This window comes from Streptomyces sp. NPDC059166 (genome assembly GCF_042755185.1).
Taxonomy (GTDB): Bacteria; Actinomycetota; Actinomycetes; order Streptomycetales; family Streptomycetaceae; genus Streptomyces.
The window spans coordinates 57,672-109,442 of sequence record NZ_JBHZCI010000027.1 but is presented as its reverse complement, the minus strand read 5'-3'; the positions used below and the strand labels follow the sequence as shown (position 1 = coordinate 109,442).

The following is a 51,771-nucleotide window of genomic DNA, read 5'->3' as shown; positions in this document are numbered from 1 at the left end:
AACCCGTGTGGTGTGTGTGTGTTGGGGGTTGGTTTTTTTTTTAACCCCCCCGGCCCTCCGGCCGGCTGACGCCGTGGGGGGGGGGGGGTGGGGGCTGGGGTGGCGCCGCCCCCCTTCTCCGTGCCGGGTTCCGGCCCCTGGGCCGGATCGCTCCCCCGCGAGCTCCCGGCCCGCGTGGGCGCCCGTGCGCAGGCGTGCCGTCGTGCGACCGGACCCCGTCCCGCGCGGACGCCCGGAGGGTCTGACGGTAAAATCGGGGCCGCCATGGAATTGAATGCCTCATACAACAGTCTCGTCGCGGTCGGCGACTCGTTCACCGAGGGCATGTCGGACCTGCTGCCCGACGGCTCCTACCGCGGCTGGGCCGATGTGCTCGCCTCCCGCCTCGCGGCCACCACACCCGGATTCCGGTACGCCAATCTCGCCGTACGGGGAAAACTCATCGGGCAGATCGTGGCCGAGCAGGTCCCGGTGGCGGCGGCTCTCCAGCCGGATGTCATCACTCTGGTCGGCGGCCTCAACGACACCTTGCGGCCGAAGTGCGACATGGGCATGGTGCGAGCACGGCTGGAGGAGGCGGTCGAAGTCCTGGCGCCGGCGTGCAGGACCCTGGTCCTGATGCGCAGTCCGGGGCGGAACGGCCCGGTGATGGAACGGTTCCGTCCGCGCATGGAGGAGCTCTTCACGCTGGTCGACGATCTGGCCGCACGCCATGGCGCCCTGGTGACCGATCTGTACGGCGCCCCGGCGCTCGGCGATCCGCGCATGTGGGACGTCGACCGGCTGCATCTGACGGCGGAGGGGCACCGCCGGGTCGCCGAAGCGGTCTGGCAGACCCTGGGCCTGCCCGCGGAGAGCGACTGGCAGACGCCGATGCCCGCCTCGGCACCCGCGCGCTGGGCGCGACGGCGGGTCGAGGACGTCCGTTTCGCCCGACAGCATCTCGTACCGTGGATCGGGCGACGCCTCACCGGCCGGTCGTCCGGCGACGGCAGGGCGGGCTCGCAGTTCGACGCGGCGCTCGGGAAGGCGTTCTGGATCACTCCCGGAGACCTGGAGACGCCCGGCCCGGTGACCGGCTGGCGCCGCCTGGACGGCTGAGCGGCAGGGGCCGCCTGCTCCCGCCCGGCGCGTTCCGGCCGGGACGGAGCCCGTACGAGCCTGCCTGCGCAGCACCACCGGGCCGGTCGAGCGGCGGGCGGTGTGGCCCGGCGCCTCCTCGGAAGCCCGAAGAGGCCGTACCACCCGGCGCGGCCTCCGGCCGCCTCTCCCCCTCCCACCGGAAAGGCGCCATCTGCCGGTCGGGGCCACCGTTCGTAGGAACCCACAGCTCGGCCCGCGGCACGGACCTGCAGAAACCGCCAGTAGAATCAGGACACGTGACTGCTGTGTCTGCGAAGCCTCGCATCCCCAATGTCCTGGCCGGCCGCTATGCCTCCACGGAGCTGGCCGTCCTCTGGTCCCCCGAGCAGAAGGTGAAGCTGGAACGCCAGCTGTGGCTGGCGGTGCTGCGCGCTCAGAAGGACCTCGGGATCGAGGTGCCCGACGCGGCTCTGACCGACTACGAGCGCGTCATCGACCAGGTCGACCTCGCCTCCATCGCCGAGCGCGAGAAGGTCACCCGGCACGACGTGAAGGCCCGGATCGAGGAGTTCAACGCCCTCGCGGGTCATGAGCAGGTCCACAAGGGCATGACGTCGCGGGACCTCACCGAGAACGTCGAACAGCTCCAGATCCGGCTGTCCCTGGAGCTGATGCGCGACCGGACGGTGGCGGTTCTGGCACGGCTGGGCAAGCTCGCCGGGGAGTACGGCGAGCTCGTCATGGCGGGCCGGTCCCACAACGTGGCCGCTCAGGCGACCACGCTCGGCAAGCGCTTCGCGACCGCCGCAGACGAACTGCTGGTCGCCTACGGGCGGCTCGAGGACCTGCTGGGCCGCTATCCGCTGCGCGGCATCAAGGGGCCCGTGGGCACCGCTCAGGACATGCTGGACCTGCTCGGCGGCGATGCCGGGAAGCTCGCCGACCTGGAGCAGCGCATCGCCGGCCACCTGGGCTTCGCCCACGCCTTCACCTCGGTCGGCCAGGTCTACCCCCGGTCGCTCGACTACGACGTGGTGACCGCTCTGGTGCAGCTCGCGGCGGCACCCTCGTCGGTCGCCAAGACCATCCGGCTGATGGCGGGTCACGAACTCGTCACCGAGGGCTTCAAGCCGGGCCAGGTCGGCTCGTCCGCCATGCCGCACAAGATGAACACCCGCTCCTGCGAGCGCGTCAACGGCCTGATGGTGATTCTGCGCGGCTACGCGTCGATGACCGGTGAGCTGTCGGGCGACCAGTGGAACGAGGGCGACGTCTCCTGCTCGGTGGTCCGCCGGGTGGCGCTGCCCGACGCGTTCTTCGCGTTCGACGGCCTGCTGGAGACCTTCCTCACCGTGCTCGACGAGTTCGGTGCGTTCCCCGCCGTGGTGGCACGCGAACTGGACCGCTACCTTCCGTTCCTCGCCACGACCAAGGTGCTGATGGGCGCGGTGCGTGCCGGAGTGGGCCGCGAACTCGCCCACGAGGCCATCAAGGAGAACGCGGTCGCCTCCGCCCTCGCCATGCGGGAGCAGGGAGCGGAGCGCAACGAACTGCTGGACAAGCTGGCCGCCGACGAGCGGATTCCGCTGGACCGCGGGCAGCTGGACGCCCTGATGGCGGACAAGCTCTCGTTCACCGGTGCGGCCGGCGACCAGGTCTCCGCCCTGGTGTCCCGCATCGAGGAGATCGCGAAGCAGCACCCGGAGGCAGCCGCGTACACCCCTGGCTCCATCCTCTGATGTCCGGGACGCCTTCGAGGACCGGCACTCCTGCCGTATGACTCCTGAGGAGCTCCAGGCCGCCCGCGACCGCGTCGTCCCCGACGTGGTCGCGGGCGGCCTGCGTGTCCTGTTCTGCGGGATCAATCCGAGCCTGATGACGGCGGTGACGGGTCACCACTTCGCCCATCCGGGGAATCGCTTCTGGCCGGTGCTGCACCGTTCGGGCTTCACGCCCGAGCAGCTGAAGCCGTCCCAGCAGGGGCGGCTCCCGGGCTTCGGACTCGGCATCACGAACGTGGTCGCCCGGGCGACCGCGCGGGCGGACGAACTGTCGGCGGAGGAATATCGCGAGGGCGGCAGGCTGCTGGCGGCGAAGGTGGAACGGCTGCGCCCGGCGTGGCTGGCGGTGGTCGGCGTCACCGCCTACCGGACCGCCTTCGGCGAGCGGGGCGCCCGGATCGGCTCACAGGAGCGGGTCATCGGGGGCGCCCGGGTCTGGGTTCTCCCCAACCCGAGTGGGCTGAACGCCCACTGGACGGTCGACTCGATGGCGGAGGAGTACGCCTGCCTGCGGAGCGCGGCCCAGGAGGCCGGCTGCGACTGAGGGCTGTGCCGGCGGGGCCTGCCGGAGCACCGGCGCGGGAGGTCCGGGTGCCACCGGCCCGCACGGCGGGGTGGGGCCGCTCGGCAGCCGCCGCTGTTCCGGCGGGTCAGGGCGGATCGATCACGGTGACCAGGACACGCAGTTCACACCCCGGTCCGCCGTCCTCCAGGTGGAGCACGAGGGCGATCCACCGGTCCTCCACCTTCCACAGGGGCAGGTACTCGCATCCGGCGACCGGGTCGGCCCAGGGCTCCGCCACCACCTCCCCGGCGAGCATCCGCTCCTGGGCGCTCCACAGGCTGACGGCCTGGGGTTCGCCCCAGCGCGAGGTGAGCAGCGCCAGCAACGCGTCGTGCTCCGCGAGGCATCGGGCCCGGACTTCGAGCCGATCGGTCTCGTCCGTGGCCCCTCGGGCGTACTCCCCGTGCAGAAGAGCCGTGTGATAGCCGGGTCCGCTGACTCCCGAGCCCGACGGGACGCGTTCCGGGGGGAAGTCCCGGGTGCGCATCCCGTCGATGAGGCGGAGGTGATGTGCGGTGGTCATACCGTCAGTAAACAACTCCGGACCGACACACGGGAATTGCGAGCACCGCCCGGTCCGGGCGCCGTGACGGAGGCGGGTGCCGCGCGGCTTCCGTCCTACCGTGGTGCGACCGCTCCGCCTGAATCCCCGCCAGGTCCCCCGCCGTCGCGGACACGCCCCGCGCATGAGCCGGCCGCGTCCGGTCCGTCAGCCGGGGGAGAGTCCGTCAGCCGGGGGAGAGTCCGCCCGCCGGGCGACGGTCTGCCCACCGGGCGACGATGAGCCTCGCCGTGGTGCAGGGGCGTCGTCGCGGCGGGGCACCGGGCCCCTGCGGGTCTCGGCCCCTCCGGCGCCGTTCCGACGGCCGGACCGCCGGGCGCTTGCCGCCGGGAGCAGGGCAGCGAGTACGATCCGGCAGACGTGCGCACGACCTGGGAGGACAGACGGTGGCCCGACTGAGCGGTGGGGACCCCTCTCTGCTGCGGAGGATCAACTCCGCGGTGGTGCTGCACGCCCTGAGGGGGGCGGACTCGCCCACGCTCACCGATCTGACGAGGATCACCGGCCTGTCCCGGCCCACGGTCGAGGGCGTCGTCGAAGGGCTCTTCGCGGAGGGACTGGTCGTCGAGGCCACGCCCGACGACAGCGGGGCCAAGCGCCAGGGACGTCCGGCCCGGCGGTTCCGGTTCCGGGCCGAGGCGGGATATCTGCTGGGGGTCGAGATCGGCTCGCACCGCGTCTCCGCCCTGGTTTCGGGCCTGGACGGCCGCGTCGTCGGCGCGGGTTCGCGCGAGGTGTCGGAGACGCTCAGCGCGGACGACAGGATCGAACAGGTCCGGCTGGTGATCGCCGATGTGCTCAAGCGCACGGGTGTGGCGCGGAGCAGTCTGCGTGCGGTGGGTGTGGGCAGTCCGGGCATCGTCGAGGCCGACGGCACCGTGCGCCTGGGCACGGCGCTGCCGGACTGGACCGGGCTCGCGCTCGGCGAGAAGCTGCGACGCTCCTTCCGGTGCCCGGTCCTGGTGGAGAACGACGCCAACGCCGCCGCCGTGGCGGAGCACTGGAAGGGCGCGGCGACGGAGTCGGACGACATCGTGTTCGTGCTGGCGGGCCTGAGCCCTGGCGCGGGCTCGCTGATCGGCGGGAGGCTGCACCGCGGCTTCGGGGGTGCGGCCGGAGAGATCGGCGCTCTGCACCTCCTGGGACGAGACGTCACCCCCGAGCATCTGCTCTCGACCACGGACACCCCGCTCGACCCGCTCGACGAGCCCGCCGTCGCCGCGGTCTTCGCGAAGGCCAAGGAGGGTGATGCGGGTGCACAGGCCGCCGTCGAACGCTTCATACAGCGCCTGGTGCACGATGTCGCGGCGTTGGTGCTGGCGCTGGACCCCGAGATCGTGGTGATCGGAGGGTGGGCGGCGGGCCTGGACGGCGTGCTCGAGCCGCTCCGCGGCGAGCTGGCCCGCTACTGTCTGCGGCCGCCGCGGGTGGCTCTTTCCCTCCTGGGAGAGGCCGCCGTCGCCACCGGCGCCCTGCGACTCGCACTGGATCACGTGGAGGAGCAGCTCTTCGCTGTGGAGGCGACGGTCACGGCCCGCCGCTGAGAGGCGACGGGCCGGGCGGTACGCCGAACGGCCGGCGGTTCCCGGACCGCAGGGAGCGGGGCCGGGGAGGCGGAGTCCGCGAACGCCGCCCCTGTGTCACCGGCGGAGGCCGGCGGCTGTACCGGCCGCCGGTCCCCGAAGGGTCAGGACGCCTTGCGCTGCTGCTCGTCGTGGCTGATCTCCAGCGCCCCGGCGTCCCCGAAGGTGAGCCTGCAGGTGTCCGCCCGGTACGTGGCGACGGAGACGGCGGCTGTGCCCACCGCGTTGAAGTAGCGGGTCGTGACGACGAGGACAGGAGCACCGGGCAGCCTGTCGAGCTCCTTGGCGTCGTCCGCGCGAGCCGATCCGAGCTCCACGGAGCGGTCCTGGCCCTCGATGCCGGCGCGGTGCAGTTCCCGTACGACGCTCCTGGCCCGTGCCGGTTCCGACGGGACCTCGATCGCGGAGAGTTCGGGCACGGACGAGGCGGGAACGTAGAGGAGTTCGGCGGCCACGGCCTGCCCCTGGGCGACACGGATCCGGCGTACCGCGTGGACCGGCTCGTCCTCGGCCACGTCGATCAGGGGGGCGACGCCTGCGGGCAGCTGCGCGAGGCTGCATCCGACCGGCTGCCACGCCTCGTCGGTGTCATCGCCGTCGAAACCGTGCCGTGCGGTGGCGACGGCCACTCCCACCCGGGGAGGCGCGACGGTCGTACCGACACCGCGGCGCCGCTGCAGCCTGCCTTCGAGCTCGAGCTGCTCCAGCGCCTGCCGGAGCGTCGCCCTCGCGACGCCGAAACGCGCTGCCAGGTCCCGCTCGTTGGGCAGCACCTCGCCCACCGCGAAGTCCGAGTCGAGTGCCTCACTGAGCACGGTCTTGAGGTGCCAGTACTTCGGCTCCTGCACCGATTCCAGCTGCGTGGTCCCCACCCTGTCCTCCGCATCCGCCGGTGGCTTTTCCGCGACGTTGTTTATTAAAGGTTCCTGCCTATCGTTCAGACCTTAGGGCGGCGAAACACCTTGGTCAAGACCAATCCTCATCCGGTGACACAGCGGAACAGGGTGCTGGCGCAGAGCGTTCACGGGACGTTCGCGCGGCCGTGAACCCCGGCAACACGAAGCCGCACGCCCGACACCTTCCGTGCGCCGCCGGCCGCGGCCCCCGGCTGCGGGGGAAGCCGCACCGGGCGTCCGCCCCGCTCGCCGCCCTTCGCCCGACGGGGCGTCACCAGCGCGCTGTTCACCCGGGGTTGGGCTGCGCGCCGCTACGGACGACTAGGGTCCTCCGCTGGACCAGGCCGGATCAGGGAGCGGGGCCTGGTGCCGTGCATCGCAGGGCGGAGGAGGGAGTCGACGCTCGCGTCGGGGACCGACGACAACACCGCGAGGTGCGGCACCGGGGCACGCGAGCCCGGCCTGATCCGAACGAAAGACCCTGGGCATGTCCCGCAACCGTTCGCAGGTTCTCGCTGTTCCGGCACTCCTCACGCCCATGGAGGCGCACCGATGTCGAACCGTCCGCCCGTCCCTGCCCCCCGCCGCCGCACCGTGCTGCGCGGTTCGCTCCTCGCGTCGGCGGCGGCCGCCGCGCATTCGGCGTTCGCCGTGGCACCCGCGTTCGCGCTCTCGGGCAGGCCGGATGCGGCATGGGGGGTGCAGGTGGGTGATGTGACGGCCTCCTCCGCCCTGGTGTGGGTACGTTCCGACCGGCCCGCCCTCATGAGGGTCGAGACATCCGCGTCCCCCTCCTTCCGCCGCGCCCGCACCTGGCACGGGCCGCTGATCGGCTCCCTGACGGACTTCACCGGGACGACGGCGCTCCACGGGCTGCCACCGGGCGAACAGATCCATTACCGCGTCACCCTGTCCGACCCCCACGACCCCCGCCGCACGGGCCGGCCGGTGTACGGAACCTTCCGCACCGCCCCCGCGGGCCGGCGCGACGGAGTCCGCTTCCTGTGGTCGGGGGACATCGCCGGGCAGGGCTGGGGTATCAACCCGGACATCGGCGGCTACCGTGTCTACGACGAGATGCGCCGCCTCGACCCGGACTTCTTCCTCTGCAGCGGTGACACCGTCTACGCCGACGGCGTCCTGGAAGCCGCCGTGACGCTGCCCGACGGCAGGGTCTGGCGCAATGTCACGACCCCCGAGAAGTCGAAGGTCGCCGAGACCCTGGACGAGTACCGCGGCAACTTCCGGTACAACCTGCTCGACGCCAACCTCCGCGCGTTCAACGCGCAGGTGCCGTCGATCGTCCAGTGGGACGACCACGAGGTACGCAACAACTGGTACCCGGGGCAGATCCTGGACGACGTGCGTTACACGGAGAAGAACGTCGACCTGCTCGCGGCGCGTTCGACGCGGGCCTTCCGCGAGTACTTCCCGGTGTCCACTCTGCGGGGGCCCTCCCCCGAGCGGCGCATGCACCGGGTGGTACGGCACGGTCCGCTGCTCGACGTGTTCGTGCTGGACATGCGCTCCTACCGGGACGCGAACTCCCCGAACCGGCAGCCGGACGACACCACGGGCATCCTCGGCTCCGGGCAACTGGCCTGGCTCAAGCGCGAACTGTCGCGGTCGCGGGCGGTCTGGAAGGTCATCGCGGCGGACATGCCGCTGGGGCTCGTGGTCCCGGACGGGGCCACGGACTACGAGGCCGTCGCCCAGGGCGACCCGGGCGCACCGCTGGGCCGCGAACTGCAGATCGCCGATCTGCTGCGGTACATCAAGCACCGGCGCATCACCGGCACCGTCTGGCTGACGGCCGATGTCCATTACACCTCCGCCCAGCACTACTCACCGGAACGTGCCGCCTTCAAGGACTTCGCGCCGTTCTGGGAGTTCGTCTCCGGCCCGCTGGCGGCGGGGGGCTTCCCCGCGAACGCCCTCGACGGCACCTTCGGCCCGGACCGCGTCTTCGTCCGGGCGCCGGACCGGGCGAACGTGTCGCCCATGGAGTCTCCGCAGTTCTTCGGACAGGTGGACATCGACGGCGGCAGCGGTGAGCTGACGGTGCGGCTCCGCGCCCAGGGCGGTTCGGTCCTGTTCAGCAAGGTGCTGCAACCCGGACGCACCGGACAGTGACCCGACGGCTCCCGGGTCGGCGGGTGAGGCGCTCGCGAGGGGCCTGCGCGGCCGGTCCCCGCGTCGGCGTCCCGGCAGTGGAGCGGGCGGCTGCCGGGACGGACTCGAAAAGGTACCGAAGGGACCAGATCCACACGTAACCCATCAGTCACAATGCGTTCGTGATCAGGCAACACCGTTCGGTCACAGTGAAGACATGACTGACGTGACATCCGCGAAGAGCGCCCGCCGTCCGCACCACTGGCGGCGGGACCTGATCGAGCTGGCAGCCCTGTTCACGGCGGTGGCCGTGGCCGACGCCGTCGCCAACCTCATCGGGCACCAGCCCGACGGCCCCTATCTGCTCGTCGCCTCGGCCGTGGCCCTGGTGGCCACGGCGACGTTCCACACGTGGTGGGCGCGCCGGCACAGTCACGCTCCGCCCGCCGGTAGCGATACCGGCGGCGGCGCCCTCACCGGTTCCGGTCCGGACGGCGAATCCGCCGGGGACGCCGCGCCGGCCGAGACCGTGCTGTGGCGGATGCGGACGACCGTCCGGGACGCACCGGGCACGCTGGCCGCGCTCTGCACGGCCCTGGCGCGTCACAGGGTCGACATCCTGACTCTGCAGACGCACCCGCTGGCCGAGGGCACGGTGGACGAGTTCCTGCTGCGCGCTCCGGCGGCCCTGCCCGCCCAGCAGCTGACGCGGGAGATCTCCGCCGCGGGTGGCTCCTCCACCTGGATCGAGCGGGCGGACGCGCACGACCTGGTGGACACGCCCACCCGTCTCCTCGGCCTCGCCACCCGCACCGCCCTGGACGCGGCGGAACTCCCCCTCGCCCTGCGGCAGCTCCTGGGCCGGTGCACCATCCACTCGCTGCCCGCCCTGTCGGTCACCGGCCGCCCCACCGGGGAGAGCGCCCCGGTCGAAGGGGTCCTGGAGGAGGCCGTGATGCGGCTGCGCGATCCGTCGGGCAGCGTCATCACCGTGGAGCGCCCCTATCTCCCCTTCACACCGACGGAGTTCGCCCGTGCCCGGGCACTGGTGGAGCTGGACGCGCGGCTCGGACCGCGGGTGCCCCGCGGCGAGGACGTCCTCACGCTGCCCGAGGGCAACGAGATCACCGTGCGCCGGGCGGACCGGAGTGATCTGGAGGCCGCTCTCGCGATGCACGGCCGCTGCTCGGACGGGACCCTGGGCCTGCGGTACCACGGTCCGGTCCGGGACGCCGACCGGTATCTCGACCACCTTCTGAGCCCTCGGTTCGGGCGCACCCTGGCGGTCCAGACGGCGTCCGGCAAGCTGATCGCTCTCGGTCATCTGCTCTGGGACGGCGACGAGACGGAGGTGGCGCTCCTCGTCGAGGACGACTGGCAGCGCAGGGGGATCGGCACCGAACTCCTCCGCAGGCTGGTCGCCCTGGCCGTGGAGGCGGGCTGCGAGAGCGTGTACGCGGTGACGCAGGCCCACAACACGGGCATGGTGGCCGCCATGCGGGCGCTCTCGCTGCCCCTCGACTACCAGATCGAGGAAGGCACCCTCGTGATCACCGCCCGGCTGGTCCCGGTTCCCGCCCCGTCCCCGGACCTGCGGACGCCGGAAGCGGCGACGAGGTCGGGCGTGCCCTCGACGCACCGGCCGCAGCCCGGGACCGACCGGCCGCAGCGCCGTCCGGGCCGCTGAGCGCCTGGCACAGATCCGCCCAGATGTCCTCGACGTCCTCGAGGCCGACGGACATCCGCAGCAGGCGGTCGCTGACACCGGCGGCCTTCCGGTCTCCCTCGTCCACGATGCGGTGGCTGATGGAGGCCGGGTGCTGGATGAGCGTGTCGACGCTGCCCAGGCTCACCGCGGGAGTGATCAGGCGGACTCCCCCGACGATCCTGTGGGGGTCTCCGAACACCTCGAAGGACACCATCGCTCCGCCGGTCCGCGGGTAGTGCACTCGTGCCACCCGCGGGTCGGCCGAGAGTCTGCGGGCGAGCTCCGCGGCCGACGCGGACGCCGCCGCGACGCGCACCGGAAGGGTGGACAGGCCTCGCAGCAGCAGATATCCGGCCATCGGGTGCAGCACCCCGCCCGTGGCGAACCGCACCTGCCGCAGGGTCGCCGCGAGTTCCTCGTCGCAGGCGACGACGCCCCCCATCACGTCACCGTGGCCGCCGAGGTACTTGGTGGCGCTGTGGAGTACGAGACGGGCGCCCTGTTCGAGGGGCCTCTGCAGTACGGGTGTCGCGAAGGTGTTGTCCACGAGCAGGGGCACCGAGCCGCACGAGTGGGCGGCCGCCCTGATGTCGACCTCCGCCAGCGTCGGGTTGGCGGGTGTCTCGATCATCACCAGGCCGGTGTCGGGCCGGATCGCCGCGGCGATGCCCGCCGGATCCGTCCAGGTGACCTCGGTGCCGAGGAGTCCGGCGGCCAGCAGGTGGTCGCTGCAGCCGTAGAGCGGGCGCACCGCGACCACGTGCCTGAGCCCGAGGCTCGCGCGGGCCAGGAGCACGGCGGTGAGAGCGGCCATGCCGCTGGCGAAGGCGACGGCGCTGCCGGCTCCTTCCAGCCGGGCCAGCGCGGTTTCGAAGCGGGCCGTCGTCGGGTTGTCCAGCCGTGCGTAGACGGGCGGCCCGTCGGGCCGGGCTCCGGTGGCCGCGAAGGTGTCGATGCGCTCGGCCTCGCCCCGTGAGTCGTACGAGGGATAGGTGGTGGACAGGTCGATCGGCGCGGCGTGCAGGCCGAGAGAGGCGAGGTCTTCGCGTCCGGCGTGCACGGCTTCGGTGGCGAGCGCCCTGGACGGGAAGGAGGGCTGGGGTGTCAGCGAGGTGACTTCGGTGTCCATGCCGACAGGCTGAACACAGGGCGGGCTGACGGCCGAAAACGCCGTGCTACGTTCGCCCGATGTCGGAATCCATCGCACTTGATCCGGTCGATCTGCACATTCTGCGTATCCTGCAGAACGATGCGCGGACGACGTACCGGGAGCTGGCCTCCGAGGTCGGCGTGGCGCCCTCCACGTGCCTGGACCGCGTGGCGCGGCTGCGCCGCTCGGGTGTGATCGTCGGGCACCGGCTGCGGCTCGATCCCGCCAAACTGGGCCGCGGGCTGGAGGCACTGCTGCTGGTGCAGGTCCGGCCGCACCGCAGGGACCTCATCGGCCCGTTCGTGGAACGGATCAGAGCGTTGCCGGAGTCCAGGGCCTTCTTCCACCTCACCGGGCCCGACGACTACCTCGTGCACGTGGCCGTGGCCGATCCGGCGGACCTGCAGCGCCTGGTCCTGGACGAGTTCACCTCGCGCCGTGAGGTGGCCCGCGTGGAGACCCGGCTGATCTTCCAGCAGTGGGAGTGCGGGCCGCTGCTGCCGCCGGTGCCGGGCGCCAGGCATCCGATCGGGCCCGACGAGAGCGCTCCTTCGCCGTCCACACGGTGAACGAGCGTCCCCGGCGTCCGGGCGGTCGCCTCCGGATCCGGCCGGACCGGGCCGAAAGAACCGGCCCGAGTCCGGTTCCCCCGTGACGGGAAGGGCCTCCGCGTACGAGGATGTCCACATGTCAGACACACCGAACGGCGCACTGCCGCGCCAGGTCGCCGACGCCTACGTCGACGCGTACATCGATCTCGATCCCATCACCGGTACCTATCTCGGCGTCGCCGAAAGCTCCCGTAGGCTCCCCGACTTCTCACCGGCAGGCCAGGCCGCGATGGCGGCCCTCATTGGCGAGACCCTCACCCGACTCGACTCCGCGGAGCGGGTGCCGGGCGCGGAGAGCGACGAGGAGAGGCGCTGCGCACGGCTGCTGCGTGAACGCCTGACGGCCGAACTCGCCGTCCTCGAGGCCGAGGAGGGGCTCAGGGCGGTGTCCAACATCCATTCCCCCGCCCACAGCCTCCGTGATGTGTTCTCGGCGACTCCGACGGCGACGGAGGAGGACTGGGCGGCGGTCGTGGACCGCCTGCGGGCGGTCCCCGTGGCACTGGAGGGCTATCGCGACTCGCTCGCGCTCGGTCTGGAGCGCAAGCTGTACGGCGGTCCGCGCCCCACCGCGACGTTCATCGGGCAGCTGGGGACCTGGGCGGGGGAGGAAGGCACCGGTTTCTTCCAGGACTTCGTCGGGGCCGGCCCCGCTTCCCTGCGCGCGGAACTGGACACGGCGGCCGGTCAGGCGGCCTCGGCGCTCGTGGAACTCCGGGACTGGATGCGGGACGTGTACGCGCCCGCGATCGAGGGGGCACCGGACACGGTCGGCCGCGAGCGCTACGCGCGTTGGGCACGGCAGTTCAACGGCACGGACCTGGACCTCGACGAGGCCTACGCGTACGGCTGGTCCGAGTACCACCGGCTGCTGGGGGAGATGAGGACCGAGGCGGAGAAGATCCTTCCCGGGGCCGGTCCCTGGGAGGCCCTGGCCCATCTCGACGTGCACGGAGAGCACATCGAGGGGGTGGAGGAGGTACGGGTCTGGCTGCAGGGCCTGATGGACGAGGCCATCGAGGCGCTCGACGGCACGCACTTCGAACTCGCCGAGCGGGTACGGAAGGTGGAGTCGAGAATCGCTCCGGCGGGCGGCGCGGCAGCTCCGTACTACACAGGGCCCTCCGAGGACTTCTCCCGGCCGGGGCGCACCTGGCTGCCGACCATGGGCGAGACCCGCTTCCCCGTCTACGACCTGGTGTCCACCTGGTACCACGAAGGCGTTCCCGGCCACCACCTGCAGATCGCGCAGTGGACGCACGTCGCCGACAGTCTTTCGCGGTACCAGGCCTCGGTCGGCCAGGTCAGCGCCAACGCGGAGGGATGGGCGCTGTACGCCGAACGCCTCATGGACGAACTGGGCTACCTGCCGGACGCCGAGCGCCGCCTCGGCTATCTGGACGCGCAGATGATGCGCGCGTGCCGTGTGATCGTCGACATCGGCATGCACCTGGAGCTGGAGATCCCCGCGGACTCCCCGTTCCACCCGGGCGAGCGGTGGACACCCGACCTCGCCCAGGAGTTCTTCGGCCTTCACAGCGGCCGCCCCGCCGACTTCGTGGAGAGTGAGCTGACCCGCTACCTGTCGATGCCGGGGCAGGCGATCGGCTACAAGCTGGGCGAACGCGCCTGGCTGCTGGGCCGGGAGAACGCGAGGAAGGCGCACGGAGAGTCGTTCGACCTCAAGGCCTGGCACATGGCGGCCCTCTCGCAGGGCTCACTGGGCCTGGACGACCTGGTGGACGAGCTGTCCCGGCTCTGACCCGAAGCCGCCGGGGGCGTGCCCGTCCGCGCGCCCCCGGTTCCTTCCCGCTCACCGCCGAAGACCTGAAGGACCTCCCCCATGGCCGAGACCGGCTTCCTGTTCTGCCTCGATCCGCTGCGGCCGAGCCGCACGGACCCGGAGTTCGCCCGTGAGGCGGCCGCGGCACGGCGGGCCGGGGCCCGGATCGCCCTGATCGACCATGACGCGCTGCTGGGGGGCGACCTCGAACGCGCCGTCGGTGGGGTACGGCGGGAGTCCGGTCCGTACCGGTACCGCGGCTGGATGATCCCCTCCGCGCGGTACGCGGAGCTGGAACGGGTCCTCGCGGACCGGGGCTGCACGCTGCGCACGAGCGGGGCCGACTACCGCACCGCCCATGAACTCCCCGGCTGGTACGAGGTGTTCGAGGGGCTGACACCGCGCAGCGTGTGGCGTCCCCTGTCCCCGGGGGAGCCGCTGCCCGGGGCGGTTGTCTGGGCCGGTCTCGCCCAGGGCCTCGGATCCGGTCCGGGGATCGTCAAGGACTACGTGAAATCACGCAAGCACGAGTGGGACGAGGCGTGCTTCGTGCCGGAGCTGACCGACCGGGAACGGCTGGCGGCGGTGATCCGGCGGTTCGTCGAACTGCAGGAGGACTTCCTGGCGGGCGGGGTGGTGGTGCGCGCGTTCGAACCGTTCGTACCCGGCGGGGAGGCCCGCGTGTGGTGGGTGGCCGGGGAGCCGGTACGTGTGACGGCCCATCCGGACACCCCGGGTCAGCTGCCCGCCCCCCGGCTGGACGCCGTCGGTGAGGCGGTGCGCGCTCTCGGCTGCGGGTGGGTGACGACCGACCTGGCCCTTCGGGAGGACGGGGTGTGGCGGGTGGTGGAGGTCGGCGACGGGCAGGTCAGCGGTCTGCCCGCCGGCGACGACGGAGAGGGCCTGTTCAGCCTGCTGACCGGGGCCTGAGCCCTTCGCCGGACTCCTCAGCATCCGCACGCGCCGTCGTCCACCGGTGCGGTGAGCGGGTCGGCGGTACGGCGGTCCGGTCCCTCCAGGGTCTCGAAGGCGAACCCCTCTCGTACCCAGTACTCGAATCCGCCGAGCATCTCCTTCACCCGGTAACCGAGTTCGGCGAGGGCCAGCGCGGCCCGGGTCGCGCCGTCGCAGCCCGGTCCCCAGCAGTAGGTGATCACGGGGACCGCGGGGTCGAGCAGGCCGGCCGCCCGCTCCGTGATCAGGGCGGTGGGCAGATGCACCGCGCCGGGGACGTGCCCCTGGTCCCAGGAGGCTGCCGAGCGGGAGTCCAGGACGACGAATCCGGGGTCGCCGCCCGCCTCCAGGGCGCTCGCCACGTCGGACACGTCGGTATGGAAGGCGAGCGAGGCCCTGAAGTAGGCGGCGGCCGCGGCCGGGGAGGCGGGCGGTACGCGGAGGACGGAGTTGGCCGCGGAGCCGGTCTGTGAAGTCATGACCAGAAATCTAGAGTCCATCCGGGAGGCCCGGAAGAGGCGATCCACGGCCTACCCCTTGTCCCGCAGGGATTCTCACGGTTGTCTGGCCACATGACCGACTATTCCCCGGACGCCACCGACCGGCGCATCCTCGAGGTCCTTCAGCGCGACGGACGGGCGACGTTCGCCGAGCTCGCCCGCGCGGTCGCCATGTCCCCGAGCGCAGTCACCGAACGGGTACGCCGCCTGGAGGACGCGGGCGTCATCAGCGGGTACTCCGCGGTGGTGGAGCCGGAAAGGCTGGGTCTGCCGATCCTCGCCTTCGTCCGGCTGCGCTACCCGAACGGCAACTACAAGCCGTTCCACGATCTGACCGACGCGACACCGGAGATCGTGGAGGCTCACCACGTCACCGGGGACGACTGCTTCGTCCTCAAGGTCACCGCGCGTTCCATGCGGCATCTGGAGGAGGTCACGGGGAGGATCGGCGCCCTCGGTTCCGTGACCACCAGCGTCGTCTACTCCTCCCCGCTCCCCCGGCGGGCGATCAGCCGCTGAGCGCCCCGGCGGTCCGGTGGACCACCACCGAGCCGTTCCGTTCCTTCACCACCTCGAGCTGTGCGGGGATACGGCGGCGCAGATCGGCGACATGGCTGACGATGCCCACACTGCGGTCCCGTTCGCGCAGCGAGTCGAGGACGTCGAGCACCTCGTCCAGTGTCTGGTCGTCGAGGCTGCCGAAGCCCTCGTCGATGAAGAGCGTGTCCAGGCGCACCCCGCCCGACTCGTCCGTCACCACGTCGGCCAGGCCGAGGGCCAGCGCGAGCGAGGCGAAGAAGGTCTCCCCGCCCGACAGGGTCGCCGTGTCGCGTTCCCGGCCGGTCCAGGAATCGACGACGTGCAGGCCGAGACCGGCCCTGCGACCGCCGCTGCGCTCGTCGGAGTGGACGAGTGTGTAGCGTCCCGACGACATCCGTTGGAGACGCGCCGTCGCCGCCGCCGCCACCTGTTCGAGGCGGGCGGCCAGCACGTACGCCTCCAGGCGCATCTTCCGCTCGTTGTCCGCGGAGGTCCCCGCGGTCAGGCCGGCGAGGCGGGCCACTCCCTCGTACTCCTGGCGCAGCGGCCCCAGGGCTCGCACCTCCTCGTCGAGCCGCCGGGAGAGCCGGCCGAGCTCCGAGCTGCGCTCCCCCGCCGCCGAGTGCGCGGCGGCGTGGTGCCGCGCCTGCCGGGTGGCCAGGTCGTACGCGGCCTCCGCGGCCTCCGGTGAGGCCGGAGGGCGGGCGGCCGCGTCCCTGGCGTCGGCCTCGGCGAGCCGGTCCGCGACCGCGGCGGCCTCGGTCTGCCAGGCGTCGACGCGGTGCTGCAGTTCGCGTTGGGCGTCGTCAGCGAGGAGCTTGGCCGCGGCCGCCCGCGGGGTGTCGAAGCCGGCCCGGAAGGCGGCGTCGGCCAAGCGGCCGTCCGCCTCCTTGAGGCGCTCGGCGGCGGCGTACTCGGTCCGTAGCGCCTCGGCGGCGGCGGAGACCCGGTGGGCGAGGCGCCCGATGAGCGCCGCCCTCTCGGCCACCGTCGCGCACTCGCCTCGCGCCTTGACCAACTCGGCTTCCAGCGCGAGCTGTTCCCTTTCCAGAGCCTCACGCCGGGAGGTACGGGCCGCCGCGCGTCGTTCCGCCTGCCGGCGGTCCTCCAGCCGCCCGAGATGTTCGCGCTCCGCGGCGGCGAGGGCTTCCCTGGCTCCGTGCCCCCGCGAGGCCGCACGGTGCGCGTCGTCGTGCTCCCCGGTCAGCCGCGCCAGGGCCTCCTCGAGCACGGCGGCGGTCACCGGCTCGCCGTCCTCCGCTCCTGCCTCCGGGCCCTCGGCCTCCGCACGAGCGGCCGTCAGGCGTTCGCGCAGCAGCCCGAGTTCGTTCTCCGCCCCGGCTCGCGCACGCTCCGCCCGCTGGTGGCCGGCGAGCGCCTCCTCCTCGGTGGCCCGGTCCACGTGGCCCTCGCCCGCCCGGGCCGGCTCAGGATGAGCGGCGGAGCCGCACACCGTGCAGGGTTCGCCTTCGACGAGCCGGCCGGCGAGCTCCGCCGCGATGCCACGCAGCCGCTGCTCCCGCAGCGCGAGCCAGGTCTCGTGGGCCGTCACAGCGTGCTCCCGCGCCGCGGTCAGGGCTGCCGCCGCCGACCTCTCACGTACGCCCAGCGCGTCACGTCGCCGGGCCGCGTCCAGCCGCCTTCGCGCGGGCTCGAGCCTGCCGGCGATCCGTTCCGCGGTGGTCGCGGCCTCCTGCGAACTCTCGACGCGCTCCCTGAGGGCCGCGTGTTCGGCGTCCCAGTCGGCGAGCCACTGAGCCGCCTCCTGGATGATCTCCTCGTCGGCGCGGGACTGCCGGTCGAGGGCGGCCAGTTCGGCGTCGATCCGCTCACCGCGCTCTTCGGCGCGGCGTGCGGCGTCCAGCTCGCCGAGCTGAGCGCGCAGTCCGCGCTCCCGGTCCGCCAGCTGGTCGGGACCGGCAGCCGACAGTTCGGCCGGCAGACCCTCCGATGTCTGCCGGCGGGCCAGGACCGCGGCCTGGTGGGCGTGTTCGGCCTCGTCGCGTAGCTCCAGGGCCGGTGCGACCAGCTCCGCCTTGCGCGCGCGGGTCAGTTGCTCGTGGCAGCGGTCGCGTTCCGCACGGCGCTCCTCCAGCCCTGCCGCGCGCCGACGCGTCTCCGCGTGCCGTTCCTGGAGCCTGGCGAGCCGGCGCTCCGACTCGAGGACCTCGCCCGCCGCTGAGGCACGCTCCTCCGCGGCCGCCAGGGCGCATCGTGCGATGTCGAGGCGTTCGCGTGCTCCCGCGCGCGCCACGGCTGCCCAGCGCAGCACCCCCTCCGCGAGGCCGGGCTCGCCCGCTCGGGTCTCGGGCGGCGGGACCTCGTCCGCCACCGGGCCGGCCGCCTGGGCGACGCGCTGGGCGAGGGCGAGGATCTGCTCGTCGGCGGCCTTGACCCGGGCCTCCGCCGCCCGGCGGAGTTCGGCGAGGCGTTCCTCGACGGCCGCGAAGCGCCGGGTGTCGAAGAGCCGGCCGAGCAGCTTGCCTCGCGCTTCCGCGTCGGCGCGCAGGAAGCGCGCGAAGTCTCCCTGGGGCAGCAGGACGACCTGGCAGAACTGGTCCCGGCTCATACCGAGGAGACCGCCGATCTCCTCGCCGATCTCCTGGTGCGAGCGGCTGAGCGCCGTCCAGCCGCGCTCCGGGTGGTACTCGCGGAGCCAGCTCTGCGCCTTCTCGGTCGTGAAGCCGCCGCCCCTCTTCTTGGGCCGGGGCTGAGCGGGCCGCCTCGTCACTTCGAGGCGTCGTCCCCCCACGGTCAGGTCGAGGCACACCTCGGTCGGACGGTCGGCGGGGGCGTGGTCGCTGCGCAGCGAGGTGCCCGGGCTCTGCCGGGAACCGGGGACCGTGCCGTAGAGGCCGTAGCAGACGGCGTCGAGGACGGAGGTCTTGCCCGCACCCGTCGGGCCGTGCAGCAGGAAGATGCCCGCGGAGGACAGGGCGTCGAAGTCGACCTCCTGGGTGACGCCGAAGGGCCCGAACGCGGTGAGGGTGAGTCTGTGCAGTCTCAACGGGACACCTCGTCAACCGTCTCCGTGACGCGTACGTGGTCGAAGGCGGCACGCAGCACGGTCCGCTCCTCCGTGTCCGGGCCGCTCCCGCCCCGGACGTGTGCGACGAAGTCCTCCGCGACCTGGTGGTCGTCGCGTCCCTTCAGCCGCTGGGCGTAGGACGCGAGCGGGTCCTGCGGGGCGCGTTCGGGCTCGAAGACCAGGCTCAGGGTGTGCGGGAAGCGTTCGAGCAGGCGCGCCATCGGTTCCTCCGGGCGGGCGGGGTCCGTGAGTGTCGCCTCCACCCATGAGTCCCGGTGCCGCTCGTGGGCCGGCTCCGCGAGGAGTTCCCCGAGGCGCCCGCGGAGGCTGGCGAGCGGGCGCGGGACCGGGCAGTCGACGCGCTCGGCGGCGAGCGCCCCGTCCGCGGCGAGGTCGACGATCCACATGGTCTTGCGGTGGGTGTGTTCCGAGAAGGAGTAGGCGAGCGGGGAGCCGGAGTAGCGCACGCGCTCCGTGACCGTCTGACAGCCGTGCAGGTGACCGAGGGCGACGTAGTCGACGCCGTCGAACACCCCGGCGGGGACGGCGGCGACTCCGCCGACGGTGATGTCGCGCTCGCTGTCGCTCGGCTCGCCACCGGCCACGAAGGCGTGCGCGAGGACGACGGACCTGGTCCCGTCCGGGCGGGTGGCGAGATCGGCGCGCACCTGGTCCATGGCCGCCGTGAGGACCGCCTCGTGGCCCGCCTTGGACGCGCCCAGCCCTTCCCTGACCAGGGCGGGCTCGAGGTAGGGCAGCCCGTAGAAGGCCACGTCGCCCGCCGTGTCGCGCAGCAGGACCGGGGTGGCGCACTCGCCCGGGTCGGTCCGCAGGTGGATGCCCGCCCGGGAGATCAGTCCCGCGCCGACGCCGAGCCTGCGTGCGGAGTCGTGGTTGCCGGAGATCATGACGGTCGGGACGCCGGCTTCGGCGAGCCGGTGCAGCGCGTCGTCGAACAGCCGGACCGCGGAGAGCGGCGGGACGGCACGGTCGTAGACGTCGCCCGACACGACGACCGCGTCGACCGCCTGATCCCGCACCGTCGTCACGAGGTGCTCGAGAAAGGCGGCCTGGGCGTCGAGCATCGGCACACGGTGGAAGGACCGCCCCAGATGCCAGTCCGAGGTGTGCAGGATCCTCATGACATCACCCCGACGGCTCCGAACCTCATGTTCCACTTCCTCCGCCCCCAGGTACCGGGAGTTCCGGCGCCCCGGCCGCCGCGGCGCTCCGCGACAGCCGGAACCACGCTACTGCCGCACTGCCCCGGATCCCTCATCCGGTCCCGGCGTCCCCGTACGCCTCGCCGCCCAGTTCCAGCGTCGCGGAGCCGGCGGTGGCGTCGGCGAGCCAGTCCCTGAATGTGTCCACCTCGGCGTCGGGCAGGCCGATCGCGATGACGACGGACTCGGCGTAGGTCACCTCGTGGACAGCGGTTCCGGTGGCACGCAGATCGTTCTCCAGCTTGCCGGCCCGCTGGTGGTCGACGGTGACGGTGGCGAGGCGGTAGCGCCGGCGGGTGGTGGTGCCGATCGCGTCGAGGGCCTCGCCGACCGCTCCGCCGTAGGCGCGGATGAGTCCTCCCGCCCCGAGCTTCACACCGCCGAAGTAGCGGGTGACGACCGCGACGGCGTAGCGGACGTCACGGCGCATCAGCATCTGCAGCATGGGGACGCCCGCCGTCCCGCCGGGCTCACCGTCGTCGGACGCCTTCTGCACGGACGCGTCCGCTCCGACCACGTAGGCGTAGCAGTTGTGGTTGGCGGTGGGGTGTTCCCTGCGGACGCGGGCGACGAAGTCCTGCGCCTCCTGTTCGGTGGCGGCGGGTGCGAGCGCGCAGAGGAAGCGCGATCGGCTGACCTCGGTCTCGTGCACGCCCTCGCGGGCGACTGTCCGGTACTGCTCGTGCATCGGTCCACCTTAAGCGCCCTCGCGTCGGGGACTTTCACCCTTCCGTGGGGAATGGCCGGGCGGGGTGGTCCGTTGTCCGGGCATGAACTCAGACGACGAGACGGTGCGCGCGATCCTCGGGGACATGGGTGACACCTGGGCGGTGGTCGGCCTGTCGGGCAACCGGTCCCGCGCGGCCTACGGCGTGGCCGAGGTGCTTCAGCGGTTCGGGAAGAAGGTCGTTCCCGTCCACCCCAAGGCCGAGACCGTCCACGGCGAACAGGGGTACGCCTCACTGGCGGACATACCGTTCCCGGTCGATGTGGTGGACGTCTTCGTCAACAGCGATCTGGCGGGCGGGGTCGCCGACGAGGCGGTGGCGGTGGGGGCGAAGGCCGTGTGGTTCCAGCTGGGCGTCGTCGACGAGGAGGCGTACGCGCGGACGCGCGCGGCGGGCCTCGCCATGGTGATGGACCGCTGTCCGGCGATCGAGATACCCCGTCTGGATCCTCTGCGCTGACGGCCCTCCCGGCGGACACCCCCTGGCGGGTTCGCCAGGCGTGGTGTCGCGGAGCGCCGCGGGCGAGGACAATGCGCTCCGTGACGCAGCATCCAGTCCTCGGTGACGAACTCACCGCGACCCAGCTGTCCCGGCTCGGGGTCAGGCGCGGCGGTGTTCTCCTCGTGCACGCCTCGATGCGCTCCGCGGGCGGGGACGCGGGGAGCATGAAGGACTCCCTGCGCGTCGCCCTGGGGCCGGAGGGCACCCTGGTCGTCCCCTCGTTCACTCCGGAGAACTCGGACACCTCGAGGTCGTACCTGGAGCGGGTGAGCGGCCTGGCAGAGAGTGCCCGCGCCGTGGTGCGGGCGGCCATGCCCCCGTTCGATCCGGCGCTCACCCCCGCCCCCTCGATGGGCGTGCTCGCCGAGACGGTGCGGCTCTCGCCCGCTTCGTCGCGCAGCGGTCACCCGCAGACGTCGTTCACCGCGCTGGGCCCGGCCGCCGGGAAGCTGCTGTCGGGGCACCGCCCGGACTGCCACCTGGGCGAGGAGTCCCCGCTGGCACGGCTCTACGAGGCGGACGCACAGGTGCTGCTGCTGGGCACGGGGTTCGCCGGCTGCACCGCCTTCCACCTCGCGGAGTACCGGCGCCCCACACGGCCGCGCCGTCTCTACCGCTGCGTCGTGGCGCGGGAGTCGGGGCGCCACTGGTGGGAGTACGAGGACATCGCCCTGGACGACGGGGACTTCCCGGCCCTGGGTGCCGACTTCGTCCGCCGCAGGGCGTGCGAGGTCTCGGTCGGCCGGGTGAGGTCGGCGCGGAGCCATCTCTTCGGCATCCGCGCCGCGGTGGACTTCGCGACGACATGGCTGGAGGAGCACCGGCGCGGACGCTGATCTCCGCAGCCCGCCCCGCGCGGAAGGGGGCGCGTGGAGGGCGGCGGGCGGGGGAAGCGCCGGGGAGGATGCCTCCGTTACCTGCCCTCGCGGTGGACCGGCGGGATCGAGACGGCCATGGTCAGGTCGACGGGCTCGGTGCCGTCGTTGCGGTAGCTGTGCGGGACGTGCGCCTCGAAGGTGGCGGAGGTTCCGGCGGGCAGCAGATGGGGTTCGCCGTCGACCACGAGGGTCAGTTCCCCGGTCGTGACGTGAAGCAGCTCGACCGTCCCCTCGGGGTGCGGGTCGGAGGCGCTGCCCTCACCGGGCATCAGATGCCACGACCAGAGCTCGACCGGCCCCCGGGCTTCCGTGCCCACCAGGAGGGTGGTCGAACTGCCCGCCTCCGTCGACCACATGCGGACCGCCTGGCCCGCGGGGACCAGCCGAACCTGTGTCCCCTGCTCGTAGTCGAGCAGCGTGGTGATGCTGACGCCCAGCGCGTCGGCGAGTTTGACGGTGGTACCGACGCTCGGGTTCGTCCTCGCCTGCTCGATCTGGATGATCATGCCCCGGCTGACGCCCGCCCGGGCCGCGAGGGCGTCCAGTGTGAAACCGCGCTCACCCCTCCAGCGCTTGAGATTCCTGGCGAGCGACTGGGTGAGCTGATCGAGGTCAGACACATTCCGTCCAATATTCTGAATGACAGAGTCGAAAATACTGCACTACGGTGTGGTGGACCCACCGACCACCGCACTGTACTGCGAGGCGCCCCGATGACAGCACTGTTCGCCCTGGCCACGAGCCTGCTGTGGGGGCTGGCGGATTTCGGCGGTGGCCTGCTCTCCCGTCGCACGCCCGCCCTGACGGTGGTGGTCGTCTCGCAGTGCGTCGCCGCCGCGGTGCTCGGAGTCGTGGTGGCCGCGACAGGCGCCTGGAGCGAGGCCGGCCCGCGGCTCTGGTTCGCGGTCGCCGCCGGAGCGGTGGGCCCGGTGGCGATGCTCAGCTTCTACAAGGCCCTGGCGCTCGGACCGATGGGGGTCGTCTCCCCTCTGGGCTCACTCGGTGTGGCGGTACCGGTCGGGGTGGGCCTCCTCGTGGGAGAGCGCCCCGGGCTGCTGCAGTTCGCCGGGGTGGCCGTCGCCGTCGCCGGTGTCGTCCTGGCCGGCGGCCCGCAGTTGCGCGGCGCACCGGTACAGCGTCAGGCGGTCGCGCTCACCCTGCTGGCCGCCTTCGGTTTCGGGGCGGTGATGTCGCTGATCTCGGAGGCGTCCACGACGGTGCCCGGGCTCTTCCTCGCCCTGTTCGTCCAGCGTGTGACCAACATCGCGGTCGGTGGTACGGCCCTCGGTGTCTCGGTCCGCCGTGGGGGCCGGGCGCTGCCGCAGGAGGGGGGACTCGCCGCCGTGCGCTCCGCGCTTCCCGCCCTGGCGTTCGTCGGGCTCGCCGATGTCGCGGCCAACGGGACGTACTCGATCGCGGCGCAGCACGGCCCCGTGACGGTGGCAGCCGTCCTGGCCTCGCTGTACCCGGTGGTGACGGCCCTGGCCGCGCGAGGGGTCCTCGGCGAACGGCTGCGGGGCATCCAGACCGCGGGAGCCGGCCTGGCCCTGCTCGGTACCGTGCTGCTGGCGACGGGCTGACCGCGCGACGCGGCCGTACGACCCGGACTTGCGACGGGACTTGCGGCACCGACTCGGGACCCGGGTGGACGACCCGGGTGGACGACCCTGGCAGTCCACCTCGGGAGCACGTCCCGGCCCTGCGTCCCGGGCGGACGTCGAACTCGGCGCGCGGGCCTGCGGGCAGGCGACGGGACCCGCGAGTGTCAGGCCCCCTCGCCGGATTCCTCGGCCAGGAGGGCTACGGCCGCCAGCTGCTCGGGCGTCACACCGTCCGGGATGGGCATCGGTGGCGGGGTGCGCAGCGGCGGCTGCCAGCCCCGCTCGGAGTCCCAGCTGCGCACCACCCGTGCCGGCGCGCCCGCGACGACGGCATGGTCGGGGACCTCTCCACGGACGACCGCCCCGGCGGCGACCACCACGTTACGGCCGAGCCTGGCGCCGGGAAGGATGACGGCTCCGGTGCCGATCCAGCACCCGGGCCCGATCACCACGGGCTCCATGCGGGGCCACTGCTTGCCCACCGGCTGGTCCCGGTCGTCGTAACTGTGGTTGGTCGAGGTGATGTAGACGTACGGACCGCAGTAGGTGTCCGAGCCGATGGTCACCGAGGTGTCGGCGACGACATGGCTGCCCCGCCCCAGCACCACACCGTCGCCGAGGGTCAGGACGGTCTCCGGTCCCAGGTCCAGATCGGGCATCAGACCGGCGGTGAGGGTCACCTGCTCGCCGATGATGCAGTGGTCGCCGAGCTCGATCCACTCCTCGCCGAAGACCGTCCCCTGCGGGAAGGCGAGCCGTGTCCCGGGGCCGATACGGCGGAAGCGGAGCCGCCCGGGATGCTGCGCCGTGACGGCCCCCGTCTCCTGGACCCAGGACCACACGTGGTGGACGACGCGGGACATGACACCACGCCGCCGGCTTGCCAGGGAGGAGAGCGGGTTCCGGTTCTTCGGCACCCGCTCACGGTAGTCGGCGCGGCGGAGGCGGTCCGAGCGGCGAGCTGTGATGTTCACCCCACCCGCCGCCACCTGCGGGGGCGTCCACTACGGTTCGTGCCGAGCAGAGGTGCCGAGCGCACCACACCCCGACCGAGGAGCGGACATGGCAGAGCGGGCACTGGTCATGGGGATCGGCGGCAGGGAGCCGGACATCGACCCCGACGCGTTCCTGGCGCCGACCTCCGTCGTCGTGGGCGAGGTCTCGATGGCCGCGGGCTCGAGTGTCTGGTACCAGGCCGTGCTGCGCGCCGACTGCGGGCCGATCTCGCTCGGCCCCGACAGCAACATCCAGGACAACTGCAGTGTGCACACGGACCCCGGCTTCCCTCTCACCGTCGGAGCGCGTGTCTCCGTGGGTCACAACGCCGTGCTGCACGGATGCGTGATCGAGGACGACGTCCTGGTCGGCATGGGCGCGACCGTGCTCAACGGCGCTCACATCGGCGCGGGTTCGCTGATCGCGGCCCAGGCCCTCGTACCGCAGGGGATGCGGGTGCCCCCGGGCTCCCTCGTCGCCGGTGTCCCCGCGAAGGTGCGGCGGGAACTGACCGCCGAGGAACGCGAGGGCATCGCCTTCAACGCCGCGGGCTACGTGGAGCTGGCCAAGGCGCACCGAGCGGCGCACCAGGAGGACTGACGGCCTCGGGGCGCTGCGCCGGCCGCCTGGGTGCGGCCCGCGGGCCGGCCCGACGGTCAGTCCGCCGCGCGCACGGCGTCCGGCTCCGGCACGTGCACCGGCTCGCCCTGCTGCCCAGCGGCCTTCTTCGCACGGTTCTTCAGGACCAGCATGGAGATCACCCCGATCAGTACGGCGGCGAGCAGCCCCAGCCAGGAGAAGCGCTTGAGCCACGCCTCGGCGACGACGCCCACCGAGTAGATGACGGCGGTGGTGCCGCCGGCCCAGACGATGCCGCCGAGCACGTTGGCGATCAGGAACTTCCAGTACGGCATGCGCAGCACCCCGGCCAGGGGCCCGGCGAAGATCCGCAGGAGGGCGACGAACCGTCCGAAGAAGACGGCCCACATGCCCCACTTCTCGAACGAGCGCTCCGCCAGCGCGATCTGCGGCGCGCCGAAGTGCTTGGGGAATCTGCCGCCGAGCCAGGCGAGCAGGGGGCGGCCCCCCTTGCGGCCGATGGCGTAGCCGACGGAGTCGCCGATGATCGCGCCCGCCGACGCACAGGCGCCGAGCACCACGGGGTCGATGTGACCGTGCTGGGAGGCGAGGAGCGCCGAACTCACGAGGATGATCTCGCCCGGCAGCGGGATGCCCAGGCTCTCGAGCCCGATGACCACCCCCACGAGGAGGTAGATGCTGACCGCCGGTACGGTCTCCAGCCATTCCTGGACGTGCAACGCCGGTCCCTCCCGTAAGAAATCTCCGCCGTGCGCCACGCGTGGCGCACGGCGGGAAGCCTACCGGGCCGGGCGTCCGAAGGCGCCGCCGAGTGCATCGCCGGGAGGAGGAGGACGTGGGGCGGAGGCCGGGATCAGCCGTTGGGGCGGAGCGTCCAGACCACGCTCATCTCGCTGGTGACGGCGCCGTCGGCACGCCGGATCTCGACCCTGACGGGGAATTCCGGCCTCTTGCCCTCGTCCAGCTCCGCGACGACCTCGGCCGCCGGGCGCCCGAGTACGGCGGTCGCTGTGAGATCGCCCATGGCGACCTTCTTGAACGCCATCTCCGTGGTGACGGGCAGCGGTACGGCCCGGGCCATCTGGTCCCCGAAGGCGGCCACCACGATCGCGCCGCTGGCCGATTCGGCGAGCGTGAACATGGCTCCGGCGTGCGGTCCGCCGAGGTGGTTGTGGTATTCGGCCCGGTCGGGAAGTGAGAGGACGGCGCGTTCCGCGGTCGTCTCCAGATAGGTGATTCCGAGGGTCCGGACCATCGGGACGCTCGCGGACAGGATCTCGCCGACCGTCAGCTCTTCAGTGCTCATGGCCGTGATGTTACTTGCGGGTAGCCGTCTTTGGCCATCCCCTCACAGGGGCGCCCGTAGCAGCGGAGGCCCCGTCCCTCTATGGTTACTGGCCATGTGGCCAGGACAGCAGCCGCCCGGGGGCGAGCAGAACCCGCAGGACCAGAACCAGAACCCGTACCAGCAGCCGGGGTACCAACAGCCGAATCCCTATCAGCAGCCGGGATATCAGCAGCAGGGCCAGCCGGGATACCCGCCGCCCAACCCGTACCAGCAGCCCACGGTGCCGCAGTACGCGGTACCGGGCGGCCCCGGCGGTCCGCAGCGCGACGACAGGAAGAAGACGACCGTCGTCGCCGTCGTCGCGGCGACCGCCGTGGTGGTCGCCGCGGTCGTCACCGGCGTCGTCGTCATGAACAAGAAGGACGACGGCGGCTCCTCCACGGCTGACGGAAAATCGTCCTCGTCGCCCACGGCGAAGCCCTCCGCCACCGGCTCCTCCCCCGCGGCGAACCCGCGCGGGGGCGAGGACGCCGCACCGACGGTCCCGGGGTGGAAGGTCGTGACCAACCCCAAGTGGGGCACCCAGTTCGACGTTCCCGGTGACTGGGAAGTCGCGAGCACGGGCATGATCTCGGGCTTCGAGGACGAGAAGGACCCCACCGGCCCGCCGGCCGTCGGCTTCTCCGCGCCCGCGTTCTACAAGAGCAAGTGGTGCGTCGACGACAGCGACAAGGACGGCTCCAAGGAGGACACCGGCCTGGCCGGTGTCGGCACCAAGGGCGGTCAGGGCGCGAAGAGCACGGACGAGGCCGCCACCAACGAGGCGGCGAACTGGGTCTGGGCGGCCTACGCGCAGACGGACCCGAAGTCGAAGGTCAAGACCGCCGAGGCCAAGCCGTACACCACCAAGTCCGGCCTCACGGGCAGCGTCGTCACGGCCACCGCCTCGGGGCTGGCGAACAAGGACAAGTGCGACACCGACGGCAAGTCGATCGCCTTCACGTTCAAGAACGCCAAGGGCGAGTACGCCTCGTGGATCCTCTACGCCAACGCGGGCGTGGACGACGAACTCCCGGACACCACCATCCAGAAGATCCTCAGCACGGTGCGTCTCGCGGAGGGTGCGGCGACCTCGTCCTGAACCCCGGTCCACGGGGGCCGGGGCCCTCCATTTGGCGAGAGGGGGTCGCTCCGGGGATAGTCCCCTGGTGACCTCCGCACCCTCCTCCGCCTCCCCCGCGTCCCGCCCCCTTCCGGCGGGACGGAATTTCGGTCTGCTGACCGCCGCCGCGATCATCACGAGCCTGGGCTCCAACGGCGCGTTGATCGCGGCGGCGTTCGCGGTCCTGGAGTCGGGTGGCGACGCCGGCGACGTCGGCCTGGTCGCGGCGGCGCGCACCGCTCCGCTGGTGCTCTTCCTCCTGGTCGGCGGCGCGGTCGCGGACAGGCTGCCGCGCCACCGGGTGATGGTGGCGGCGAACACGCTCAACTGCCTGTCGCAGGCGGTGTTCGCCTGGCTCGTCCTGACAGGTTCCGCGGAGCTGTGGCACATGATGGTGCTGACCGCTCTCTGCGGTACGGGCCAGGCGTTCTTCGGCCCCGCCTCCGAGGGCATGCTGCTCTCCAGCGTCGGCCCCGAGCAGGCGGCCCGGGCCTTCGCCTTCTTCCGTATGTCGATGCACGGCGCGGCCATCGGCGGCGCCGCACTCGGCGGCGCCATGATCGCGGCCATGAACCCGGGCTGGGTGCTCGCCGTGGACGCCGCGGCCTTCGCGGCCGCCGGTGCGCTGAGGGCCTTCCTCGACGTGGGGCACATCCCGCCGCGTGCCCCGGGCGACGGGCTGCTCGCCGACCTCCGGGAGGGCTGGAAGGAGGTCGCCGGACGGCCCTGGCTGTGGGCCGTGGTCCTGCAGTTCTCCGTGGTCGTCGCGGTCGTCGGTGCGGCGGAGGCCGTGTACGGGCCCTTGGTGGCCCAGGACGAACTCGGCGGCGCGCGCCCCTGGGGCTTCGCCCTGGCCTCGTTCGGGGTCGGCACCCTGGGCGGAGCCCTGCTGATGATGCGCTGGAAGCCGCGGCGGCTGCTGCTGGCCGGGACGCTCTGCGTCTTCCCGCTGGCCATGCCGTCCGCGGGGCTCGCGATCCCGCTGCCCGTCGCCGGCCTCTGCGTGGTGATGTTCGTGACCGGTGTCGCCATAGAGGTGTTCGGCGTGTCCTGGATGACGGCTCTCCACCAGGAGATCCCGGAGGACAAGCTCTCCAGGGTCGCCGCGTACGACTGGTTCGGATCGGTGGCGATGGTGCCGCTGGCGACGGCGGCGGCCGGGCCGGTGGAGACGCTCGTCGGCCGCAGCACGGCGCTGTGGGGCTGCGCGGGGCTGATCGTGCTGGTGACGGCGGGGGTGCTGCTGGTCCCCGACGTACGCAACCTGACGCGCCGCGGCACGGTGGCGAAGGTCAGCGTGCCTGAGCCCTCCCAGGCGTCAGCCGATGCTGAAGGCGCCCTCGGGGGGCTGAGGTGAGGCCACGGCCTCACGGTCGCGCACCGGCCGCGCGTCACCGATGAACCGGGTGATCGCCGCGCCGTGCTCGACCCGTGCCGGGAACGCGTCGGAGGCGCACCGCCTGGTGAGCGCGGCGGCGTCGACGGGCACGTGCGAGGCGAGCAGCACGGCGTTGCCGAAGCGGCGTCCGCGCAGGACGGCCGGCTCCGCGATCAGGACGAGTTCCCCGAAGACCTCGGCGAAGTTGGCCAGCTGCGACCGCAGGAAGCCGAAGGGGGCGCCGTCCGCCAGGTTGGCCGCGTAGAGGCCGTCCTGGCGCAGGAGGCGCCCCGCGGCCCGCGCGTACTCCACGGAGGTCAGGTGGGCCGGTACCCGTGAGCCGCCGAACACGTCGCCGATGAGGAGATCCGCGGAGGCCGGTCGCGCCGCATCGAGCCACTCCCGGGCGTCGGTGGCGTGCACCGTGATCCCGGAGCGCGTGGGCAGGGCCAGGTGCTCGTCCACGAGCGCGACGAGTCCCCCGTCCGCCTCCGCGACCTCCTGCCGTGAGCCGGGGCGGGTCGCCGCGACGTAGCGAGGCAGCGTGAGCGCGCCGCCACCGAGGTGCACCACGTCCAGCGGCCGCCCGGCCGGGGCGGCGAGGTCCACGACGTGGCCGAGCCGGCGTACGTACTCGAACTCGAGGTGCTCCGGCTCGTCCAGGTCGACGTACGACTGCGGGGCACCGTCGACCGTCAGCAGCCAGGCCCGGTCCCGGTCCACGTCGGGCAGCAGCCTGGCGGTGCCCTGGTCGGTTTCACGGAGTACGGGGATCGGCTCGTTCACTCCCCCATTGTGACCGTGCCGGCGACGGCCTCGTCCGCCGGCCGTCCGGCTCAGCCGTTCCACACCGCGGCGACCGCCTCGGTGTGCGCCGCTGACTGGGCCAGGCCCGCCCGGGCCGCCGCCGCACGGCGTGCGGGGTCCAGGGAGTTGCGGCCCACGGCCTTCCTGGTGCCCGCGTCCGGGGTGATGACCTCGACGCGCGCTCCCGCCTCCTCCAGCTCGGCGGCCTGCGCCCGGGGAGCGGCGATCACCCGGTTGCCGGCGGCGGTGGGGGCGATGACGACGACGCGCTCGTAGCCCGCCGCGAGGTGGGCGTTGGCGGGTGAGTGCACCCCGCCGTCGATCCAGGTCCTGCCTCCGGCGCCGACGACGGGCCAGACCACGGGAACGGCGCAGCTGGCGGTGACCGCTTCGGGGAGCGGGACCGGACCCGTCCTGTCGAAGGTGTGCAGTGCCCCGGTGGCGGCGTCGACGGCGGTGACGAGCAGATGCCGCTCGGGCCAGTCGGCCGACGGGAGCCGTCCGGCGATCATCGCCAGCCGCTGGGCGGCCGTCGCGGCGGGCCGGCTCTCCCTGGCCAGCGCGCCCAGTCTCCGTCCGTACTCCTCCGGGGTGCGGGAGGAAAGCACCGCTCTCGCGTAACGCAGGACTGTGACCGGGCCCAGCCGGCCCGCCGCCCCCTTGTCGTCCTCCGGGTCGGCGAGCTGCCGTTCGTAGAGGTCGCCGACGGCCACGAGTCCCGAGGCGAGCTGCGCCCCTACGAGGGCTCCGGCCGAGCTCCCGACGATCAGGTCGGCGGTGGACAGGTCGACGCCTGCCTTGGCGAGTCCGTGCAGGATCCCGGTTTCCCACGCGGTGCCGGTGACTCCGCCGGCACCCAGGACGAGTGCTGTGTCTGCCATGCGCCCCAGTCTGCATCAGCGGGCGCGGCACGCCCTCCCGGGGTGGGAGGGCGTGCCGCGCGGCGCGCTCAGAGCAGGCCGGTGACCGTACCGGCGCCGACGGTGCGTCCGCCCTCGCGGATCGCGAAGCCGAGACCGGGCTCCAGCGGGACGTCACGCCCCAGCTCGACGGTCATCGTGACCGTGTCACCGGGCCGGGCGACTGCCGCGTCACCCAGGTCGACGTCACCGACGACGTCCGCCGTGCGGATGTAGAACTGCGGCCGGTATCCGGTCGTGACGGGTGTGGTCCGGCCTCCCTCCCGCCCCGAAAGGACGTACACCTGTGCGGTGAAACGACGGCTCGGGGTGAGGCTGCCGGGCTCCGCGACCACATGGCCCCGCCGGACCCGGTCGCGCTCGACTCCGCGCAGCAGCAGCGCGACGTTGTCGCCGGCCTCCGCCGATTCCATCGGCTTGCCGAAGGTCTCGAGGCCCGTGACGACCGTCTCGACGTCCGCCCCCAGCACCGACACCCGGTCCCCGACGCGCACCGTGCCACGCTCCACGGCCCCGGTGACGACGGTGCCCCGGCCGGTGATGGTCAGCACGTTCTCCACGGACAGCAGGAACGGCGCGTCGGTGTAGCGCACCGGCATCGGTACGTAGGTGTCGACGGCGTCCAGCAGCCCCTCGACGGACGCCGTCCAGCGCGGGTCGCCCCGGAGCGCTCCGAGCCCGGACACCCGTACGACGGGCAGGGTGTCCCCACCGTAGCCGTGCGCGGTCAGCAGCTCGCGGACCTCGAGCTCCACCAGGTCGGTGAGCTCCGGGTCGCCCGCGTCGGCCTTGTTGAGGGCGACGACGATGTGGTCGACCCCGACCTGACGGGCCAGCAGCACGTGCTCGGCGGTCTGCGGCATGATCCCGTCGAGCGCGGAGACCACGAGGATCGCCCCGTCCAGCTGCGCCGCCCCCGTGACCATGTTCTTGACGTAGTCGGCGTGACCGGGCATGTCGACGTGCGCGTAGTGCCGGGTGTCGGTCTCGTACTCGACGTGCGCGATGTTGATGGTGATGCCCCGCTGGGCCTCCTCCGGGGCGCGGTCGATCCGGTCGAACGGCACGAAGGTGCCGCTGCCGCGGTCGCTCAGCACCTTGGTGATGGCGGCCGTCAGGGTGGTCTTGCCGTGGTCGACGTGGCCCATGGTGCCGATGTTGAGGTGTGGCTTGGTACGCACGTATGCCGTCTTGGGCATGGCTCGTCCTTGGTGTTCGAAGCTGAGTGAGAAGACCCCAGGGCCCCGCCGACCCTCCCCTTGCGGGGTCCGCCGGACTTGTCGGGGGAGGGTCAGCTTCGGGCGCCGCCGAAGGGCGCCGTGGCGGCGGTGCACGCCGCGTCGGTCGCTGCCGCGGGTGCGGCCGCGGGGATGACGGCAGCCTTCGGCGTGGCCGCGACCGCGGACCACGCTGCGAGGAAGGCGTACCGGAACATGCCCCTGATCATCGCGGAGCGGCGTCCCGGCGTCGAGCGGTTTTCAAGCGGGCGGGCGGGCCGGACCGCCGCGCAGGCGCGTCCTCCTGCGAGTGGCCACATCGCCGCGGGCGTGAGGACGGCTCCGCCGGCAGGACCGGTGGCGACGGGGCCGTACGGTCGTCGTCGTGCGGACGGAGACGGCTCGCACGGCCGGTCCGGTGCGGGCGAGTTCGTCACACCGGCGGGCGCACGCGTCGTCCTGCCGCGCGAAGGAGCCCTGGTCGGGCCGGTTTCCGCCTCGCCGGGGACGAACAGCCGCCTGCCGTACGCCTGCTCGCCGCCCGGACATTACGGCGATCACACACCCGTTTCGGTTACGCTCCCCAGATGTTCGACCCCGTCCCCGCAACACGGCACTCCGGCGGCCTCGCATTGCGCTGTACGAGGGCGCTGCTCTCCCCCTGGTCCCGGTTCTCCCTGCTCGTGGCGGTCCTCCTGGCCGCCGCCGTCACCATGCTGCGACTCGAACCGCAGCGGCTGCTGGCCTCCGGCTGGCCACCACAACTCACCGGGTCCGCCGCGGCGATGCTGTTCGGGCTCGCGTACGGCGTGTGCACTGTGGCCTTCGTGCCGCGCCCGCTGCTCAACCTGGCGGCCGGGGCGCTCTTCGGCGCGCAGGCCGGTCTCGCCGCCGCGCTGGCCGGGACCGTGCTCGGGGCGGGCGTCTCCTTCCTGCTCGGCAGGGTGCTGGGGCAGGACGCGCTCCGGACGCTGCTGCGCGGCAAGTACCTGAAGGCGGCGGACGGGCTGCTCAGCCGCCACGGGTTCAGATCCATGCTGGCCCTGCGGCTCTTCCCCGGAGTGCCGTTCGCCGCGGCCAACTACTGCGCGGCGACGTCCCGTATGGGCTATCCGCCGTTCCTCCTGGCCACCGGACTCGGTTCGATCCCCAACACCGCCGCCTACGTCGTCGCGGGCAGCACGGCCTCGTCGCCGACCTCGCCGGTGTTCCTGGCCGCCATGGGCTTCATCGTGGTCTCCGGAGCCGGCGCGGCCCTGGTCGCCTGGCGGAGGCGGCACCGGCTGGGCGGGGCGGCCGGGACGCCGCCCGCGGAGGCCGGCGGCGCGGCGTAGCCAGGGGCAGGGGGGACTCCGTTCACCCGCAGGCGATACGCTGCGCGCAACCGACAGAGGATGTCCGGGGCCGTGGTGTCCCGTCCCCCTTCCTGACCGCATCCGCACGTTGCCGACGGCCCACGGGTCCGTCGGCCGTTGCATGAGTACCTCCGGGATGGCCTAAGCCCCATGAGCTGGTTCGAATCATTCGTCCTGGGCCTCGTTCAGGGACTGACCGAGTTCCTGCCGATCTCCTCCAGCGCCCATCTGCGGCTGACCGCGGCGTTCGCGGGCTGGCACGACCCTGGAGCCGCGTTCACCGCCATCACCCAGATCGGAACCGAGGCCGCGGTCCTCATCTACTTCCGCAAGGACATCGCCCGGATCGTCTCCGCCTGGTTCCGGTCTCTGACGAACTCGGCGATGCGCAGTGACCACGACGCCCAGATGGGCTGGCTGGTCATCATCGGCTCGCTTCCGATCGGCGTCCTCGGTCTGGCCTTCAAGGACCAGATCGAGGGCCCCTTCCGTGACCTCCGTCTGATCGCAACGACCCTGATCGTCCTCGGCATCGTCCTCGGCGTCGCGGACCGGCTCGCGGCGCGCGACGAGACCGGGGGCAAGCACCGGGCGATCAAGGAACGCAAGTCGCTGAGGGAACTGGGCGTCAAGGACGGTCTGATCTTCGGCTTCTGCCAGGCGATGGCGCTGGTCCCGGGTGTCTCCCGCTCCGGCGCCACGATCAGCGGTGGTCTCCTGATGGGCTACACGCGTGAGGCGGCGGCCCGCTACTCCTTCCTCCTGGCGATCCCCGCGGTACTGGCCTCCGGTGTGTTCGAGCTGAAGGACGCCGGCGAGGGACACGTCTCCTGGGGGCCGACGATCTTCGCGACGCTCATCGCCTTCGCGGTCGGTTACGCGGTCATCGCATGGTTCATGAAGTTCATCACGACCAAGAGCTTCATGCCGTTCGTGATCTACCGCGTCGCCCTGGGCATCCTGCTGTTCGTCCTGATCGGAGCAGGTGTCCTGAGCCCGCACGCGGGCGAGTCCGCGGGCTGACGGAGGACCTGCGCGGTGGCTCCCGGACCGGTGGGGTCCGGGAGCCGGTCATTTCGCCGATGCCCATGGGAGTGCGGCGGCGGAAGGCTGGGACCCGGCCGCCCGGTCGTGGGGCGGCCGTCGTCCGCCGCCTCCGTTCCCCCACCACCGGGAGTCCCCGTGCCTCTGTCCCGCCCCGCCGGCGCCGCCCTTGTCGCCCTGGCGCTCGCGTCGGTCACCGTACCGGCCCACGCCGCGCCCCCCGCCGCGTCGGCGGAGGTGAACTACGTGGCCCTCGGCGACTCGTACTCCTCGGGGACGGGTGCCGGGAGCTACTCCGACCTCGCGTGCACCCGTAGCCGCAACGCCTATCCGGCGCTGTGGGCCGACGCGAACGGTCCGGCCTCCTTCACCTTCGCCGCGTGCGGCGGTGCGAAGATCCCCGACGTCCTGGACGACCAGGCCGGCGAACTGGACGAGGACACCACGCTGGTGAGTCTCAGTATCGGGGGCAACGACTCGGGGTTCGCCTCGACGATGCTCAGTTGCCAGTACTCGACGCAGTCCGCCTGCGAGCGCGCGCTGGAGACCGCCGCGGAGTACGTCGTGAACGAGCTGCCGGGTGAGCTGGACACCCTCTACGCGACCGTCCGCGACCGCGCGCCGCGCGCGGAGGTCGTGATCGTCGGCTATCCGCATCTGTACAAGGAGGGCGGGCTCTGCCTCGGCGGGCTCAGCTCCGCCAAGCGCTCCGCCGTCAACCGCGGATCGGACCTCCTCAACGAGACCATCGCGGACCGTGCGCGGGCGGCCGGATTCGCCTTCGCCGACGCAAGGCCCGCCTTCACCGGGCACGAGATCTGCACGAGCGACGCGTGGATCAGCGGCACGAACGTCCACCCGACGGCCGAGGGCCACGCGTCCGCCTACCTGCCGGCGTTCGACGCGGCGGTCGCGGGCGGCTGAGCCCGGTGGCCGGCCTCAGTAGACGTCGCGCACGTACCGCTTGCCGGCGGACAGCTGCTTGACGTACGCGGCGGCGGCGTCCTCCTGGAGTCCGCCGTGGGCCACGGCGATGTCCCGCAGGGCACGGTCCACGTCCTTCGCCATCCGGGAGGCGTCGCCGCACACGTAGAAGTGCGCACCGTCCTGAAGCCATGCCCAGAGCTGGGCGCCGTGCTCGCGCATCCGGTCCTGGACGTAGATCTTGGCGCGCTGGTCGCGGGAGAAGGCGGTGTCCAGCCGGGTCAGGACGCCCTCCCGGCGGAGGGTGTCCAGCTCGTCCTCGTAGTAGAAGTCGGTGGCCCTGCGCTGCTCGCCGAAGAACAGCCAGTTGGCGCCACGGTGGCCGAGGGCCCGCCGTTCACCGAGGAAGCCGACGAACGGGGCGACCCCGGTGCCCGGACCGACCATGATCATGGGGGTGGCGGGGTCGGCCGGGGGCCGGAAGTGCGGGGAACTCTGGACGAAGACCGGCACGCCGCTGCCCTCCTCCGCGTCCGCGAGGAAGGTGGAGGCCACTCCCTTGCGGACGGTCCCGTGACGGTTCTCGTAACGGACGACGGAGACGGTCGTGCGCACGAGTCCGGGGTCGGTGAGCGGGCTGGACGATATGGAGTAGAGCCTCGGCCGCAGGCGCGTGAGGGCTTCGGCCAACTCGGCCGCGGTGGCCCGGGCCGCGTGCTCGGCGATGACGTCGACTGCCTGGCGCCCCCAGGTCCACTGCGCGAGTTCGCCCTTGTTGTCCGGGCGCAGCAGCTTCCTCAGGGTGCGGTCCTGGGTGCGTTCGGCGACCAGGCGCAGCAGTCCCGGTGTGATCCTCGCGATGTCCAGGTGGCGGTGGAGCGCATCGCCGAGGGGCACGGCGCCCACGCCCCGCACGTCGACCGGCTCGGCGGCGTCCAGTCCGGTGACGGCCAGCCATTCCGCCACGAGTCCGGGGCAGTTGAGCGCCTCGACGCCGAGGGCGTCACCCGCCTCGTAGGCCAGGGGGACGGGGCTGTCCTGCGCGTCGAAGGTGAACCGCCTGACTTCCTTGGTCGCACCGGGGAGGCTGAGCAGTTCGTTGCCCACCAGCCGTGCGGTGACCGTCCTCGCGGCGCGAGTCGGTGCGGAAGGCGCGGGGGCCGCGGGCGCGGCGGCCGGCCGGGCGGTCGCGGGAGCGCGCGGGGTGGTGTCGGAGGCGGAGGGTGCGGCGTCGGTGCCGGACGCGGCACCGGCGAGTGCGGCGGAGACCTCGTCGAGCCACTGTCCGACCTGGACGTCGTAGTCCGGTTCGCAGTCCGTACGGGGCACGAGCCGGAGGGCGCCCAGTTCGCCGAGGCGTTCGTCGATCCGCCTGCCGTGGCCGCAGAAGTCGTCGTAGGAGGAGTCCCCGAGGGCGAGCACGGCGTAGCGGACTCCGTCGAGCCGCGGCGTGCCGGGGGCGTTGAGGGCGGCCCAGAACGCCGAACCGTTGTCGGGGGCGTCGCCGTCCCCGAACGTGCTGGTGACGACGAGGAGGTCGGCCGCGCCCGGAATGCCTTCCAGCGGGCGCTCGTCCATCCCTACGAGGGTGGCCGTGCGCCCGTCGGCTGTCAGCCGCCGTGCCGCGGAGGCGGCCACCTCCTCGGCGTTGCCGGTCTGCGAGGCCCACAGGACGAGGACCTCACGCCCGGGCGGGGCGTGTGATCCGGAGGGCTGTGCCTCCCGCGTCTCCGGGGTCCGGGAGAACATGCCGGCCAGCACCCCGTCGACCCACAGGGCGTGGTCCGGGTCGAAGGGCGCGTTCCGGGGCAGTACCGGGGCGCCTTCCACCGGCCGCGTGCCGAGACCCGCGAGGAAGCCGGACAGGTAGCGGCGTTCGGCGCCGGTCAGGACGGGAGGGGCGGGATCCGCGATGCCGAACACCGCGGCAAGCGGGGCGGCGGCGCCCGGGATTGGCGGGGCCGCGGCCTCGGGCGGCGCGGCGGTCACGGCGTCGACGGCCGCGACCTTGGCGAGCGTCACCGCGCAGACCTTGAACTCGGGCTGGAGGGAGACCGGGTCCACGGCGTCGCTGGTGACGGCGTTGACGCTGAGGTACTCGCCGAAGAGATCGTTCCAGTGGAAGGGCGCGAAACAGTCCCCGGGCCTCACCCGGTCGGTCACGACGGCGGGGAGCACCGCCCGGCCGCGGCGGGAGGCGACCTCGACCGGGTCGCCCTCCGTGATCGCGAGGGCGGCCGCGTCCCTGGGGTTGATCTCCACGAAGGGGCCGGGGTCGAGCCGGTTGAGCTTGGCGACCTTCCCCGTCCTGGTCATGGTGTGCCACTGGTGCTGCAGACGGCCGGTGTTGAGCACGAAGGGGAAGGCGTCGTCGGGCATCTCGGCGGGCGGCATGTGAGGGCGGGCGAGGAACACCGCGCGACGGCTCTCCGTGGGGAATGCCAGCCGGGGCACGCTGCCGTCGGGGCGCACGGCCAGGGTCTGGCTGACTCCGTCGTTGAGGTAGCGCACCGGGCTGCGCCCGGGTCCGTCGGGGGATGCGCTGGGCCACTGGACGGGGGTGCGGCGCAGCCGCTCGTAGCTGATTCCCCGCAGGTCGTAGCCGGTCCTCGGATTGTGTGCGCGCTTGATCTCCTCGAAGACCTCTTCGGCGCTGCCGTAGCGGAATGCGTCCTCGTAACCCATCTCGCGGGCGATCTCGGCGATGATGCGCCAGTCCGGCCAGGCGTCGCCCGGGGGATCGACCGCACGGGTGCCGAGGGTGAGATTCCGCTCGGAGTTGATCATGACACCTTCGGCCTCCGCCCAGAGCGCCGCGGGCAGGGTCACGTCGGCGTAGGCGTTGGTCTCGGTGTCGGCGAACACGTCCTGGGTGACGACGAACTCGGCGGCCTCCAGGCCCTCGATGACGGTGCGCCGGTTGGCGACGGATGCCACCGGGTTGGTGCAGATGATCCAGCAGGCCTTGATCTCGCCCTGCGACATGCGCCGGAACATCTCCACGGTCCCGGCGCCCGGCGCGTCCGTGCGCAGGGTTCCGGGGGCAAGACCCCAGAGGTCCTCGATGTGGGCACGGTCGTCGTCGGCCCCGAGCACGCGCTGGCCCGGCAGACCGGGTCCCATGTAGCCCATCTCGCGGCCGCCCATCGCGTTCGGCTGGCCGGTGAGCGAGAAGGGGCCGCTGCCCGGCCGGCAGATCGCGCCGGTGGCCAGGTGGAGGTTGATCAGGGCGTTGGTGTTCCAGGTGCCGTGGGTGCTCTGGTTGAGGCCCATCGTCCAGCAGCTCATCCACTCCCCCGCCTCCCCGATCCACCTGGCGGCCAGGCGGATGTCCTCCTCCGGGACGCCGGTGATCTCCGCGACCACGGCGGGCGGGTAGTCGCGCAGGAATCCGGGCATCGCCTCCCAGCCCTCGGTGTGCTCGGCGATGAACTCGGGGTCGGTGTGACCGTTCTCCACGAGGAGGTGCAGCAGGCCGTTGAGCAGGGCCAGGTCCGTGCCCGGACGGACGGGCAGGAAGAGCCCGGCCTTCTCGGCGGTGGCCGTCCGCCGGGGGTCCACGACGATCAGTCTGGCCCCCGCCTTCACCCGTTCCATGAGGCGGAGGAAGAGGATGGGGTGACAGTCCGCCATGTTCGAGCCGATCACGAGGAAGGTGTCCGCGTGGTCGAAGTCCTCGTACGAGCCGGGTGGGCCGTCGGCGCCGAGTGAGAGCTTGTAGCCGCTGCCGGCACTGGCCATGCAGAGCCGGGAGTTGGACTCGATCCAGCCGGTGCGGACGAAGCCCTTGGCCAGCTTGTTCGCCAGGTACTGCGCCTCGAGGGTCATCTGGCCGGAGACGTAGAGCGCGAGCGCGTCGGGCCCGTGCTCGTCGACGATCCCGCGCAGCCGCCGCGCGGTCTCCCTGACCGCGGCCTCCATGGGCGTCGGCGCGGGTTCCTCGCTGCGGTCCGCCCGTACCAGCGCGGTGCTGAGCCGGCCGGGCGCGGCGAGCATCTCGGCGCTCGTCGCCCCCTTCGTGCAGAGCCTGCCGCGGTTCGTGGGGTGGTCCTTGTCGCCCGTGGCCTTGAGGACCTTGCGGCGGCCGTCCGGCCCGCTTCCGATGTCGAGGACGATGCCGCATCCTACGCCGCAGTACGAACAGACCGTCCGCATCCGGGAGGGGGTGTCCGGCCGCGGATCCGGTGTGTTCATGGGCGGCCCTTCCTGAGGAGCGGTGGTACCGCGACGGTAGGAAACGTCCGTTTCCCAGGTGTCACACCGGACGATCAGGCGGGGTTACGTCGCCTGCACAGGCGTCGGCCCGGCGCGGTGAGGCCCGCCGGGCCCTCGGGACGGGATCGGGCGATAATCGCCGTTCCGGGCCGTTCGTACCGGCTCGTGAGTTGTCCCCCGATCGCTCCGGAGGCCCGCATGAGCGCCGACGACCTTCCCGTCATCGCGGCGGTGGACGGATCCACCCACGGCTGGGAGGCGCTCGGCTGGGCGGCCGCCGAGGCGCTGCGCCGTGACCGGCCGCTGGTGGTCGTCCACGTCCGTCCGTACACCGGGCGTACGGACGCGGAGAGCGATGTGCGGGAGGCCGGGGAGCTGCTGGACCGGGCCGTGGCGCGTACGTCCCGGTCGGCGCCCGGTCTGCGTGTCTCGACGCTGGCTCCGCTGGACTTCCCCTCGGCCGCGCTGGTCTCGCTCAGCCGGGACGCCTCGATGGTCGTGATGGGATCCCGCGGCCTCGGCGGGTTCCGCGCCCTGATGATCGGTTCGAACAGCCTGGCGACCGCGTCCATGGCGCAGTGTCCCGTGGTCGTGGTGCGCACCGGCCGGACGGACGGGTCGGAGGAAACCTCCGCGGACTTCGTGGCGGACGGGCGGGAGGAAACGTCCGCGGACGTCGTGGCGGGGGTGGCCGCGGACGAGAGCAGCGGGGCGGTGCTGGACTTCGCGTTCGAGGCGGCCGCCGCCAGGCCGGGCGCACGGCTGCGCGTGGTGCACGGATGGACGATGTTCTCCTCCCTGCTCGCGGGAGGTCCGGTCTTCGACAGCGAGGCGGCGTCGGCCTCTGCGGACCTGGCGCTCGCCGAGCTCACCGCGGGCAGGAGCGAGAGCCACCCCGAGGTGCGGGTGGTGCGCGAGCCGGTGCGCGGATCGGCCTCGCGCACCCTGGTCGCCGCCTCGGCCACCGCGGCGCTGACCGTCGTGGGGCGGCGCAAGGGCGGCGAGTCGCTCGGTCTCGGCCTCTCCCCCGTGGCCCAGACGACCGTGACGCACTCCCTCGGCCCGGTGGCCGTCGTCCCCGCCTGACCGCCGGCGCGGGACCGGCCCGGAGGACTCCGCCTCTCCCCGGCCCGACCGGCCGCCGCGCGGGTACGGGCCCCGGTGGCGGCGGCACGCCCCCTGTGCGCTGCTGATCTTCTGGACCACACTGGGACCGGACGGACGAGGGCGAGGAGGAGGCGCATGCCGATGTGGGGCGGGCGGCAGTCCGGCGCTCGAGCCGGCGGGGGTGACGGTCGGCCGTACGAACGGCTGCTGCGTTCCCGGGCCGGCCGTGGTGTCGCCGCCCTGTGCGCGGGAGCCCTGCCCGCTCTGGCGTTCCCGGCCCCGTCTCTCTGGTGGCTCGCGTACGTGGCGCTGGTGCCCTGGCTGCTGCTGGTGCGGTCGGCCGGGACCGGGCGCCGGGCGGCCGTCGACGGCTGGATCGGGGGCACGGGATTCATGCTCGCCGTGCACCACTGGCTGATGCCGAGCCTGCACGTGTTCATCCTGGTGCTCGCCGCCCTCCTGGGGCTTCTGTGGGCGCCATGGGGCCTGCTGGTCTCCCGGCTGCTCGGCGGTTCACCGTCCGTTCGGCGATCGGTCGCCGCGGTCGTCGTGGTGCCCTCCGGATGGCTGATGATCGAGCTCGTCCGCTCCTGGCAGGGCCTCGGTGGCCCCTGGGGCCTGCTGGGTGCGAGCCAGTGGCAGGTCCCGCCGGCGCTGCGGGTCGCCTCGGTGGGCGGGGTGTGGCTGCTCAGCCTGGGTGTGGTGGCGGTCAACACCGTGCTCACCCTGCTGATCGCCCTGCCGGCGGCCCGGCGCGCGGCGGGGGCCTGTGTACTGGTGGGTGCGGTCGTCGTGGGTGCGATCGCCGTGTGGGCGCCTCGGCCCCAGGAGAGCGGCAGGGCGCGGATCGCGGTCGTGCAGCCGGGTGTGGTCGAGGGCCCGGGCAGCGTGGGGCGCCGGTTCGACCGCAGTGAGCGGTTGACCCGTGAACTCGCCGGCCGCGATGTGGACCTGGTCGTCTGGGGCGAGAGCAGTGTGGGCGTCGACCTGTCACGGAGTCCCGGCACCGCGGACCGTCTCGCGTCGCTCTCGCGCCTGGTCGGAGCGGACCTGCTGGTCAACATGGACGCCCGGCGCACGGACGGGCCCCACAGCGCCGGGATCTACAAGTCCGCCGTACTGGTGGGCCCGCGGGGGCCGACCGGTGACCGCTACGACAAGATGCGCCTGGTGCCGTTCGGTGAGTACGTGCCTGCCCGCGGGGTGCTCGGCTGGGCGACCTCGGTGGGCAAGGCGGCGGGCGAGGACCGTCTGCGGGGCACCGCGCCCGTGGTGATGGACGTGCCCGGGGCGGACGGTCTGCGCATCGGCCCGCTGGTGTGCTTCGAGACCGCCTTCCCGGACATGAGCCGGGAACTGGTGAGGGAGGGTGCTCGGCTGCTGGTGGCGCAGTCGTCGACCTCGACGTTCCAGCACAGCTGGGCGCCCGCGCAGCACGCCTCGCTGGCCGCCCTCCGCGCCGCCGAGACAGGCCGCCCCATGGTGCACGCGACACTCACCGGCGTGAGCGTCGCGTACGGCCCGCGGGGTGAGCGGCTGGGCGCACCGATCGGCACGGACGACACCGCGGCCACCGTCTACGACGTTCCGCTGGCCCACGGAACCACCCTCTACGTCCGGCTGGGCGCCTGGCCGGTGTACGGCGCTCTGGCGGTGATGGCCGTGTTCCTCGGAGCCGCGGGGGCCAGGGCCGTCAGGACGCCTACTCCGAGACGTCCAGAAGGATCCGCTCGCACAGCCGGTGGGTCTCCAGAGCGTCCCGGGCGCTGAGCACCACACCGGCCCGCACGGCGTCCAGGAAGGACAGCACGCACTGTTCGATACCGCGCTGCCGGGCGACGGGCACCCAGTCGCCGCGCCGCCGCAGGGTCGGCTGGCCCTTGTGGTCGACGACGTCCGCGAGGTTGACGACCTGCCTCTTGGAATCCTGCCCGGACACCTCGAGGATCTCCTCGGTCGACCCGTTGAGCCGGTTCATCATGCCGATCGCCGTGAATCCGTCGCCGGACAGCTGCAGGACCACGTGGTGCATGAGGCCATCGGCGATCCTGGCGCGGACGTCGACGGCGGTCACCGGGCCGGGGACGAGGAAGCGCAGGGTGTCGACGACGTGGATGAAGTCGTCGAGCACCATGGTCCGGGGATCCTCCGGGAGTCCCACCCTGTTCTTCTGCAGGAGGATGAGGTCGCGGGGGTGCTCCGCGCACTGGGCGTAGGACGGGGCGAGCCTGCGGTTGAATCCCACGGCGAGACCGACTCCGCGCTCCTCGGCCGAGGTCACCAGCCGCTCGGATTCGTGGAGTTCGTAGGCGAGCGGCTTGTCCACGTAGGTCGGGACGCCCGCTTCGAGGAGTCGTCCCACGATCTCCGCGTGCGCGGCGGTCGGTGCGTGCACGAACGCCGCGTCCAGGCCCTGGTCGAGCAGCGAGGTCAGGTCCTGGTGGCATCGGACCGGGGGGATCCGGTGCGCCGCGGCTACGGCTTCCAGCGTCGCCGGGGTACGGGTCTGGAGATGCAGTTCGACATCCGGCAGTGCCGTCACCACCGGCAGGTACGCCTTCCGCGCGATGTCGCCGAGTCCGATGCAGCCGACCTTCACGAGTTCTCCCTGTCGCCTTGACCAGGGGCTTGTCACGGTCGCGTGCTCCGCTCCCCCTGGCCCCGGCAGCATACGTGCGAGGAAGCGGCTCCCGGTCGGCGACGCCGTGGAACGTACGCGGGAGACCCGGGCCGAGGCGGCGGCTGTGCCTGCGCGCACCGGGCCGCGACGGGAGCCACAGCCGGAGGGCGCGCGCACCGGGCCGGCGACGGGAACCACGGCCGGGGTACCGGGCAGCGGCGGTCCACCGGAAGCGGGTACGAAGGCCACGCCGGGCGCCGCGGGAACCAGAGAGGGTTCACTCGCCGGGCGTGGCTCCCCCGAGCCGCTGTTCCATCCGCCCGAGGAAGGCGCGGACCGCGTCGCCGTAGCCGTCGTCCTCCAGGACCCCCGCGGTCTCCCAGGCCCGGTCCAGATGGATCCCGGCAGCCTCGAAGCGCTGGAGCTTGACGTAGTCCGCCGCCAGGTTGAGGTGCAGCAGAGGCACGAGCGCCCCCACCGCCGACGCGTCCCCTTCCCTCCCCGGCGCGCCCGCCGGGCCCTCCGCCGCGGTCAGCGCCCTCAGATCCCACGCCAGCTCGTCCCCGGGGTCGTCCTGGGTGTCCGCCATGTAGTGCGCGAGGGTGCAGCGGTGCAGGGCGTCGCCGCACTCCCCGATCTCCGACCAGAGGGCCCCGAAGCGGTTCCTGGCCTCCTCCCGGTCCCCCGCGTGGAGCAGCATGATCGCCTGACCGATCCTGGTCATGACGGTGTCCCCCGACATTGCCCGCTGCTCCACGTCAGAGGTCTCCCTGATCCACGCCCGGCCTGTTCCGGTCGCTCAGACGCTAGCCGCAGGCGGCGGAAAACCCGTTCAGGCGCGGGCCCCGGCCGCCGGGCGGGTCACCTGCTCGCCCAGGTCCGGGATGCGCCAGTCGATGGGCTCGTGTCCCTGGGCGGCGACGGCCGCGTTGATCTGGGTGAAGGGACGGGAGCCGAACCACTTCTTGGCCGACAGGGGCGAGGGGTGCGCGCCCTTGACCACCACGTGACGGTCCTGGTCGATCAGGGGGATCTTCTTCTGGGCGTAGTTGCCCCAGAGTACGAAGACGGCCGGATCGGGCCGATCGGCCACCGCGCGGATCACCGCGTCGGTGAACTTCTCCCAGCCCTTGCCCTTGTGCGAGTTGGCCTGGCCGCCGCGGACGGTCAGCACGGCGTTGAGCAGGAGCACGCCCTGCCGGGCCCACGGCATCAGGTATCCGTTGTCCGGGACCGGCAGGCCGAGCTCGTCGTTCATCTCCTTGTAGATGTTGCGCAGGGAGGGAGGTGTCCTGACCCCGGGCCTGACCGAGAAGCAGAGTCCGTGCCCCTGGCCCTCGCCGTGGTACGGGTCCTGTCCGAGGACGAGCACCTTGACCTGGTCGTAGGGGGTGGCCTCGAGAGCGGCGAAGACCTGGTCGCGCGGCGGGTGCACCGGCCCCTCGGCCCGCTCCTTCTCGACGAAGTCGGTGAGCTCCTCGAAGTAGGGCTTCTGCAGCTCTTCTCCGAGGACGCCGCGCCAGGACTCGGGCAGCAGGTCGGTGTCGGTCACGTCCACAACCTCCGGTGAGCAATCGGTTCTTGTCCACAGAACCTACCGGGGGGCCACTGACACCGGCACCGCCCCGGTCCCCCTACCAGCTGGTCTTGCGGTACAGCTCCCACATCTGCATGACCGTCTGCGGGTCGAGGGCACGCTCTCCGCCCCCGATGTCCTCCCCGGAGGCGACGTAGAGCTTGCCCTGCCACAGGGGCAGCAGGCGCACGTCCTTGACGAGGATCTCCTGGGCCCGCTTGAACTGCTGGGAGACGGCGCCGCGGTCGCTCTCCTGGCGGGAGGACGGCAGCAGGTCATCGGTGATCTCGCTGCTCAGGTACGGCGTACCCGTGACGCTCTCCTTGCCGACGAAGGGGGCGACGAAGTTGTCCGGGTCCGGGAAGTCGGGGAACCAGCCGCGGCCGAAGACCGGGTACTGCCCCTTGGTGAAGCCCTCCTGGAAGGACTTCCAGGGCGCGCTCTTCAGTGTGATCCGGAACAGGCCGGACGCCTCGAGCTGGCGCTTCAGCTCGGCGAACTCGGGGGCGGTGGAGGATCCGTAGCGGTCCGTGGTGTACCAGAAGGTCATCTTGACCGGCGCGGTGATGCCGGCGTCGGTGAGTATCGCCCTGGCCTTGTCGGCGTCCGGGTCGCCGTAGGTGTCGAAGAAGCTGGTCGTGTGCCCGGCGATGCCCTTGGGAACCATGGAGTAGAGCGGTTCGGCGGTGCCCCGGTAGACCTTGGCGACGAGGGCGTCGCGGTCGACGAGCTGGGCGATGGCCTGACGGACGGCGGACTTCCCCGCCGCCGGGTCCTTGGGGTTGAAGACCAGGAAGCGGATGTCGGCCCCGGTGGACTCGACGATCTGCAGACCCTTGTTGTCCTTCTTGTTGTCCTCCAGGCCGATGACCTCCTCGGCGGTCAGACCACGGTAGGTGGCGTCGATCTCCTTCTTCTTCAACGCGTCGACCATGCGGGCCGAGTCGTCGAAGTAGCGGATCGTGACCGAGTCGTTCTTGCGGTCCGCGAACCCCTTGTAGCCGGGGTTCCTGGTCAGCTCGGCCTGCTTGCCCGGCTCGTACGAGTCGAGGACGTAGGGTCCTGATCCGGTGACCTTCCCGTCGTCGCGGATGCTGTCCGCCGGGTAGTCGCCGGGGGCCACGAGGGACATCGCCGGGGTCGCGAGGATGAAGGGGAAGGTCGCGTCCGCCTTGGACAGGTGGAAGATGACCGTGTCGTCGCCCTTGGTCTCCACCCGGTCCAGAGATCCGAGGAGACCGGCGGGACCGCCCTTGACCTTGATCTTGGCGATCCGGTCGATGGAGTACTTCACCGCCTCGGCGTCGATCTTCTCCCCGTTGGAGAACTTCAGCCCGGAGCGCAGCGTGCACCGGTACGCCATGCTCGTGGCGTCCGTGAACCTGCATTCCTGCGCGGCGTCCGGCTCGGGACTCGTGCTGCCGGTCGGGAAGCTCACGAGGGTCTGGAAGACGTTCCTCATCAGCTCCCAGGATCCGTCCCAGGCGGCAGCCGGGTCGAGGGTCGAGGGCGAACTCGTCGTTCCGACCGATATCTCCTGATCGACTTCCGAGCTGCTGTCGGACAGCAGACCGCAACCGGTCAGCACAGAAAGGGAAGCAAGGGCTGCAGCAACCTGCAGGCCGGCCCGGTAGAACACGTGCACGCTCCTCGATCAGCCGTGGGTCGGCAGACCATACCGCAGTGCCCCACCGGAACAATTCACAGGCCCGGCGGGGCACTTGACTCAATCAGGGCCAAACTGGCGCAGTCCTCCCTCAGGCCACGCCGGCGTTCAGGAAAATACCGCCGTCGACGACGAGCGTCTGCCCCGTGACCCAGTCGGACTGCCCGGAGGTGAGGAACGCCGCCGCGCCTCCGATGTCCTGGGGGACACCGAGTCGGCCCAGCGGGTAGGCGGCGGCCGCCTCGGCCTCCCTGCCCTCGTACAGCGCCTCCGCGAACTTGGTCTTCACCACGGCCGGCGCGATCGCGTTGACCCGTACGACCGGCGCGAACTCGTGCGCCAGCTGGAGGGTCAGGTTGACCATGGCCGCCTTGCTCATCCCGTAGGCGCCGATGAACGGCGACGCGGAGACCCCCGCGACCGAGGCGATGTTGACGATGGCGCCGCCGTTCTCCCGCTGCCACGCCTTCCAGGTCTGCTGGGCGAAGCCGAGCGCGGAGATCACATTGGTCTCGTAGACCTTGCGGGCGACGTTGAGGTCGAGCTCGGCCATCGGCCCGAAGACGGGGTTGGTACCGGCGTTGTTGACCAGGTAGTCGACGCGGCCGAAGGCCTCCATGGCGCGGTCGACGGCGGCCGCCTGGTGGGCCTCGTCGTGCGCCTTGCCCGCGATCCCGACGGCCCGGTCGGCGCCGAGCTTCTCCACGGCCTCCTTGAGGGCGTCCTCGCCCCGGCCGGTGATCACCACACGGTCACCCCGGGCCACGAACGCCTCGGCGATCCCGTACCCGATGCCGCGGCTCGCGCCGGTGATCAGCGCGACCTTGCCGCTGTCCTGCACAGTCATGTTGTACGCAGCCCTTCCGGGGTCAGTTGAGCGGTCCGCCGGCGACGTACATGACCTGTCCGGACACGAAGCCCGCTTCCTCGCCGGTGAAGAAGGCGATCGCGTTGGCGATGTCCTCGGGGCGTCCCACACGCTGCACCGGGATCTGGGTCGCGGCGGCGGCCTGGAACTCCTCGAAGCCCATCCCGACCCGTGCGGCGGTCTGGGCGGTCATCTCGGTGACGATGAAGCCGGGGGCGACGGCGTTGGCGGTCACCCCGAACTTGCCGAGCTCCTTGGCGAGCGTCTTGGTGAAGCCCTGGAGGCCCGCCTTCACCGCCGAGTAGTTGGCCTGACCGCGGTTGCCCAGCGCGGACGAGGAGGAGAGCGAGACGATCCGGCCGAACTTGGCCTCCACCATGTGCGACTGAACGGCCTTGGCCATCAGGAACGCGCCCTTGAGGTGCACGTTCATCACGGTGTCCCAGTCGGACTCGCTCATCTTGAACAGCAGGTTGTCGCGGAGCACGCCCGCGTTGTTGACGAGGATCGTCGGAGCGCCGAGCTCGGCGGCCACCCGCGCGACGGCGGCTTCCACCTGGGCGCTGTCCGACACGTCGCAGCCGACGGCGAGAGCCTTGCCCCCCGCGGCGGTGATCTTCTCGACGGTGTCCTTGCACGCCGCCTCGTCGAGGTCGAGTACGGCGACGGCGCGGCCCTCGGCCGCCAGTCGTACGGCGGTGGCGGCGCCGATGCCCCGTGCCGCTCCCGTCACGATGGCGACGCGCTGCTCGGTGGTGGACATGCTTGGTTCTCCTCGCCCTTGGAATGCGGCTCAGCGGACGTCAGGAAGTTCCCGATGACTGAGCAACCGCTTAGTACCTTCAGCAGACGAGACGCTAGAAGCCCTGGCACCCGGTGTCAACGGCCCACGGGCGTACGGACGCATGTCACACCGGCCGGCTCCGCCCCCGCACGACCGGTGAGGGCGGAGCCGGCCGCCGGATCAGCGCACCAGCAGGTCGAGCAGGCGCTCGACCTCCGCCGCCGGGTCGGTGGTCAGGCCGCTGTGCACGACGCCCGGCTGCACGACCGTGGAACGCGGCGCGATCAGCCACCGGAAGCGCCTCCCCGCGTCGTCCCCGGCAGCCTGTCCCGCCGCCTCACCGCCGCCGCAGACCCCTTCCACGGCGCGCAGCGCGGCACGCACCCCACGCACGTCCGCCTGCGGATCCAGCGCCATGAGTTTGCGTTCGTCCAGGTGGGTGCGGGCGGCGACGAACGACTTGGCGCGGCAGTAGACGAGCACCCCCGCGTTGAAGCACTCACCGCGCTCGACCCGGGGAACGACGCGCAGGACCGCGTACTCGAAGACGTCTCGCTTGCTCATCGGCCACCGTCCTTGCCGTCACTCCCGGCCGCCGGCTGCGCGCCCCGGTCCTTCCTGGTGGGGTGGGGCCAGGGCGTCAGGTGCTCGGTGAGCCACCCGGGGGCCTGGGAGGGGCGGGGCTTCGAGGGCCCTTCGAGGACGATGCGCCCGTGGATGCCCTCGGCGCGCGCCAGCAGCGGCTCGACGTAGGCCCTGCGGAGCTGTTCCGTGGTCTCGAATCCCGGCTCGCCCTCCAGCCAGGCGTCGGGCACCTGCGCCGTCACCTCGGTGAGCAGTTCCTCCGTGACCAGCGGAGCGAGTTCGGCCGCCGCGGCGGCGACGTCGGGCCCGAACGGTGCGAGGACGTGGTCGGAGGCGTTGTACGGCTTGGCTGCGGAGGCCTGCGCCCCGGGCCAGTTGTGGTGCCAGATCATGGTGGCGCCGTGGTCGATCAGCCAGGGCTCACCGTGCCATACGAGCATGTTGGGATTCCGCCAGGACCGGTCCACGTTGTTGATCAGCGCGTCGAACCAGACCACCTTCCCCGCCTCCGCGGCGGAGACCTCGTAGGCGAGGGGGTCGAAGCCGATGGAGCCGGGCAGGTAGTCCATCCCGAGATTGAGTCCGGCGCTGGCCTTGAGGAGCTCCTGCACCTCCTGGTCCGGTTCGGCCAGGCCGATGACGGGGTCGAGCTGGATCGTCACCAGCTCCGGGACCCGCAGGCCGAGCCTCCGGCCCAGCTCCCCGCAGATCACCTCCGCCACCAGGGTCTTGCGCCCCTGCCCGGCTCCGGTGAACTTCATGACGTACGTGCCCAGGTCGTCGGCCTCGACGATCCCGGGGAGCGATCCGCCCTCACGCAGCGGCGTGACATAGCGGGTCGCTACGACCTCTTCCAGCACTTCCTGCGGCCACCAATCTCTTCAGCCTTCTCGTCCACGGACAGTCTCTCCGGGGGCCTGGAGGCAGGAACCACCGGCCGACGGCACCGGGGGAATCCGGGAGGACCGGGCCGGCGAGCCGGTGTCCCCGCTCCCCGAGCAGACCGCCGATGGCGCCGGGCCCGTTGCCGCAGGCGTCCGGCGCGAGGTGAGCATAGTAACCGAGGGTGATCGTCGGCGAGGGGCGTCCGAGCGGCCGGGCCGGGAGCGCGGCGCGCCCTCCTGCCACCGTCCGCACGCACCGGCGTGCGTGCTCACAGGCTCAGGGCCAGGACCCTCGCGTTGCGCCCGGGGTCCAGGGACCGCGACCAGTCGCCCGGTGCCTGCCCGGGGCGGGCGGGCACGAAGCCGTGGCGGAGGAAGAGGCGGCCGCCGCCGGTCGTCGCGGTGAACAGGGTCGACAACGCCCGGCACCGGGCACGGGCGATCGCCGCGTACAGCAGCCGGCCGCCCATGCCCGAGCCCTGCCGGTGGCCGGCGACGCAGAAGTTGTACAACACCCCTGCCGAGGCGTGCTCGCGGAGTCCGACGCAGCCCTCCAGGGTCCCGTCGGGGACCTGCGCCACGAGGAAGTCGGACGCTCTCGCCACGTAGAGGGAGAGGGGCCGTTCCCGCAGTTCGCCGGTGCGGGCGAAGGGCCCGGACAGTGAGGCGAGCGCCGGCCCTTCGGACTCGCGCGCCGGCCGCACGGCGAAGCCCGGGTCGCGATCCGGCGAGCCGGCTGCCGGTGGCTGTGCGGCGGAGATGGCCGTGGCCAAGGGGTTCCTTCCTCTGTGGGCACCGTTCGCGGGCAGGGGCAACTCCCGGACGGCACCCGTGAACGCCGGGGCGGAGGGACGGCCCGGCGGATGTCCTGCCCGCGCACGGCGGGGTGGTCCTCGAACCCGATCAGCCCGGCGTTCCCGCCGACCGCCCGGCCCGCGCACGACGAGGTGGTCAGGGGCGGCGGGGGCGCCGCCCCTGACTCTTCGCGCCCGGCAGGAGATCCGGGGTCACGCGCGGGCCCGGGCGGCGCGGACGGCCGATCAGATCCCGGTGGCCTCCGCGAGGGAGCGTGGGCGCAGGTCCGTCCAGTGCGTCTCGACGTACTCCAGGCACTCCGCTCGCCCGGCCTCCTCGAAGGCGACCGTCCAGCCACCTGGGACCTCGGCGAACGACGGCCAGAGGGAGTGCTGGCCCTCGTCGTTGACGAGGACCAGGAAGCGGCCGTCCTCGTCGTCGAATGGGTTGGTGCTCATATCGGTGTCCTCCTGGGGCCGATCGGATCCCGGCTGCTTAGGTTAGGCTCGCCTAATCGCAGATAGTAACGTCCCCCCGTCACGCCTCACAAGGAGACCCCCGATGCCTGGACCCGCTGTCCCGAGCGGCTCCGCCGACCCGTTCGCCGCCTTCGGCATCCACGGAACCCCCGGCACGGCGGAGTTCTGGGCTGCCGCCGGGCCCGCGTGCGCCGCCGCCGGAGAGGGAGGCTGGACCGCACTCCTCCTCCGGCGCGGCGCCTCCCCGGCCGACGTCGAGTTCGAGGGCTGGTCCGATCCGGTGCCGATGCTCCGGTGGCGCGGGACGGACTGCTGGTACGCCACGGTGCCGATGCCCGCCCGTCTCAGGGTCACCTACCGGTTCCGCACCGGACTCGGGCCGTCCGCCGACCCGCTCAACCCTTCGGGGGCCGGCGGGGAGCGTTCACTCCTCGCCACTCCCGACGCTCCCCCGCAGCCGCACTGGCCCCTCGTGGGCGCCGACGACGTGCTGCCCCTTCCTCGGACCCGCGTCCGGTGGGCGAGCGAGCGGCTCGGCGGACGCCGCACGGTGCGGGTCCACCCCGTGGCCGGGGGCGGTCCGGTGGTCCTGCTGCTCGACGGGGACGACTGGCTGCACCTCCACCCCGCCGTGACCGCGTTCGACGCCGCCGCGGCCGCCGGGGACATGCCCCCGGTCACCCTGGTCTTCGTCCCGGCCAAGGACCGGGCGGC

The 51,771-nt window shown here is 72.3% G+C and carries 47 protein-coding genes and 1 pseudogene (1 of these 48 cut by a window edge); 22 read left to right on the top strand and 26 right to left on the bottom strand.

Features of this window, described 5'->3' with window-relative positions; translation table 11 throughout:
- Positions 1-264: 264 nt before the first annotated feature.
- The 3 genes from ACFXOA_RS21150 to mug all read left to right on the top strand — a co-directional run bounded on the left by ACFXOA_RS21150 (position 265) and on the right by mug (position 3,408).
- The gene (locus tag ACFXOA_RS21150) at positions 265-1,101 is read left to right on the top strand and encodes an SGNH/GDSL hydrolase family protein (RefSeq protein ID WP_385030528.1); all 837 of its coding nucleotides are present in this window, start codon (positions 265-267) and stop codon (positions 1,099-1,101) included.
- Between the two features lie 278 nt (positions 1,102-1,379).
- Complete coding sequence (gene purB / locus ACFXOA_RS21145) at positions 1,380-2,822, top strand: adenylosuccinate lyase (RefSeq protein WP_385030525.1); 1,443 nt, start codon at positions 1,380-1,382, stop codon at positions 2,820-2,822.
- A gap of 37 nt (positions 2,823-2,859) precedes the next feature.
- A complete protein-coding gene (mug, locus tag ACFXOA_RS21140; RefSeq protein ID WP_385030522.1) occupies positions 2,860-3,408 on the top strand; it encodes a G/U mismatch-specific DNA glycosylase in 549 nt (182 codons plus the stop codon).
- A 106-nt stretch (positions 3,409-3,514) separates the two neighbouring features.
- Here mug and ACFXOA_RS21135 read toward each other — a convergent pair whose 3' ends face one another.
- Complete coding sequence (locus ACFXOA_RS21135; protein WP_385030519.1) at positions 3,515-3,952, bottom strand: hypothetical protein; 438 nt, start codon at positions 3,950-3,952, stop codon at positions 3,515-3,517.
- 425 nt (positions 3,953-4,377) lie between these two features.
- On the opposite strand from ACFXOA_RS21135, the gene ACFXOA_RS21130 reads away from it, so the two are divergent.
- Positions 4,378-5,535, top strand: a complete 1,158-nt coding sequence (locus tag ACFXOA_RS21130) for an ROK family transcriptional regulator (protein ID WP_385030516.1) — start codon at positions 4,378-4,380, stop codon at positions 5,533-5,535.
- Between the two features lie 143 nt (positions 5,536-5,678).
- Here the strand turns inward: ACFXOA_RS21130 and ACFXOA_RS21125 are convergent, their stop codons facing one another.
- Positions 5,679-6,446, bottom strand: a complete 768-nt coding sequence (locus ACFXOA_RS21125; protein ID WP_385030513.1) for a GntR family transcriptional regulator — start codon at positions 6,444-6,446, stop codon at positions 5,679-5,681.
- Between the two features lie 576 nt (positions 6,447-7,022).
- On the opposite strand from ACFXOA_RS21125, the gene ACFXOA_RS21120 reads away from it, so the two are divergent.
- Together ACFXOA_RS21120 and ACFXOA_RS21115 are read left to right on the top strand one after the other, a co-directional pair.
- A complete protein-coding gene (locus tag ACFXOA_RS21120; protein WP_385030510.1) occupies positions 7,023-8,603 on the top strand; it encodes an alkaline phosphatase D family protein in 1,581 nt (526 codons plus the stop codon).
- Between the two features lie 205 nt (positions 8,604-8,808).
- Positions 8,809-10,215 (top strand): annotated as a pseudogene (locus ACFXOA_RS21115) (GNAT family N-acetyltransferase); the annotation flags it as partial.
- Here the strand turns inward: ACFXOA_RS21115 and ACFXOA_RS21110 are convergent.
- Entirely contained in the window at positions 10,133-11,419 is a 1,287-nt protein-coding gene (locus ACFXOA_RS21110; RefSeq protein ID WP_385030507.1) for a trans-sulfuration enzyme family protein, read from the bottom strand. The pseudogene ACFXOA_RS21115 and the gene ACFXOA_RS21110 sit on opposite strands and share 83 nt — an antisense overlap.
- A 59-nt stretch (positions 11,420-11,478) precedes the next feature.
- Here ACFXOA_RS21110 and ACFXOA_RS21105 point away from each other — a divergent pair, with 59 nt between their 5' ends.
- The 3 genes from ACFXOA_RS21105 to ACFXOA_RS21095 all read left to right on the top strand — a co-directional run bounded on the left by ACFXOA_RS21105 (position 11,479) and on the right by ACFXOA_RS21095 (position 14,764).
- The gene (locus ACFXOA_RS21105) at positions 11,479-12,009 is read left to right on the top strand and encodes an Lrp/AsnC family transcriptional regulator (RefSeq protein ID WP_385030504.1); all 531 of its coding nucleotides are present in this window, start codon (positions 11,479-11,481) and stop codon (positions 12,007-12,009) included.
- Positions 12,010-12,127: 118 nt separating this feature from the next.
- The gene (locus ACFXOA_RS21100; protein WP_385030501.1) at positions 12,128-13,813 is read left to right on the top strand and encodes a DUF885 domain-containing protein; all 1,686 of its coding nucleotides are present in this window, start codon (positions 12,128-12,130) and stop codon (positions 13,811-13,813) included.
- An 81-nt stretch (positions 13,814-13,894) separates the two neighbouring features.
- Positions 13,895-14,764 carry an ATP-grasp domain-containing protein gene (locus ACFXOA_RS21095; RefSeq protein ID WP_385030498.1) on the top strand — a complete coding sequence of 290 codons (870 nt, stop codon included), beginning with the start codon at positions 13,895-13,897 and terminating at the stop codon, positions 14,762-14,764.
- Positions 14,765-14,781: 17 nt separating this feature from the next.
- Here the strand turns inward: ACFXOA_RS21095 and ACFXOA_RS21090 are convergent, their stop codons facing one another.
- Positions 14,782-15,267, bottom strand: coding sequence for a rhodanese-like domain-containing protein (locus ACFXOA_RS21090; RefSeq protein ID WP_385030495.1), 486 nt, complete (start codon positions 15,265-15,267; stop codon positions 14,782-14,784).
- Positions 15,268-15,360: 93 nt separating this feature from the next.
- Between ACFXOA_RS21090 and ACFXOA_RS21085 the strand changes: the two genes are divergently transcribed.
- Positions 15,361-15,807, top strand: coding sequence for an Lrp/AsnC family transcriptional regulator (locus tag ACFXOA_RS21085; RefSeq protein ID WP_385030492.1), 447 nt, complete (start codon positions 15,361-15,363; stop codon positions 15,805-15,807).
- Here ACFXOA_RS21085 and ACFXOA_RS21080 read toward each other — a convergent pair.
- The 3 genes from ACFXOA_RS21080 to ACFXOA_RS21070 form a co-directional block, all read right to left on the bottom strand.
- Entirely contained in the window at positions 15,797-18,835 is a 3,039-nt protein-coding gene (locus ACFXOA_RS21080) for an AAA family ATPase (protein ID WP_385030489.1), read from the bottom strand. The two genes, ACFXOA_RS21085 and ACFXOA_RS21080, sit on opposite strands and share 11 nt — an antisense overlap.
- Positions 18,832-19,998 carry an exonuclease SbcCD subunit D gene (locus tag ACFXOA_RS21075; RefSeq protein ID WP_385030486.1) on the bottom strand — a complete coding sequence of 389 codons (1,167 nt, stop codon included), beginning with the start codon at positions 19,996-19,998 and terminating at the stop codon, positions 18,832-18,834. The genes ACFXOA_RS21080 and ACFXOA_RS21075 overlap by 4 nt, the downstream gene beginning before the upstream one ends.
- A gap of 133 nt (positions 19,999-20,131) precedes the next feature.
- Positions 20,132-20,767 (bottom strand): YigZ family protein, encoded by a 636-nt coding sequence (locus ACFXOA_RS21070; protein ID WP_385030483.1) that lies wholly within the window; start codon positions 20,765-20,767, stop codon positions 20,132-20,134.
- 82 nt (positions 20,768-20,849) lie between these two features.
- On the opposite strand from ACFXOA_RS21070, the gene ACFXOA_RS21065 reads away from it, so the two are divergent.
- Together ACFXOA_RS21065 and ACFXOA_RS21060 are read left to right on the top strand one after the other, a co-directional pair.
- Positions 20,850-21,266 (top strand): CoA-binding protein, encoded by a 417-nt coding sequence (locus tag ACFXOA_RS21065; RefSeq protein ID WP_385030480.1) that lies wholly within the window; start codon positions 20,850-20,852, stop codon positions 21,264-21,266.
- 71 nt (positions 21,267-21,337) lie between these two features.
- On the top strand, positions 21,338-22,144 hold the full coding sequence (locus tag ACFXOA_RS21060; RefSeq protein WP_385030477.1) for an aminoglycoside N(3)-acetyltransferase: 807 nt from the start codon (positions 21,338-21,340) through the stop codon (positions 22,142-22,144).
- 77 nt (positions 22,145-22,221) lie between these two features.
- Here ACFXOA_RS21060 and ACFXOA_RS21055 read toward each other — a convergent pair whose 3' ends face one another.
- The gene (locus tag ACFXOA_RS21055; RefSeq protein ID WP_385030474.1) at positions 22,222-22,806 is read right to left on the bottom strand and encodes a helix-turn-helix domain-containing protein; all 585 of its coding nucleotides are present in this window, start codon (positions 22,804-22,806) and stop codon (positions 22,222-22,224) included.
- A 93-nt stretch (positions 22,807-22,899) separates the two neighbouring features.
- Here ACFXOA_RS21055 and ACFXOA_RS21050 point away from each other — a divergent pair, with 93 nt between their 5' ends.
- Positions 22,900-23,766, top strand: a complete 867-nt coding sequence (locus ACFXOA_RS21050) for an EamA family transporter (RefSeq protein WP_385030471.1) — start codon at positions 22,900-22,902, stop codon at positions 23,764-23,766.
- A gap of 185 nt (positions 23,767-23,951) precedes the next feature.
- Here the strand turns inward: ACFXOA_RS21050 and ACFXOA_RS21045 are convergent, their stop codons facing one another.
- The gene (locus ACFXOA_RS21045) at positions 23,952-24,704 is read right to left on the bottom strand and encodes an acyltransferase (RefSeq protein ID WP_385030543.1); all 753 of its coding nucleotides are present in this window, start codon (positions 24,702-24,704) and stop codon (positions 23,952-23,954) included.
- Between the two features lie 145 nt (positions 24,705-24,849).
- Between ACFXOA_RS21045 and ACFXOA_RS21040 the strand changes: the two genes are divergently transcribed.
- The gene (locus ACFXOA_RS21040; RefSeq protein WP_385030468.1) at positions 24,850-25,383 is read left to right on the top strand and encodes a gamma carbonic anhydrase family protein; all 534 of its coding nucleotides are present in this window, start codon (positions 24,850-24,852) and stop codon (positions 25,381-25,383) included.
- A gap of 56 nt (positions 25,384-25,439) precedes the next feature.
- Here ACFXOA_RS21040 and ACFXOA_RS21035 read toward each other — a convergent pair whose 3' ends face one another.
- Positions 25,440-26,102 (bottom strand): DedA family protein, encoded by a 663-nt coding sequence (locus ACFXOA_RS21035; RefSeq protein WP_385030465.1) that lies wholly within the window; start codon positions 26,100-26,102, stop codon positions 25,440-25,442.
- Positions 26,103-26,236: 134 nt separating this feature from the next.
- Positions 26,237-26,674: a DUF4442 domain-containing protein gene (locus ACFXOA_RS21030; RefSeq protein WP_385030540.1), complete on the bottom strand. Its 438-nt coding sequence runs from the start codon at positions 26,672-26,674 to the stop codon at positions 26,237-26,239.
- 109 nt (positions 26,675-26,783) lie between these two features.
- On the opposite strand from ACFXOA_RS21030, the gene ACFXOA_RS21025 reads away from it, so the two are divergent.
- The gene (locus ACFXOA_RS21025; RefSeq protein ID WP_385030462.1) at positions 26,784-27,812 is read left to right on the top strand and encodes a hypothetical protein; all 1,029 of its coding nucleotides are present in this window, start codon (positions 26,784-26,786) and stop codon (positions 27,810-27,812) included.
- A 67-nt stretch (positions 27,813-27,879) separates the two neighbouring features.
- Positions 27,880-29,190: an MFS transporter gene (locus tag ACFXOA_RS21020; RefSeq protein WP_385030460.1), complete on the top strand. Its 1,311-nt coding sequence runs from the start codon at positions 27,880-27,882 to the stop codon at positions 29,188-29,190.
- On the opposite strand, the gene ACFXOA_RS21015 is transcribed toward ACFXOA_RS21020, so the two are convergent.
- From ACFXOA_RS21015 to ACFXOA_RS21000, 4 genes are all read right to left on the bottom strand, one after another.
- The gene (locus ACFXOA_RS21015) at positions 29,152-29,997 is read right to left on the bottom strand and encodes a spermidine synthase (protein WP_385030457.1); all 846 of its coding nucleotides are present in this window, start codon (positions 29,995-29,997) and stop codon (positions 29,152-29,154) included. The two genes, ACFXOA_RS21020 and ACFXOA_RS21015, sit on opposite strands and share 39 nt — an antisense overlap.
- Before the next feature lie 50 nt (positions 29,998-30,047).
- Positions 30,048-30,899, bottom strand: coding sequence for a patatin-like phospholipase family protein (locus ACFXOA_RS21010; protein ID WP_385030455.1), 852 nt, complete (start codon positions 30,897-30,899; stop codon positions 30,048-30,050).
- Between the two features lie 68 nt (positions 30,900-30,967).
- Positions 30,968-32,137, bottom strand: a complete 1,170-nt coding sequence (gene tuf, locus ACFXOA_RS21005; RefSeq protein WP_385030452.1) for an elongation factor Tu — start codon at positions 32,135-32,137, stop codon at positions 30,968-30,970.
- A gap of 92 nt (positions 32,138-32,229) precedes the next feature.
- Positions 32,230-32,373, bottom strand: a complete 144-nt coding sequence (locus ACFXOA_RS21000; RefSeq protein ID WP_385030449.1) for a hypothetical protein — start codon at positions 32,371-32,373, stop codon at positions 32,230-32,232.
- Positions 32,374-32,742: 369 nt separating this feature from the next.
- On the opposite strand from ACFXOA_RS21000, the gene ACFXOA_RS20995 reads away from it, so the two are divergent.
- The 3 genes from ACFXOA_RS20995 to ACFXOA_RS20985 all read left to right on the top strand — a co-directional run bounded on the left by ACFXOA_RS20995 (position 32,743) and on the right by ACFXOA_RS20985 (position 35,478).
- The gene (locus ACFXOA_RS20995; RefSeq protein ID WP_385030446.1) at positions 32,743-33,489 is read left to right on the top strand and encodes a TVP38/TMEM64 family protein; all 747 of its coding nucleotides are present in this window, start codon (positions 32,743-32,745) and stop codon (positions 33,487-33,489) included.
- A 171-nt stretch (positions 33,490-33,660) separates the two neighbouring features.
- Positions 33,661-34,533 carry an undecaprenyl-diphosphate phosphatase gene (locus ACFXOA_RS20990; RefSeq protein ID WP_385030443.1) on the top strand — a complete coding sequence of 291 codons (873 nt, stop codon included), beginning with the start codon at positions 33,661-33,663 and terminating at the stop codon, positions 34,531-34,533.
- Between the two features lie 159 nt (positions 34,534-34,692).
- Positions 34,693-35,478: an SGNH/GDSL hydrolase family protein gene (locus ACFXOA_RS20985; protein ID WP_385030440.1), complete on the top strand. Its 786-nt coding sequence runs from the start codon at positions 34,693-34,695 to the stop codon at positions 35,476-35,478.
- Between the two features lie 15 nt (positions 35,479-35,493).
- On the opposite strand, the gene ACFXOA_RS20980 is transcribed toward ACFXOA_RS20985, so the two are convergent.
- A complete protein-coding gene (locus ACFXOA_RS20980) occupies positions 35,494-39,672 on the bottom strand; it encodes a molybdopterin-dependent oxidoreductase (protein WP_385030437.1) in 4,179 nt (1,392 codons plus the stop codon).
- 219 nt (positions 39,673-39,891) lie between these two features.
- Here ACFXOA_RS20980 and ACFXOA_RS20975 point away from each other — a divergent pair, with 219 nt between their 5' ends.
- Positions 39,892-40,779, top strand: a complete 888-nt coding sequence (locus ACFXOA_RS20975) for a universal stress protein (RefSeq protein WP_385030434.1) — start codon at positions 39,892-39,894, stop codon at positions 40,777-40,779.
- Positions 40,780-40,935: 156 nt separating this feature from the next.
- A complete protein-coding gene (gene lnt, locus ACFXOA_RS20970; protein ID WP_385030431.1) occupies positions 40,936-42,570 on the top strand; it encodes an apolipoprotein N-acyltransferase in 1,635 nt (544 codons plus the stop codon).
- On the opposite strand, the gene ACFXOA_RS20965 is transcribed toward lnt, so the two are convergent.
- The 10 genes from ACFXOA_RS20965 to ACFXOA_RS20920 form a co-directional block, all read right to left on the bottom strand.
- Positions 42,503-43,399, bottom strand: coding sequence for a Gfo/Idh/MocA family protein (locus ACFXOA_RS20965; RefSeq protein WP_385030428.1), 897 nt, complete (start codon positions 43,397-43,399; stop codon positions 42,503-42,505). The two genes, lnt and ACFXOA_RS20965, sit on opposite strands and share 68 nt — an antisense overlap.
- Before the next feature lie 298 nt (positions 43,400-43,697).
- A complete protein-coding gene (locus ACFXOA_RS20960; RefSeq protein WP_385030537.1) occupies positions 43,698-44,162 on the bottom strand; it encodes a hypothetical protein in 465 nt (154 codons plus the stop codon).
- Positions 44,163-44,252: 90 nt separating this feature from the next.
- The gene (locus tag ACFXOA_RS20955) at positions 44,253-44,972 is read right to left on the bottom strand and encodes a uracil-DNA glycosylase (protein WP_385030425.1); all 720 of its coding nucleotides are present in this window, start codon (positions 44,970-44,972) and stop codon (positions 44,253-44,255) included.
- Between the two features lie 82 nt (positions 44,973-45,054).
- Positions 45,055-46,635 (bottom strand): ABC transporter substrate-binding protein, encoded by a 1,581-nt coding sequence (locus tag ACFXOA_RS20950; protein ID WP_385030422.1) that lies wholly within the window; start codon positions 46,633-46,635, stop codon positions 45,055-45,057.
- A gap of 118 nt (positions 46,636-46,753) precedes the next feature.
- On the bottom strand, positions 46,754-47,509 hold the full coding sequence (locus tag ACFXOA_RS20945) for an SDR family oxidoreductase (RefSeq protein ID WP_385030419.1): 756 nt from the start codon (positions 47,507-47,509) through the stop codon (positions 46,754-46,756).
- 22 nt (positions 47,510-47,531) lie between these two features.
- Positions 47,532-48,293 (bottom strand): 3-oxoacyl-ACP reductase FabG, encoded by a 762-nt coding sequence (gene fabG, locus ACFXOA_RS20940; RefSeq protein WP_385030416.1) that lies wholly within the window; start codon positions 48,291-48,293, stop codon positions 47,532-47,534.
- A 201-nt stretch (positions 48,294-48,494) separates the two neighbouring features.
- Positions 48,495-48,878, bottom strand: a complete 384-nt coding sequence (locus tag ACFXOA_RS20935; RefSeq protein ID WP_385030413.1) for a DUF3037 domain-containing protein — start codon at positions 48,876-48,878, stop codon at positions 48,495-48,497.
- Positions 48,875-49,759, bottom strand: coding sequence for a HipA family kinase (locus ACFXOA_RS20930; protein ID WP_385030410.1), 885 nt, complete (start codon positions 49,757-49,759; stop codon positions 48,875-48,877). Before ACFXOA_RS20930 ends, ACFXOA_RS20935 begins: the two co-directional genes overlap by 4 nt.
- Before the next feature lie 293 nt (positions 49,760-50,052).
- Positions 50,053-50,556 carry a GNAT family N-acetyltransferase gene (locus ACFXOA_RS20925; protein WP_385030408.1) on the bottom strand — a complete coding sequence of 168 codons (504 nt, stop codon included), beginning with the start codon at positions 50,554-50,556 and terminating at the stop codon, positions 50,053-50,055.
- 267 nt (positions 50,557-50,823) lie between these two features.
- The gene (locus ACFXOA_RS20920) at positions 50,824-51,036 is read right to left on the bottom strand and encodes an MbtH family protein (RefSeq protein ID WP_385030405.1); all 213 of its coding nucleotides are present in this window, start codon (positions 51,034-51,036) and stop codon (positions 50,824-50,826) included.
- 103 nt (positions 51,037-51,139) lie between these two features.
- On the opposite strand from ACFXOA_RS20920, the gene ACFXOA_RS20915 reads away from it, so the two are divergent.
- Positions 51,140-51,771: the 5' portion of an alpha/beta hydrolase-fold protein gene (locus ACFXOA_RS20915; RefSeq protein ID WP_385030402.1), read on the top strand. The gene runs 475 nt beyond the window's last position; only the first 632 of its 1,107 coding nucleotides appear in the window; it begins with the start codon at positions 51,140-51,142; its stop codon lies off the right edge, out of view.

What these genes read in the sequence shown, in the direction of transcription:
- ACFXOA_RS21150 (WP_385030528.1), top strand. Translation starts at nt 265, where the DNA reads ATGGAATTGAATGCCTCATACAACAGTCTCGTCGCGGTCGGCGACTCG.
- mug (WP_385030522.1), top strand. Translation starts at nt 2,860, where the DNA reads ATGACTCCTGAGGAGCTCCAGGCCGCCCGCGACCGCGTCGTCCCCGAC.
- ACFXOA_RS21135 (WP_385030519.1), bottom strand. Translation starts at nt 3,952, where the DNA reads ATGACCACCGCACATCACCTCCGCCTCATCGACGGGATGCGCACCCGG.
- ACFXOA_RS21120 (WP_385030510.1), top strand. Translation starts at nt 7,023, where the DNA reads ATGTCGAACCGTCCGCCCGTCCCTGCCCCCCGCCGCCGCACCGTGCTG.
- ACFXOA_RS21110 (WP_385030507.1), bottom strand. Translation starts at nt 11,419, where the DNA reads ATGGACACCGAAGTCACCTCGCTGACACCCCAGCCCTCCTTCCCGTCC.
- ACFXOA_RS21105 (WP_385030504.1), top strand. Translation starts at nt 11,479, where the DNA reads ATGTCGGAATCCATCGCACTTGATCCGGTCGATCTGCACATTCTGCGT.
- ACFXOA_RS21100 (WP_385030501.1), top strand. Translation starts at nt 12,128, where the DNA reads ATGTCAGACACACCGAACGGCGCACTGCCGCGCCAGGTCGCCGACGCC.
- ACFXOA_RS21095 (WP_385030498.1), top strand. Translation starts at nt 13,895, where the DNA reads ATGGCCGAGACCGGCTTCCTGTTCTGCCTCGATCCGCTGCGGCCGAGC.
- ACFXOA_RS21090 (WP_385030495.1), bottom strand. Translation starts at nt 15,267, where the DNA reads ATGACTTCACAGACCGGCTCCGCGGCCAACTCCGTCCTCCGCGTACCG.
- ACFXOA_RS21085 (WP_385030492.1), top strand. Translation starts at nt 15,361, where the DNA reads ATGACCGACTATTCCCCGGACGCCACCGACCGGCGCATCCTCGAGGTC.
- ACFXOA_RS21075 (WP_385030486.1), bottom strand. Translation starts at nt 19,998, where the DNA reads ATGAGGATCCTGCACACCTCGGACTGGCATCTGGGGCGGTCCTTCCAC.
- ACFXOA_RS21070 (WP_385030483.1), bottom strand. Translation starts at nt 20,767, where the DNA reads ATGCACGAGCAGTACCGGACAGTCGCCCGCGAGGGCGTGCACGAGACC.
- ACFXOA_RS21065 (WP_385030480.1), top strand. Translation starts at nt 20,850, where the DNA reads ATGAACTCAGACGACGAGACGGTGCGCGCGATCCTCGGGGACATGGGT.
- ACFXOA_RS21060 (WP_385030477.1), top strand. Translation starts at nt 21,338, where the DNA reads ATGCGCTCCGTGACGCAGCATCCAGTCCTCGGTGACGAACTCACCGCG.
- ACFXOA_RS21050 (WP_385030471.1), top strand. Translation starts at nt 22,900, where the DNA reads ATGACAGCACTGTTCGCCCTGGCCACGAGCCTGCTGTGGGGGCTGGCG.
- ACFXOA_RS21040 (WP_385030468.1), top strand. Translation starts at nt 24,850, where the DNA reads ATGGCAGAGCGGGCACTGGTCATGGGGATCGGCGGCAGGGAGCCGGAC.
- ACFXOA_RS21025 (WP_385030462.1), top strand. Translation starts at nt 26,784, where the DNA reads ATGTGGCCAGGACAGCAGCCGCCCGGGGGCGAGCAGAACCCGCAGGAC.
- ACFXOA_RS21010 (WP_385030455.1), bottom strand. Translation starts at nt 30,899, where the DNA reads ATGGCAGACACAGCACTCGTCCTGGGTGCCGGCGGAGTCACCGGCACC.
- tuf (WP_385030452.1), bottom strand. Translation starts at nt 32,137, where the DNA reads ATGCCCAAGACGGCATACGTGCGTACCAAGCCACACCTCAACATCGGC.
- ACFXOA_RS21000 (WP_385030449.1), bottom strand. Translation starts at nt 32,373, where the DNA reads ATGTTCCGGTACGCCTTCCTCGCAGCGTGGTCCGCGGTCGCGGCCACG.
- ACFXOA_RS20995 (WP_385030446.1), top strand. Translation starts at nt 32,743, where the DNA reads ATGTTCGACCCCGTCCCCGCAACACGGCACTCCGGCGGCCTCGCATTG.
- ACFXOA_RS20990 (WP_385030443.1), top strand. Translation starts at nt 33,661, where the DNA reads ATGAGCTGGTTCGAATCATTCGTCCTGGGCCTCGTTCAGGGACTGACC.
- ACFXOA_RS20980 (WP_385030437.1), bottom strand. Translation starts at nt 39,672, where the DNA reads ATGAACACACCGGATCCGCGGCCGGACACCCCCTCCCGGATGCGGACG.
- ACFXOA_RS20975 (WP_385030434.1), top strand. Translation starts at nt 39,892, where the DNA reads ATGAGCGCCGACGACCTTCCCGTCATCGCGGCGGTGGACGGATCCACC.
- lnt (WP_385030431.1), top strand. Translation starts at nt 40,936, where the DNA reads ATGCCGATGTGGGGCGGGCGGCAGTCCGGCGCTCGAGCCGGCGGGGGT.
- ACFXOA_RS20960 (WP_385030537.1), bottom strand. Translation starts at nt 44,162, where the DNA reads ATGTCGGGGGACACCGTCATGACCAGGATCGGTCAGGCGATCATGCTG.
- ACFXOA_RS20945 (WP_385030419.1), bottom strand. Translation starts at nt 47,509, where the DNA reads ATGACTGTGCAGGACAGCGGCAAGGTCGCGCTGATCACCGGCGCGAGC.
- fabG (WP_385030416.1), bottom strand. Translation starts at nt 48,293, where the DNA reads ATGTCCACCACCGAGCAGCGCGTCGCCATCGTGACGGGAGCGGCACGG.
- ACFXOA_RS20935 (WP_385030413.1), bottom strand. Translation starts at nt 48,878, where the DNA reads ATGAGCAAGCGAGACGTCTTCGAGTACGCGGTCCTGCGCGTCGTTCCC.
- ACFXOA_RS20920 (WP_385030405.1), bottom strand. Translation starts at nt 51,036, where the DNA reads ATGAGCACCAACCCATTCGACGACGAGGACGGCCGCTTCCTGGTCCTC.